General features: G+C 66.6%; 35 protein-coding genes and 10 pseudogenes. 16 read left to right on the top strand and 29 right to left on the bottom strand.

Features of this window, described 5'->3' with window-relative positions; all coding sequences use genetic code 11:
- From BMG07_RS20305 to accD, 6 genes and pseudogenes are all read left to right on the top strand, one after another.
- Nucleotides 1–655, top strand: a 655-nt coding sequence (locus BMG07_RS20305) for a FimV/HubP family polar landmark protein (RefSeq protein WP_307867026.1), incomplete at its 5' end; no start/stop codon positions are given.
- Between the two features lie 36 nt (nucleotides 656–691).
- A complete protein-coding gene (gene truA / locus BMG07_RS20300) occupies nucleotides 692–1,504 on the top strand; it encodes a tRNA pseudouridine(38-40) synthase TruA (RefSeq protein WP_198086067.1) in 813 nt (270 codons plus the stop codon).
- Complete coding sequence (locus tag BMG07_RS20295) at nucleotides 1,501–2,202, top strand: phosphoribosylanthranilate isomerase (protein WP_198086066.1); 702 nt, start codon at nucleotides 1,501–1,503, stop codon at nucleotides 2,200–2,202. The genes truA and BMG07_RS20295 overlap by 4 nt, the downstream gene beginning before the upstream one ends.
- A gap of 46 nt (nucleotides 2,203–2,248) precedes the next feature.
- Nucleotides 2,249–3,525, top strand: a pseudogene (gene trpB / locus BMG07_RS20290) (tryptophan synthase subunit beta).
- Nucleotides 3,525–4,369: pseudogene (gene trpA / locus BMG07_RS20285) on the top strand (tryptophan synthase subunit alpha). The pseudogenes trpB and trpA overlap by 1 nt, the downstream one beginning before the upstream one ends.
- Nucleotides 4,370–4,394: 25 nt before the next feature.
- Nucleotides 4,395–5,267: an acetyl-CoA carboxylase, carboxyltransferase subunit beta gene (accD, locus tag BMG07_RS20280; protein WP_108137867.1), complete on the top strand. Its 873-nt coding sequence runs from the start codon at nucleotides 4,395–4,397 to the stop codon at nucleotides 5,265–5,267.
- Between the two features lie 72 nt (nucleotides 5,268–5,339).
- Here accD and BMG07_RS20275 read toward each other — a convergent pair whose 3' ends face one another.
- Nucleotides 5,340–5,900 carry a YggT family protein gene (locus BMG07_RS20275; protein ID WP_198086069.1) on the bottom strand — a complete coding sequence of 187 codons (561 nt, stop codon included), beginning with the start codon at nucleotides 5,898–5,900 and terminating at the stop codon, nucleotides 5,340–5,342.
- 49 nt (nucleotides 5,901–5,949) lie between these two features.
- Here BMG07_RS20275 and BMG07_RS20270 point away from each other — a divergent pair, with 49 nt between their 5' ends.
- The 6 genes and pseudogenes from BMG07_RS20270 to BMG07_RS20245 all read left to right on the top strand — a co-directional run bounded on the left by BMG07_RS20270 (nucleotide 5,950) and on the right by BMG07_RS20245 (nucleotide 11,727).
- Nucleotides 5,950–6,594 (top strand): LON peptidase substrate-binding domain-containing protein, encoded by a 645-nt coding sequence (locus tag BMG07_RS20270; protein WP_269759202.1) that lies wholly within the window; start codon nucleotides 5,950–5,952, stop codon nucleotides 6,592–6,594.
- Nucleotides 6,595–6,719: 125 nt separating this feature from the next.
- Nucleotides 6,720–8,266 (top strand): annotated as a pseudogene (gene lysS, locus BMG07_RS20265) (lysine--tRNA ligase).
- On the top strand, nucleotides 8,263–9,519 hold the full coding sequence (locus BMG07_RS20260) for an Hsp70 family protein (RefSeq protein WP_198086064.1): 1,257 nt from the start codon (nucleotides 8,263–8,265) through the stop codon (nucleotides 9,517–9,519). The pseudogene lysS and the gene BMG07_RS20260 overlap by 4 nt, the downstream one beginning before the upstream one ends.
- 4 nt (nucleotides 9,520–9,523) lie before the next feature.
- Nucleotides 9,524–10,087 (top strand): YgjP-like metallopeptidase domain-containing protein, encoded by a 564-nt coding sequence (locus BMG07_RS20255; protein ID WP_198086063.1) that lies wholly within the window; start codon nucleotides 9,524–9,526, stop codon nucleotides 10,085–10,087.
- 95 nt (nucleotides 10,088–10,182) lie between these two features.
- The gene (locus BMG07_RS20250; protein WP_198086062.1) at nucleotides 10,183–10,809 is read left to right on the top strand and encodes a methyltransferase domain-containing protein; all 627 of its coding nucleotides are present in this window, start codon (nucleotides 10,183–10,185) and stop codon (nucleotides 10,807–10,809) included.
- 12 nt (nucleotides 10,810–10,821) lie between these two features.
- A complete protein-coding gene (locus tag BMG07_RS20245; protein WP_198086061.1) occupies nucleotides 10,822–11,727 on the top strand; it encodes a hypothetical protein in 906 nt (301 codons plus the stop codon).
- Here BMG07_RS20245 and BMG07_RS20240 read toward each other — a convergent pair whose 3' ends face one another.
- The 24 genes and pseudogenes from BMG07_RS20240 to BMG07_RS20125 all read right to left on the bottom strand — a co-directional run bounded on the left by BMG07_RS20240 (nucleotide 11,728) and on the right by BMG07_RS20125 (nucleotide 32,867).
- Entirely contained in the window at nucleotides 11,728–12,543 is an 816-nt protein-coding gene (locus tag BMG07_RS20240; protein WP_198086060.1) for a glycosyltransferase family 2 protein, read from the bottom strand.
- Between the two features lie 13 nt (nucleotides 12,544–12,556).
- Entirely contained in the window at nucleotides 12,557–13,231 is a 675-nt protein-coding gene (locus tag BMG07_RS20235; protein ID WP_198086059.1) for a hypothetical protein, read from the bottom strand.
- Between the two features lie 135 nt (nucleotides 13,232–13,366).
- A complete protein-coding gene (gene nagZ, locus BMG07_RS20230; RefSeq protein ID WP_198086058.1) occupies nucleotides 13,367–14,449 on the bottom strand; it encodes a beta-N-acetylhexosaminidase in 1,083 nt (360 codons plus the stop codon).
- Nucleotides 14,446–14,838 carry a holo-ACP synthase gene (gene acpS / locus BMG07_RS20225; RefSeq protein ID WP_198086057.1) on the bottom strand — a complete coding sequence of 131 codons (393 nt, stop codon included), beginning with the start codon at nucleotides 14,836–14,838 and terminating at the stop codon, nucleotides 14,446–14,448. Before acpS ends, nagZ begins: the two co-directional genes overlap by 4 nt.
- 13 nt (nucleotides 14,839–14,851) lie before the next feature.
- Nucleotides 14,852–15,610, bottom strand: coding sequence for a pyridoxine 5'-phosphate synthase (locus BMG07_RS20220; RefSeq protein WP_198086056.1), 759 nt, complete (start codon nucleotides 15,608–15,610; stop codon nucleotides 14,852–14,854).
- Nucleotides 15,607–16,380 carry a DNA repair protein RecO gene (gene recO, locus BMG07_RS20215; RefSeq protein WP_198086055.1) on the bottom strand — a complete coding sequence of 258 codons (774 nt, stop codon included), beginning with the start codon at nucleotides 16,378–16,380 and terminating at the stop codon, nucleotides 15,607–15,609. The genes BMG07_RS20220 and recO overlap by 4 nt, the downstream gene beginning before the upstream one ends.
- Nucleotide 16,381: 1 nt before the next feature.
- Nucleotides 16,382–17,347, bottom strand: coding sequence for a GTPase Era (gene era / locus BMG07_RS20210; RefSeq protein WP_198086054.1), 966 nt, complete (start codon nucleotides 17,345–17,347; stop codon nucleotides 16,382–16,384).
- Between the two features lie 7 nt (nucleotides 17,348–17,354).
- A complete protein-coding gene (gene rnc, locus BMG07_RS20205; RefSeq protein WP_198086053.1) occupies nucleotides 17,355–18,041 on the bottom strand; it encodes a ribonuclease III in 687 nt (228 codons plus the stop codon).
- A 17-nt stretch (nucleotides 18,042–18,058) separates the two neighbouring features.
- Nucleotides 18,059–18,427 (bottom strand): DUF4845 domain-containing protein, encoded by a 369-nt coding sequence (locus BMG07_RS20200; RefSeq protein WP_198086052.1) that lies wholly within the window; start codon nucleotides 18,425–18,427, stop codon nucleotides 18,059–18,061.
- A 34-nt stretch (nucleotides 18,428–18,461) separates the two neighbouring features.
- Nucleotides 18,462–19,124: pseudogene (gene lepB, locus BMG07_RS20195) on the bottom strand (signal peptidase I); the annotation flags it as partial.
- Nucleotides 19,125–19,434: 310 nt separating this feature from the next.
- Nucleotides 19,435–21,246: pseudogene (lepA, locus tag BMG07_RS20190) on the bottom strand (translation elongation factor 4).
- 522 nt (nucleotides 21,247–21,768) lie between these two features.
- Complete coding sequence (locus tag BMG07_RS20185; RefSeq protein ID WP_198086050.1) at nucleotides 21,769–23,250, bottom strand: DegQ family serine endoprotease; 1,482 nt, start codon at nucleotides 23,248–23,250, stop codon at nucleotides 21,769–21,771.
- 117 nt (nucleotides 23,251–23,367) lie between these two features.
- Complete coding sequence (locus BMG07_RS20180; RefSeq protein WP_198086049.1) at nucleotides 23,368–24,468, bottom strand: MucB/RseB C-terminal domain-containing protein; 1,101 nt, start codon at nucleotides 24,466–24,468, stop codon at nucleotides 23,368–23,370.
- 27 nt (nucleotides 24,469–24,495) lie between these two features.
- On the bottom strand, nucleotides 24,496–25,170 hold the full coding sequence (locus BMG07_RS20175) for a sigma-E factor negative regulatory protein (protein ID WP_198086048.1): 675 nt from the start codon (nucleotides 25,168–25,170) through the stop codon (nucleotides 24,496–24,498).
- Nucleotides 25,171–25,187: 17 nt separating this feature from the next.
- Nucleotides 25,188–25,862: an RNA polymerase sigma factor RpoE gene (gene rpoE, locus BMG07_RS20170; RefSeq protein ID WP_269759200.1), complete on the bottom strand. Its 675-nt coding sequence runs from the start codon at nucleotides 25,860–25,862 to the stop codon at nucleotides 25,188–25,190.
- Nucleotides 25,863–25,872: 10 nt separating this feature from the next.
- A complete protein-coding gene (locus BMG07_RS20165) occupies nucleotides 25,873–26,337 on the bottom strand; it encodes a hypothetical protein (protein ID WP_307867025.1) in 465 nt (154 codons plus the stop codon).
- A 31-nt stretch (nucleotides 26,338–26,368) separates the two neighbouring features.
- On the bottom strand, nucleotides 26,369–27,613 hold the full coding sequence (fabF, locus tag BMG07_RS20160; protein ID WP_198086046.1) for a beta-ketoacyl-ACP synthase II: 1,245 nt from the start codon (nucleotides 27,611–27,613) through the stop codon (nucleotides 26,369–26,371).
- A 99-nt stretch (nucleotides 27,614–27,712) separates the two neighbouring features.
- Nucleotides 27,713–27,952 (bottom strand): acyl carrier protein, encoded by a 240-nt coding sequence (gene acpP / locus BMG07_RS20155; RefSeq protein ID WP_007830471.1) that lies wholly within the window; start codon nucleotides 27,950–27,952, stop codon nucleotides 27,713–27,715.
- A 98-nt stretch (nucleotides 27,953–28,050) separates the two neighbouring features.
- Nucleotides 28,051–28,794 carry a 3-oxoacyl-ACP reductase FabG gene (gene fabG, locus BMG07_RS20150; RefSeq protein ID WP_130425806.1) on the bottom strand — a complete coding sequence of 248 codons (744 nt, stop codon included), beginning with the start codon at nucleotides 28,792–28,794 and terminating at the stop codon, nucleotides 28,051–28,053.
- A gap of 29 nt (nucleotides 28,795–28,823) precedes the next feature.
- Nucleotides 28,824–29,776, bottom strand: a pseudogene (fabD, locus tag BMG07_RS20145) (ACP S-malonyltransferase).
- A gap of 55 nt (nucleotides 29,777–29,831) precedes the next feature.
- On the bottom strand, nucleotides 29,832–30,812 hold the full coding sequence (locus BMG07_RS20140; RefSeq protein WP_198086045.1) for a beta-ketoacyl-ACP synthase III: 981 nt from the start codon (nucleotides 30,810–30,812) through the stop codon (nucleotides 29,832–29,834).
- A pseudogene (plsX, locus tag BMG07_RS20135) lies at nucleotides 30,812–31,907 on the bottom strand (phosphate acyltransferase PlsX). Before plsX ends, BMG07_RS20140 begins: the two are co-directional and overlap by 1 nt.
- A gap of 61 nt (nucleotides 31,908–31,968) precedes the next feature.
- Complete coding sequence (gene rpmF / locus BMG07_RS20130; protein WP_007830466.1) at nucleotides 31,969–32,151, bottom strand: 50S ribosomal protein L32; 183 nt, start codon at nucleotides 32,149–32,151, stop codon at nucleotides 31,969–31,971.
- 146 nt (nucleotides 32,152–32,297) lie between these two features.
- On the bottom strand, nucleotides 32,298–32,867 hold the full coding sequence (locus tag BMG07_RS20125) for a DUF177 domain-containing protein (RefSeq protein ID WP_198086044.1): 570 nt from the start codon (nucleotides 32,865–32,867) through the stop codon (nucleotides 32,298–32,300).
- Nucleotides 32,868–32,948: 81 nt separating this feature from the next.
- On the opposite strand from BMG07_RS20125, the gene BMG07_RS20120 reads away from it, so the two are divergent.
- From BMG07_RS20120 to BMG07_RS20110, 3 genes and pseudogenes are all read left to right on the top strand, one after another.
- Nucleotides 32,949–33,530, top strand: coding sequence for a Maf family nucleotide pyrophosphatase (locus tag BMG07_RS20120; protein WP_198086043.1), 582 nt, complete (start codon nucleotides 32,949–32,951; stop codon nucleotides 33,528–33,530).
- On the top strand, nucleotides 33,527–34,291 hold the full coding sequence (locus tag BMG07_RS20115; protein ID WP_198086042.1) for an SAM-dependent methyltransferase: 765 nt from the start codon (nucleotides 33,527–33,529) through the stop codon (nucleotides 34,289–34,291). Before BMG07_RS20120 ends, BMG07_RS20115 begins: the two co-directional genes overlap by 4 nt.
- A 1-nt stretch (nucleotide 34,292) precedes the next feature.
- Nucleotides 34,293–35,442 (top strand): annotated as a pseudogene (locus BMG07_RS20110) (MFS transporter).
- A 4-nt stretch (nucleotides 35,443–35,446) separates the two neighbouring features.
- Here BMG07_RS20110 and BMG07_RS20105 read toward each other — a convergent pair.
- The 4 genes and pseudogenes from BMG07_RS20105 to BMG07_RS20090 all read right to left on the bottom strand — a co-directional run bounded on the left by BMG07_RS20105 (nucleotide 35,447) and on the right by BMG07_RS20090 (nucleotide 38,606).
- Nucleotides 35,447–36,463 (bottom strand): S49 family peptidase, encoded by a 1,017-nt coding sequence (locus BMG07_RS20105; protein WP_198086041.1) that lies wholly within the window; start codon nucleotides 36,461–36,463, stop codon nucleotides 35,447–35,449.
- A gap of 1 nt (nucleotide 36,464) precedes the next feature.
- Nucleotides 36,465–36,833 carry a Rieske 2Fe-2S domain-containing protein gene (locus BMG07_RS20100; protein ID WP_198086040.1) on the bottom strand — a complete coding sequence of 123 codons (369 nt, stop codon included), beginning with the start codon at nucleotides 36,831–36,833 and terminating at the stop codon, nucleotides 36,465–36,467.
- 10 nt (nucleotides 36,834–36,843) lie between these two features.
- A pseudogene (locus BMG07_RS20095) lies at nucleotides 36,844–37,514 on the bottom strand (HAD family hydrolase).
- Nucleotides 37,507–38,606: pseudogene (locus tag BMG07_RS20090) on the bottom strand (RluA family pseudouridine synthase). The pseudogenes BMG07_RS20095 and BMG07_RS20090 overlap by 8 nt, the downstream one beginning before the upstream one ends.
- 550 nt (nucleotides 38,607–39,156) lie before the next feature.
- Between BMG07_RS20090 and BMG07_RS20085 the strand changes: the two are divergent.
- A partial coding sequence (locus tag BMG07_RS20085) for an Rne/Rng family ribonuclease (protein ID WP_198086039.1) occupies nucleotides 39,157–41,229 on the top strand: 2,073 nt, incomplete at its 3' end.

Raw genomic sequence — 41,229 nt, 5'->3', positions numbered from 1 at the left:
CCGCCTTCGCGGGCGCCTGGCCGCGGCCGCCAAGCCGGCAGCCGCGCCTCCCGCCGCACCGCCAGTGGCCGTTGCACCGCCCGCCTTCGTGCCCTCGGTGGCACCGCTGGACTTCGACCTGGACCTGACCACGCCGCCGGCACCCGCCCCCGCTCCGGCCGTGAACCACGCACCGGTCGGCGCCAGCCTGCCGAAGTCGGCCTACGCCCCCGCACCGACCACCGCGCGTCCCGCGGCGCCGCTGTCGAACGGCCACGCCGACACGCCCGTCGATCTCGAAAACGACTTCGACACGGCCCCTGGCGCGCTGACAGCCAACACCCGCCCCTCCACCCTGAGCCTGAGCGATGCGGAACACAACACCCGCCCCGCCATGCTGCGCAATGCGCTGCCGGCCGACTCGGGCTTCATCGAGTTCGACATGAGCGCGCTGGCCGGCCTGCCGGCCCGCTCGGTGGAAACCGCCAAGCCCGCGGCCGCCGCCCATGACGACGAAGGCGACGACAGCCCGCACGCCGTCAAGCTGTCGCTCGCACGCGAACTGCAGGCCATCGGCGACGTCGAAGGCGCCCGCTCGCTGGTCGAGGAAGTCGAAGCCGAAAGCGCTGGCGACCTCAAGTCGCAAGCCCGTCAACTGCTCGCCGAGCTGCGCTGAGCGGTTGTCGTTGCTGTTGTTCCCGTTCCTGAATTCGTGAGGCTGGCGCTCGGAATCCGCTACAACGGCCAGGCGTACGAGGGCTGGCAGAGCCAGCGCTCGGGCCGCACGGTTCAGGACAAGCTCGAGGCGGCCCTCTCGAAATTCGCCGCACAGCCCATCGGCACGCTGTGCGCCGGCCGCACCGACTCCGGCGTGCACGCGCTGATGCAGGTGGTGCACTTCGACACCACCGTCGAGCGCGAACCCTTCTCCTGGATGCGCGGCACCAACCGCTTCCTGCCCGACGACATCGCGGTGCAGTGGGCGCAGCCGGTGCCCGACGAATTCCATTGCCGCGCCAGCGCCCTGGCCCGCCGCTACCTCTACGTGCTCTCTCAGTCGCCGGTGCGGCCCAGCCTCGATTCGGGCCGGGTCGGCTGGTCGATGCATCCGCTCGACGGCGACGCCATGCGCGCGGCCGCCGCCCTGCTGGTCGGCCAGCACGACTTCAGCTCGTTCCGCGCCTCGGCCTGCCAGGCGCGCTCGCCGGTCAAGGACCTGCGGCGCATCGAGATCACGCGCGTGGGCGACGGCGAGCGCTGCCGCTGGCACTTCGAGTTCGAAGCCGACGCCTTCCTGCACCACATGATCCGCAACCTGATGGGCTGCCTGGTGCGCATCGGCCGGGGCGACGAGCGGCCGGAGTGGATTTCGCACGTGCTGGACGCCCGCAGCCGCAAGGTCGCGGCGCCCACCTTCTCGGCCGACGGCCTGTACTTCCTGGGCCCGTTGTACGACGCCAAGTGGGGTCTGCCGGCCGAGGCCACGCTGCAGACCGGCGGGGCTCCGTATGATGGCCCGCCATGACCGCGCCTTCTGTTTCCCGCACCCGCATCAAGATCTGCGGCCTGACCCGTGAGGCCGATGTGGACGCGGCCATCGAAGCCGGCGCCGACGCCATCGGCTTCGTGCTCTACGCCCGAAGCCCCCGCGCCGTGACGCTCGAACGGGCCGCCGAACTGGCCTCGCGCCTGCCCCCGTTCATCACGCCCGTGCTGCTGTTCGTCAACGAGGATGCTCCCAAAGTCATAGCATCGCTCGCAGCGGTGAAAGGCGCCGTCGCCCAATTCCACGGCGACGAGTCGCCCGAACGGTGCGAGGAATCGACCGGCCCCGGCCGCTTTCGCTACATGCGCGCGGCCCGCATTCCGATCGGGGATGCCGCAACGGCCTTCGACCTCGTAAAATACGCGTCCGATTACTCCCACGCCCAGGCCATCCTGCTCGACGCGCATGTCGAAGGTTATGGCGGTGGCGGCAAGGCATTCGATTGGTCACTTCTTCCACCCGCCGTCGACGCTCACCTCGTCTTGAGTGGTGGGCTCACACCTGCAAACGTGAGCGATGGCATTCGCATCCTGCGGACACGTTGCAAAACGCTGTCCGTTGATGTGAGCTCGGGCGTCGAAATCGACGGTCCCGGGAACAAGGGCCTCAAGGACGCCGGAAAGATCCGGCAGTTCGTCGCCGCCGTCAGGGCCGCCGACGCGTCCTTCTCAAGTTAGCCGCCGCAGCCGATCGATTCGGGCTGCGGCCCATCGATCGAGAACCATGCAAAGCAATTACCAGCAACCCGATGCCACCGGCCATTTCGGCAACTACGGCGGCACCTTCGCGAGCGAAACGCTCACCCACGCGATCAACGAGCTGCGCGACGCGTATGCCAGGTTCAAGGACGATCCGGCGTTTCTCGCCGAATTCCACTACGAGCTGAAGCACTTCGTCGGCCGCCCCTCGCCGATCTATCACGCCGCGCGCACCAGCCGCGAGATGGGCGGCGCGCAGATCTACCTGAAGCGCGAAGACCTGAACCACACCGGCGCCCACAAGATCAACAACGTGATCGGCCAGGCGATGCTCGCGCGCCGCATGGGCAAGCCCCGTGTCATCGCCGAGACCGGCGCCGGCCAGCACGGCGTGGCCACGGCCACCATCTGCGCACGCTACGGCCTCGAATGCGTGGTCTACATGGGCAGCCAGGACGTGAAGCGCCAAAGCCCCAACGTCTACCGCATGAACCTGCTCGGCGCCACCGTGGTGCCCGTCGAGTCGGGCAGCAAGACGCTGAAGGACGCGCTCAACGAAGCCATGCGCGACTGGGTCACGAACGTGGAAAACACCTTCTACATCATCGGCACCGTGGCCGGCCCGCACCCCTACCCGACCATGGTGCGCGACTTCCAGAGCGTGATCGGCACCGAGTGCATCGAGCAGATGCCGGCCATGCTCGCGGCCGACGGCATCACCGGCGAAGCGAGGGCAAGCAGCCCGACGTGGTGGTCGCCTGCGTGGGCGGCGGCAGCAATGCGATGGGCATCTTCCACCCCTACATTCCGTTCGCGGGCACGCGCCTGGTCGGCGTGGAGGCGGCGGGCGAAGGGCTCGACAGCGGCAAGCACTCGGCCTCGATCCTGCGCGGCAGCCCCGGCGTGCTGCACGGCAACCGCACCTACCTGCTGCAGAACGAAGACGGGCAGATCACCGAGACCCACAGCATCAGCGCCGGCCTCGACTACCCGGGCGTGGGCCCCGAGCACGCGTACCTGGCCGACATCGGCCGGGCCGAATACGTCGGCATCACCGACATGGAGGCGCTCGAAGCCTTCCACTACCTGTGCCGAACGGAGGGCATCATTCCCGCGCTCGAATCCAGCCACGCCGTGGCCTACGCCATGAAGCTCGCCAAGACCATGCGCTCCGACCAGTCCATTCTGGTGAACCTCTCGGGCCGCGGCGACAAGGACATCGGCACCGTGGCCGACCTGTCGGGCGTCGATTTCTACGACCGGCCCTCGATGCGCGGTCTGAGCGTGAAGGGAGGCAAGTGATGAGCCGCATCGACGCCACCTTCGCCGCACTGAAGAAAGACGGCCGCCGCGCCCTTGTTCCGTACGTCACCGCAGGCTTTCCGTTCGCCGACATCACGCCCGAGCTGATGCACGGCATGGTCGAAGCCGGCTCCGACGTGATCGAGCTGGGCGTGCCCTTCTCCGACCCGATGGCCGACGGCCCCGTGATCCAGAAGGCCGGCGAGGCCGCGCTGGCGCTGGGCATCGGCATGAAGCAGGTGCTCGCCATCGTCGCCACCTTCCGCCAGAAGGACACGACCACGCCCGTGGTGCTGATGGGCTACGCCAACCCGGTCGAGCGCTACGACCTCGTGCACGGCAAGCACGCCTTCATCCGCGACGCGGCCGCGGCCGGCGTCGATGGCCTGCTGGTCGTCGACTACCCGCCCGAGGAATGCGAGGCCTTTGCCGCCGACCTCAAGGCAGCCGGCATCGACCTGATTTTTTGCTCGCCCCCACCAGCACCGACGAGCGCATGGCGCAGGTCGCGCGCATGGCCAGCGGCTACGTGTACTACGTGTCGCTCAAGGGCGTGACGGGCGCGGGCCACCTGGACAGCGAGGCCGTCGGCCAGATGATTCCGCGCATCCGCCAGCACGTGAGCATTCCGGTCGGCGTGGGCTTCGGCATCCGCGACGCGCGCACGGCGCAGGCGGTCGGGTCGGCCGCCGACGCGGTCATCATCGGCACCAAGATCATTCAACTCATCGAAGACCAGCCCCGCGAGAAAGTCGTGCCGGCGGTGCGTGAATTCCTCGCGGGCATCCGCGAGGCGCTCGACGCGCTGCCCGCCGCCACGGCCAAGAACGCGGCTGGTCGATAATCACCGCCAACACAAGGAGCCCCTTATGAGCTGGCTTGAAAAACTTCTACCCGCCAAGATCGCACAAACCGACCCGTCCGAGCGCCGCCAGGTGCCCGAGGGCCTGTGGATCAAATGCCCCGCCTGCGAGACCGTTCTGTACAAGACCGACCTCGAGCACAACCAGAACGTCTGCCCCAGCTGCAGCCACCACCACCGCATCGGCGCCCGCGCGCGCCTGGACGCGTTCCTCGACGCCGAGGGCCGCTACGAAGTCGGCCAGGAAGTGCTGCCGGTCGATGCCCTGAAGTTCAAAGACAGCCGCAAGTACCCCGAGCGCCTGAAAGAAGCGCTCGAGAACACCGGCGAGACCGACGCGCTGGTCGTGCTGGGCGGCTCGGTCCACAGCATCAGCGTGGTCGTGGCCTGCTTCGAGTTCGAATTCATGGGCGGCTCCATGGGCAGCGTGGTCGGCGAGCGCTTCGTGCGCGGCGTCGAGACCGCCATCGAGCAGAAGGTGCCCTTCATCTGCTTCACCGCCACCGGCGGCGCGCGCATGCAGGAAGGCCTGCTCTCGCTGATGCAGATGGCCAAGACCAACGCCGCGCTCACGCGCCTGGCGAAGAAAGGCCTGCCCTACATCAGCGTGCTGACCGACCCGACCATGGGCGGCGTGTCGGCCGGCTTCGCCTTCGTGGGCGACGTGGTCATTGCCGAGCCCAAGGCGTTGATCGGCTTTGCCGGCCCGCGCGTGATCGAGTCGACCGTGCGCGTGACGCTGCCCGAAGGCTTCCAGCGCGCCGAGTTCCTGCAGACCAAGGGCGCCATCGACTTCATCAGCGACCGCCGCGAGTTGCGCAAGACCATCGCCAGCACGCTGGCCATGCTGCTGCGCCAGCCGGCCGACGCGGTCAGCTGAGCGAGCACTTACCGCCAGCCAATGCAAAAAGGCCCGGGTGCGATGCACCCGGGCCTTTTTTGCTTGCGAGCTTCAGAACGTCAGCTGGTAGGCGAACACGAGCAGGTTGCTCAGCACGATCGCCACCACCTGCAGCACCACGATGGCGGCCAGCGGCGACAGGTCGATGCCGCCGATCAGCGGAATGAAGCGCCGGAACGGCCGCACCATCGGCTCGGCCAGGCGCGAGATCAGGTCGAGCAGCATCGGCGAGGCGCCCGGAATCCACGACAGCACCGCGTACACCACCAGCAGCGCCGTCAGGCCCGAGACCGCGAGCTGCATCAGCCCCACCAGCGACACCAACGGCAAGGTCGCGATACGCCCGAGGTTGCCGATCAGCAGCCAGAGCAGCAGGAACTTCACGAGCACCAGCAGCCACGCCGCGATCAGGCTCGCGAGGTCCCAGCGCTTGACCGACGGCACGATGCGCCGCAGCGGCAGCACGATCCAGTCGGTGATGGCGAACACGAAGCGCCCCAGCGGGTTGCCGAAGGGCACCCGGTGGTACTGCATGTAAAGACGAAGCAGGCAGGCGCCGCCGAGCAGGCCGACGATCACGTCGAGGAGGAACGAAGGAATCTGATAGAGCATGGGGCGCAGCCGTGAGCGGAATGCGATGATAGCCATGCAAGGTTCTTCGATGACGACACAACCCCTTTTGCATTCACTGCCATTGTTCCCGCTCGGCACAGTCCTGTTTCCGGGCGGGCTGCTTCCATTGCGCATCTTCGAGGTCCGTTACCTCGACATGATCGGCAAGTGCCGCAAGGCCGACGCACCCTTCGGCGTGGTGAGTCTCACCAGCGGCAGCGAAGTGCGCAAGGCCGGCGCCGACACCGAGAGCTTCGCCGGCATCGGCACGCTGGCCGTGATCCGCGAATTCGAATCGCCGCAGAGCGGCCTGCTGCAGATCGAGTGCGTCGGTACGCAGCGCTTTCGCGTGCGCCAGACCGAGCTGCAGAAGCACGGCCTGTGGGTGGCCGAGGTCGAGGCCGTGAACGACGACATCGCGCTCGAGATCCCCGACGACCTGAAGCACACCGCCACCGCACTGCAACGCCTGATCGACACGCTGGAAGAACGGCGCCGCGCGCAAGGCGAATCGGTGCGGCTACCCATCGGCGCCCCCTACCGGCTCGACGACTGCGGCTGGGTGGCCAACCGCTGGTGCGAGCTGGTGCCGATGCAGCTCGAGCTGCGGCAACGGCTGATGGAACTCGACAGCCCGCTGATGCGCCTGGAGCTGGTGAGCGATCTGCTGGCGCGCACGGGCATCACTGAATAGGCAGCTACATTTTTTGTAGCGCTTTGCGCAGGATTGGCGGGCACTTGGGGCCCGCCGTCGTTCAAACCCGATGGGCTAAAATGCCAGCCCCGCGCACGCTCCCGGTTGCGCGCCACCCGCCCCCCATGTCCGATCAAAAGACCCCCACGCCTCCTCCGACGCCTGTCGACGAAAACCAGCTCATCGCCGAACGCCGCGAAAAGCTCAAGCTGCTGCGCACGGCGCAGGTCGAGGGCAAAGGCGTTGCGTTCCCCAACGACTTCAAGCCAGGCCACCGCGCCGCGGCACTCGCCGAGGCCCATGGCGCCACCGAAGCCGAAGCCCTCGAAGCGCAAGCCGTTGCCGTGAGCGTGGCGGGCCGGATGATGCTCAAGCGCGTCATGGGCAAGGCCAGCTTCGCGACGCTGCAGGACGCCACCAGCCGCATCCAGCTCTACGTCACGCGCGATGCCGTGGGCGAAGAGCTCTACGCCGAATTCAAGCGCTGGGACCTGGGCGACATCGTCGGCGCCGAAGGCACGCTGATGAAGACCAAGACCGGCGAGCTGTCGATCAAGGTCACGCAGTTGCGCCTGCTCACCAAGAGCCTGCGCCCGCTGCCCGACAAGTTCCACGGCATGGCCGACCAGGAGCAGAAGTACCGCCAGCGCTACGTCGACCTGATCACCGACGAATCGGCCCGCGTGCGCTTCACCGCGCGCAGCAAGGCCGTGAGCGCGCTGCGCGAGTTCATGGTGGCCAACGACTTCCTCGAAGTCGAGACGCCCATGCTCCACCCCATTCCGGGCGGCGCCAACGCCAAGCCCTTCAAGACGCACCACAACGCGCTCGACCAGGAGATGTTCCTGCGCATCGCGCCCGAGCTGTACCTCAAGCGCCTGATCGTGGGCGGCTTCGAGCGCGTGTTCGAAATCAACCGGAGCTACCGCAACGAGGGCATCTCGGTGCGGCACAACCCCGAGTTCACGATGATGGAGTTCTACGCGGCCTACTGGAACTACCGCGACCTGATGGACTTCACCGAGACGCTGATCCGCACCATCGCCGACAAGGCCGTGGGCACGCAGCAGCTCACCTACGGCGGCAAGGCGGTCGACCTGACGCAGCCCTTCCAGCGCCTGACGATCCGCGAAGCATCCTGAAATACACCGAAGCCGAGGGCGTGGCCCAGGGCGTGGACGACGCCGCCTGGCTCATCGCCGCCCTGCGCAAGATCGGCCTGAGCGAAGAAAAGGACAAGCTCTCGCAGCGCAGCCTTGCCAGCCTGCAGGTGATGTACTTCGAGGAAACCGTCGAAGAGAAGCTCTGGCAGCCGACCTTCATCATGGAGCATCCGACCGAGATCTCGCCGCTGGCCCGCGCCAACGACGAGCGCCCCGAGGTCACCGAACGCTTCGAGCTCTACATCACCGGTCGCGAGTTCGGCAACGGCTTCAGCGAGCTGAACGACGCCGAAGACCAGGCCGCGCGCTTCAACGCCCAGGTCGCGGCCAAGGACGGCGGCGACGACGAAGCCATGTTCTACGACCACGATTTCGTGCGCGCGCTCGAATACGGCATGCCGCCCACCGGCGGCTGCGGCATCGGCATCGACCGCCTGATGATGCTGCTGACCGACTCGCCGAGCATCCGCGACGTGATCCTGTTCCCCGCCTTGCGCAGGGAATCTTGAGCGTGTCGTCACCGTCGTCGCTGCCGACGATCGGCATCGACTTCGGCACCTCCAACTCCGCCGTGGCCTGCCGGGTCGACGGCGTCGCCCGCCTGTTGCCCATCGAGGGCGCGGCCACCACGCTGCCCACCGCGATCTTCTTCAACGCCGAAGACCGCACGACGCACTTCGGCCGCGAGGCCGTGGCGCTTTACCTGGCGGGCTACGAAGGCCGCCTGATGCGCTCGCTGAAAAGCCTGCTCGGCAGTCCGCTGATGCAGGAAAAGACCGCCATCTACGACGGCCTGGTGAGCTTCGAGGACATCATCGCGCGCTTCCTGCACGAGCTGGCCCATCGCGCCGGCAAGGAGCTGGGCCGCAAGCCCGAGCAGGTCGTGATCGGCCGCCCGGTGCACTTCGTGGACGACGACAGCAAGCGCGACGAACGCGCCGAGCAGAGCCTGCGCGTCGCGGCGCGCGCGGCGGGCTTTCGCGACATCGCGTTCCAGCTCGAGCCCATTGCGGCCGCCTTCGACTACGAGCAGCGCATCACCAAGGAATCCGTGGTGCTGATCGTCGACATCGGCGGCGGCACCTCCGACTTCACGGTCGTGCGCGTGGGCCCCGAGCGCGCCAGGCACGACGACCGCAGCGGCGACGTGCTGGCCACCACCGGCGTGCACATCGGCGGCACCGACTACGACCAGCGCCTGAACCTGGACCGCGTGATGCCCCTGCTGGGCTTTCGCCACCACGGCCCGCAAGGCCGCGAAGTGCCCAGCGGCGTGTTCTTCGACCTGTCGTCGTGGCACCTGATCAACTGGCTCTACGCCGCCAAGGCCACGCGCCAGGCGAAGGACCTGCGCACCAGCTACGTCGACCTGCGGCTGCACGACCGGCTCATGACCGTGCTCGAAGAGCGCCATGGCCACCGCATCCTGGCGGCCGTGGAGCAGGCCAAGATCGATGCGTCGGTCGGCGACGTGCCGGCCACCATCGACCTGTCGTGCGCCGAGCCCGGCCTGGGCGCGGTGCTGTCGCCTGAAGACATGGTGCAGCAGCTCTCCAGCCAGTTCGACGACGTGATCGCATGCGCCCACGCCTGCGTCAAGCGCGCGGGGCTGCGCAGCAACGACCTCGACGCGATCTACCTGACGGGCGGCTCGTCGGCGCTGCGGCCTTTCCAGCAGGCGCTGCGCAGGAGCTTCGCGGGCGTGCTGCTGGTCGAGGGCGACCTGTTCGGCGGCGTGGCCGCCGGCCTGGCCTGCTCGTAGCCCTATGACGCCGCTGCGCTACCTCGCGGGCTACGCCCCGACGCTGCAGCAAAGCGTGCGGCAGCTCATCGACGCGAACAGCCTGGGCGCGCTGCTGAGCAAGCGCTACCCGGACGGCGTGCACGGCATCCGCAACGACAAGGCGCTCTACGACTACGTGAACGAGCTCAAGAGCGACTTCATGCGCAACGCCTCGCCGCTGTCGAAGGTGCAGTTCGACAACAAGCTGCATGTGATCCGCAACGCGCTCGGCACGCACACCACGGTGTCGCGCGTGCAGGGCGGCAAGCTCAAGGCCAAGCGGGAGATCCGCGTGGCCAGCCTGTTCAAGGACGTGCCGCTGGCGTGGCTGCGCATGATCGCCGTGCACGAGCTCGCGCACATGAAGGAGCGCGACCACGACAAGGCCTTCTATGCGCTGTGCACGCACATGGAGCCCGAATACCAGCAGCTCGAGTTCGACTTGCGGCTGTACCTGACGCATCTGGATTCGGGCGGGGAACGGCTCTGGTTGGTGCCGGAAGGCGCAAGCGGCACGGGCTGGAACGCTTCCGAGACACAACCGTAAACTTTTCCCGCAAGTGCCGTGCCGGGTGTGGCGCGGTGCGTGGATTTGCGCGGGGGCAAGACTACACTGCGCGCTTTCCGAGCAGAGAAACACCCATGTCGCATCCCCAGCAGCTGTTCTTCGTCGGTGGCATCAAGCAGTTCCTCGGCGAGTTCTTTCAGCAGAAGAAGGTGCTGGAAATCGGCAGCCTCGACATCAATGGCTCGGTTCGAACATTTTTCGAGGGCTGCGAATACGTCGGCCTCGACGTGGGTGAAGGCAAGGGCGTCGACCTCGTCTGTTACGGCGAGGACCATGGCGCCAAGGCGAACGAATTCGACGTGGTGATTTCATGCGAGGCCATGGAGCACAACCCAGGCTGGCGCAAGACCTGGCTCAACATGCTGCGGGTGGTCAAGGAATCGGGCCTCGTGGTGATGACCTGTGCGTCCACCGGCCGCAGGCAGCACGGCACGGTCGAGTACACGCCGACCGATTCTCCGCTGACCATGGAGAAGAACCAGAGCTACTACCGCAACCTGGTCGAGGACGACTTCAAGGCGATCATTCCCTGCGACGCGTGGTTCTCCGTGTGGTCGTTCTACTGCGACCACACGAGCCACGACCTCTACTTTTTCGGCCTGGGCAAGGACGCGTCTCCAGAGGCGATCCAGAAGGCGACCGAGCTCCGGGCCGCGCTCGCCGACTACTATCACAAGCGCAACGTCCTGGGCCTTCAATAGGCGAGGAACGCGGTGACGACGGTACCGCTTCACTTCACCTCGCTCGCGGAGCCGCACATGGTCGGCGACGTGGTGAACACCTTCGTCATCGCCGCCAGGAAGCTGGGCCACGAGGTGAGCACGGAACATGCGGCCTTGCGCCAAGACGCCGTCAATGTCGTCTGCTTCGCGCACCACCTCGCGCCCGAAACCCTGCGAGGCATGGACGCCGACTGCATCGTGCTGAACTTCGAGCAGCTCGTCGCGGGCTCGCAGGCTTGCAACGACGGCTACCTGGCATTGCTGCGTGAACACTACGTATGGGACTACAGCCAGCACAACCTGGCCCGATATGGCGAACTGGGCATTGCCAACGGCCACCACGTTCCGCTGGGGTACGAGGAAGAGGCTGCGCGCAATCTGCGCCCTGAAGATGTATTGCCCGAGGCCGCTCAGGACATCGACGTGCTGTTCTTCGGCTCGCTGAATCCGCGACGCTCACACGTCATCGATGCCATGCGAAAGAAGGGCTTGCACGTGGCCTGCAACGACAACCAGCTGTGGGACAGCGCGTACCGCGACCAGATGATCCGACGCGCGAAGCTGGTGCTCAACATGCACTTCTTCGACAACTCCCGCATCGTCGAACTCCCCAGGCTTTCGCTGTTGTTCAGGCAACGCAAGGCCGTGCTGTGCGAGCTCTACGCGGACAGCGAGATTTTCTACCCGGAGCTTCGGCAGGCGATGGCGGGCGCCGCCTTCGATGACCTGGCCGACATGGCCGTGCTGCTGATGAGCGCCCCGCAATTGCGCCAGCGGCTCGCGCATCAAGGCTTCGAGGCCTTCAGCCGGCGAAGCCAGACGGCAGTGCTGGGGCCCGCGCTCGACGAGTTCTTCACATGGCGAGCGGACACCCTGAGGGCGGCCTCCCGCCCCTGATCAGTCGGCCGCGAAGAAAGCGGACAGCTCGCGCGCCAACGCCTCGACCTCTTCCTGCGACATGGTCTCGATGGCCTGCGACGCCCGCAGGTTCTCGGTGTCGCGGATGCTCTCGATCAACGCATCGCGCGAACCCGCGTCGTGGTGCAGATGGAACATCGGCACCGCAATGGAGTGCCAGCGCAGGCCCAACCGGCTTGCGCGGCGCAGGAGTTCGTCGTCTTCGCCGCCCCACCCTTCCAGGCGCGCGTTGTAGCCTCCCACCCGGATGTACTCGTGCCGCTTGAACAGCACGACGCCGCCGTTGGCATTGGAATACAGCACGCTCGCGTCCGGCGGAAGCTGTTGCGGATCGAGTGAGGTGAAACGGGCGTAGTCGGGCGCGGTCATAAAGCCCTGCTTGAGCTCGCCGGTCACATTGATGACGCTCCAGTAGGGGCACAGCACGTCGCTTTCCTTGCCGTCGAGCAAGGCGTCGATGCAGCCCCGCAACGTGGCGGGCTGCGCGATGGAGTCGGCGTCGTGAAAGCAGATCACCGGGCTGCGAGCCAGCCGAACGCCCATGTTGTAGAGCATCGACTTCGGAAACGGCCCCTCGTGATGGATGAAGACATGCCGGATCTTCGGGTCGCGCAGCCGCTGCCAGTCGAAGCGCGGCGCCGGCGCGGCTTCCATCAGCCACAGCCTGTAGTCCGTATAGGTGTACGCCAGATGCGCCAGCACGGCGTACAGGTTCTCGCGCCGCTCTTCGGTCGCCTCCCTGTACGACACGATGACGTCGACACCACGAAGAGAAATCTTGTCGACTTCCGTCATGAAACAAGTCCCCTCACAAAGGGCGGAACATCACGACGTTGTGCTCGTCGATCGGTTCCTTGTAGCGCGTATCGCGGATCGTCAGGTCGACGGGCTGCTTGCGGCCGTTGGAGTGCTCATTGAAGATCGCCGCGCCATTGACCGCACTCACGACCTCGGCCAAGCCTGGCCCCGCCCAGTTGTCATGCCCCCTGAGCAGATAGAAATGCATCACGCCGCACTGCTGGTGCGCCCAGTAGTCGTGCCACGCGAAGGAGTCGGGGCGCCAGAGCGAGTTGTGGCCTTCGAAGAAGATCGGGCGGCTCATCGGCATGCACTCCGGCGTGGAAATGATGAGATAGCGCGACCGGTAGTTGAGAAACTCCAGCAGGTCGCGGCCCTGCGAATGAAGCATGTGCTCGATGACGTCGCCCAGGATCACGACGTCATAGAGGTCGCTGCTGCGCTCATACAGCTTGTCGGCCGTGATCGGCAAAATCTGGTGGTAGCCCACCTCGCGCAATTGAGGAAATGCCGCGTCATCGCACTCCAGCGCCGTCAACTCGCATTCAGGCACGATGTTCTTGAGCAGGGCGCCGTATTTGCCGCCGCCCGCGCCGATGTCCAGGATGCGCCGGGGATTGATCGTCTTGACGACATGTTGCGTCAGGCTGTCGAAGGTGAGCCACGATTCGCCGATGTGCGCCATGAAATCCCCCTGTGGCTGCTTGATTGACAGCGTTTGAATGTACAGGAAGGCTCCGGCAGCCTATGGGCCGCATTTGCCAGCTTTTTCGCAGATCCGCCGATTGACTGCGCCGGCCGCTGGCGCAGCCGGGTGCCTTCAGATGTCGAGCATTCGCCTCGCATCGCGATAGCCGCGCGAAGCGACGAGCGCGTCCCAACCCGGCGCCGCATCCCGCGGCAGCAGTGCCAGCCGGCGCGCCTCGCTGGCCGCATCGGGCTGCCAACGCCCGGCGCGTTCGGCCGCTTCGAATCCGCCCAGAAACTCGTCGAGCAACTGTCCGTCGCCGATGCTCTGGTTGCACAGCAGAGCCACGTCGCATCCGGCCGCCAGTGCCGCCAGCGCGGCGTCGGTGAAGCTCAGCAGTTCGCCGTCGATGTAGCGCCCGGCTTCCATGCTCAGGTCGTCGCTGAAGACCGCGCCGTCGAAGGCGAAGCGCTGCCGCAGCACGGCCTTGAGCCATTTCGACGAGAAGCCCGCCGGCCGCTTGTCGACCTTCGGATAGATCACGTGCGCCGGCATCACGGCGGTGAGCGTGCCGGCCAGCCAGTCGTAGGGCCGCGCATCGTCGGCCAGGATGTCCTTGAGGCTGCGCTTGTCGACCGGGATCTCGACGTGCGAGTCGGCCGTGACGAAGCCGTGCCCCGGAAAGTGCTTGCCGCAGTTGCGCATGCCCTGCTGCAGCATGCCGTGCATGACGCTCTTGGCCAGCAACGCCACCACGCGCGGGTCGCGGTGAAAGCTGCGGTCGCCGATGACGCCGCTGCCGCCGTGGTCGAGGTCGAGCACCGGCGCAAAGCTGAAGTCGACGCCGCAGGCGCGCAGTTCGGCCGCGAGCACCTGGCCGGCGGCCGTCGCAGCCTGGGTGGCGCGCATGGCGTCGCGCATCCACAACTCGCCCAGCGCGCGCATCGACGGCAGGCGCGTGAAGCCGTCGGTGCGAAAACGCTGCACGCGGCCGCCTTCGTGGTCGACGCAGATCAGCAAGTCGGGCCGGATGGCCTTGATCTCGGCGTTGAGGGCGGTCATTTGCGCGCGGTCCTGCCAGTTGCGCGCGAAATGGATCACGCCGCCGACCAGCGGGTTGGCCAAGCGCCGGCGGTCGGCGTCGTTGAGTGCGGTTGCCGCCACGTCGATGATCAGCGGCGCTTGGGGGCGAGCAGCAAGCTCGGGGGTCGTCATACCTTCTCCACCACCACGAAGCTCGCGGCGTATTCGGTTTCATCGGTCACGGTCACGTGGGCCGTGAGGCCCTGCGCCTCGAACCAGTCCTTCAGCTCGCCATGCAGCACGATGACGGGCTTGCCGCTGCGCAGGTTGGCGATCTCGCACAGGCGCCAGCTCATCGGCATGCGCATGCCCAGCCCGATGGCCTTGCTGAACGCCTCCTTGGCGGAGAAGCGGGTCGCGAGGTAGCTGAGGCCGCGCTTGGGCCAGCGCGCGCTGCGGGCCTGCCAGACGGCGAACTCGGCGTCGCTCAGCACCTTGCGGGCGAAGCGTTCGCCCTGGCGCTCGAAGGTCGCGGCGATGCGACGCAGGTCGCAGATGTCGGTGCCAATGCCGTAGATCATGCGGCGCGGGCGTTCACTGGGCCTCGCTGATGCAGCGCAGGTAGTCGCGGGTGGTCGCGGCGTAGCCGAGTTCGAGGGCGTCGGCCACGAAGGCGTGGCCGATCGACACTTCCTGCACGCCGGGCACCGCGCGCAGGAACGCCGTGAGGTTGTCGCGGCTCAGGTCGTGGCCGGCGTTGATGCCCAGGCCGGCGGCCTGGGCCGCGCGTGCCGTGTCGGCATAGCGCTGGAGCACGGCCTGTTCGTCGGGCGTGCCGCGCGAGGCGGCATAGCCTTCGGTGTAGAGCTCGACGCGGTCGGCGCCCACGGCCTTGACGGCGGCCATCATCTCGGGAATCGGGTCCATGAACAGGCTGACGCGCACGCCCAGCGCCTTGGCCTCGGCGATCAGCGGGCGCAGGCGCTCGGCGTCGTCGGGGAAGGTCCAGCCGTGGTCGCTGGTCGACTGGGTTTCGCTGTCGGGCACGAAGGTGGCCTGGTGCGGCTTCAGTTCGCGCACGAAGTCCATCAGGTTCTGGAACGGGTTGCCTTCGATGTTGAACTCGATGGCGGGCCAGTCCTTGGCAAGCAGCGCGGACAGGTCGCTCACGTCGTGCGCGCGGATGTGGCGGGCGTCGGGCCGGGGGTGCACGGTGATGCCCTGCGCGCCGGCGGCCAGGCAGGCCTGGGCGGCCTTCACCACGCTGGGAATGCCCAGGTGGCGCGTGTTGCGGACCAGGGCGACCTTGTTGAGGTTGACGGACAGCGAAGTGGCGTTGCCTGGAGTGCTCATAGTGCTTGCAGATCTCTCATCATTTGCCGCGTGCGCAGCGTGGACACGCCGCAATGGTAGTTGAGCAAGGCGCGCAACTGGTTGCGAAGGGCGCTGTTGCTGCCGGCATTCATGGTGGCTATTTCACGCAAGGTGGCGGTGAACGGGGCGCGGTCGTCGAGCACGTCCTGCAGCGCCTGCCAATCGGCGCCGGTCAGCGCGGCTTCCGGGCCGGTCGCCTGGCGCAGCCCGGCCTCGGGCACGAGGCTGTAGCGCACCTTGGCCGCGAGCGGCTCCAGCGTGAGGGTCTGCACGTCGAGCGACGGCAGCAGGCCGACACCGCGCAGCAGCAGCAGCTCGAAGGCGCGCAGCGCCGCGGCCTGGGTGGCCGCCTGGGCGCCGGCATGCTCGCTGGCCAGCACCTGCACCACGCCGGCGTAGGCGTCGAACAGCGCTTCGTGCGCGTCGTCGCGCGCCAGCAGGCGCAGCAGCAGTTCGTTGACGTAGTAGCCCGACATCAGCGACTCGCCGGTCGGCATGACATGGCCGCCCATCCACTCGGCGCCCTTGAGCGTGCGGATCTCGGCGTCGCCGCCGTAGCTGACCTGCAGGGGTTGCAGCGGCAGCAGCACCGGCCGGAAATTGGAACTCGGTCGCTTCGCCCCCTTGGCCACCAGCGCGATGCGCCCGTGGTGCCGGGTGAAGACCTCGAGGATCAGGCTCGACTCGCTCCAGTCGTAGCGATGGAGCACATAAGCCGGCTCGTGAGAGACACGGTGGGCAGCGGCCACTTCATTCGTAGCCGAACGAACGCACGCGGGCTTCGTCGTCGGCCCAGCCGGAACGCACCTTGACCCACAGTTCGAGGAACACCTTGGCGTCGGCCAGCTTCTCGAGCTCGACACGGGTTTCCATGCCGATGCGCTTGATGCGCTCGCCCTTGTCGCCGATCACCATGGCCTTGTGGCCGTCGCGCTCGACCACGATGGTGGCGGCGATGCGCAGCAGGCGCTTCTGGCCCTTTTTCTGGGGCGGCTCTTCCTCGAACTTGTCGATGATGACGGTCGAGGTGTAGGGCAGCTCGTCGCCGGTCAGGCGGAACAGCTTTTCGCGCACCAGCTCGCCCGCGAGGAATTTCTCGCTGCGGTCGGTGAGCTCGTCCTCGTCGTAGAACCAGGGCTGCTCGGGCAGGTACTTCTCGCAGATGCCGAACAGGCGCTCGACGTCCTTGGCGTTCTTGGCCGACATCGGCACGAACTCGGCGAAGCTGTGCTTGGCCTGCATGGTCTGCAGCCAGGGCGCGATGTCGCCGCGGCGGTGCACGTTGTCGAGCTTGTTGGCCAGCAGCACGGTCGGAATGCCCTTGCCCAGCAGCTTGAGCACGCGCTCGTCGGCCGGGGTGAAGCTGCCGGCCTCGACCACGAACAGAATCAGGTCCACGTCGCCGACCGCGCCCTGCACGGTCTTGTTGAGCGACTTGTTCAGCGCGTTGGCATGCAGGGTCTGGAAACCCGGCGTGTCGACGAACACGAACTGCGTGGCGCCCAGCGTGCGCATGCCGGTGATGCGGTGGCGCGTGGTCTGCGCCTTGCGCGAGGTGATGCTGATCTTCTGGCCGACCAGCGCATTGAGCAGGGTCGACTTGCCCACGTTGGGCTTGCCGACGATGGCGATGAGGCCGCAGTGCTGGGGGCCGCCGGGCGCCGGGGCGCCTGCGTCGTCTTCGGGTTCCGCTACGGAATTGATAGCTTCGTTCATTGTGATTTCACGCGGCGCCGCGTGCCTTGAGCCGGATCAACATGGCGGCCGCGGCAGCCTGCTCGCCGGCGCGGCGCGAGCCGCCGATGCCGCGTTCGCGAAGGCCCAACTCGGGCACCTCGCACTCGACATCGAAAGTCTGCTTGTGCGCCGCGCCCAGTGTGGCGGCCACGCGGTACACCGGCAGCTTCATTTTGTGACCCTGCAGCCATTCCTGCAATTCGGTCTTCGGATCTTTCGCGGCGGCTTCCATGCGCGGGTTGATTTCGACCGCGTCGTAGAGCCGGTGCACCAGCGACTGGGCGGCCGCAAAACCGGCGTCGAGATAGACCGCGCCGATCAGCGCTTCAAGCGCATCGGCCAGGATCGACGGACGGTTGGGTCCGCCCGAGCGGGCTTCGCCCTCGCCCAGCTTGAGCAGCGGCGACAGCGCCAGCCCCACCGCCAGGCGGTGCAGGGTGTCCTGCTTGACGAGGTTGGCACGCACGCGCGACAGGTCGCCCTCGGGCAGCGCCGAGAGACGAATATAGAGCAGGTGCGACACCGCGAGGTTCAGCACCGAGTCGCCGAGAAACTCGAGGCGCTCGTTGTGGTCGGCCGAAAAGCTGCGGTGCGTGAGCGCGAGCTGGAGCAGCCGCGGATCGGAGAAGGTGTGCTGGAGACGCGCCTGCAGCGCGACGAGGCTGCCGTCCACCTTTTTGTGCGCCGCGTTCAGCGGGTCTCGCCCTTGTACTTGAGCGTCAGGTAGGCCGGGCCGAACAGCGGGATCTCGCGCTCGTAGGCGTACGAGACGACCACCTTGTCGCCGACCTTCTTGATGTCCAGGTCCTTGCCGCTGACCGACTTGAAGTCGTCGATGGCCTGGGCACGATCGAAGATGGCGCGCACTTCGGGCACGGTGGCGCCTTCCTTGGCCTTGTTGGCGGCCTTGTCGATCGCCTGCCATTCGATCAGCGTCGGAATGACCTGCGCGACGACCACGCCCACGCAGGCGAGCACGACCGCGACGAACACCAAGCCGATGAACGAAATGCCGCGCTGTTGCGACGCCCTGCTACGGACAGACCGATGTGTTCTCATGCCCTCTTACCCCTCGAACGATGCCGACGATTGTTTATTGAAACGGACCGATGCGACCCAGATCGCCAAAGTTCATCCAGACGAAGAACGCCCTGCCAACGATGTTCTGGTCGGGAACGAAGCCCCAGAAACGCGAGTCCGCCGAATTATCGCGGTTGTCGCCCATCATGAAATACTGGCCGGCGGGCACTTTGCAGACCACGCCTTCGACCGAGTAGCGGCAGTTTTCGCGGCCCGGGAAGTCGCTGGCGCCGGGCACGAAGTTCGGTGCGGCGTCGTCGTTGAGGATCTTGTGCTTCTTGCCGCCGAGGTCTTCGGTGAACTGCTTGAGCAGTCGCATCGACTCGCCGTCCAGGTAGTCGGCGTCCGCTTCCTTGGACACCGGCTGGCCGTTGATCATGAGCTTCTTGTTCAGGTACGACACCTCGTCGCCCGGAATGCCGACCACGCGCTTGATGTAGTCCATGCTCGGCTTGGGCGGGTAGCGGAACACCACCACGTCGCCGCGCGCCAGTGGCGTGCCGTCGGTGATCTTGGTGTTGATGACCGGCAGGCGCAGGCCGTAGGTGAACTTGTTGACCAGGATCAGGTCGCCGGTCAGCAGCGTGGGCATCATCGAGCCCGAGGGAATCTTGAAAGGCTCGTACAGGAACGAGCGCAGCAGGAACACCACCAGGATCACCGGGAACAGGCCGGCGGTCCAGTCGAGCCACCAGGGCTGCATCAGCAGGCGCTCACTGGCCTTGGCGTCGGCGGAGTCGACCTGCTTGATGCCCTGCCCGGCCAGCCGCTCGTTGCGTTCGGCCAGCGAGGCCTCCAGCTTGGCGGCGGCCTGCTCGCGCTTGGGCAGGAAATAGAAGCGCTCGGCCAGCCAGTAGAGGCCGGTAACGACCGTCGCCAGGAACAGCAGCAAGGCGAAGTTGCCTTCGATCGCACCGAAATACCAGGCACCGACATAGGCGGCAAAGACCGCGAGGACCAAGGAGGTGAGGAATGCCATTTTTTGATCAGTCTTCGACTTGCAGGATGGCGAGGAAGGCCTCTTGCGGGACTTCGACGGAGCGATCTGCTTCATTCTTTTCTTGCCCGCTTTCTGCTTCTCGAGCAGCTTCTTCTTGCGGGAGATGTCGCCGCCGTAGCACTTGGCCAGCACGTTCTTGCGCAGTGCCTTGATTGTCTCACGCGCAATGATGGTGACCCCGATGGCCGCCTGGATCGCCACGTCGAACATCTGGCGCGAAATGATCTCGCGCATCTTCGAGACCACGGCCCGGCCGCGGTACTGCGACTGGCTGCGGTGCACGATGATCGACAGCGCATCGACCTTCTCGCCGTTCAGCAGGATGTCGACCTTCACCACGTCGGACGCGCGGTACTCCTTGAACTCATAGTCCATCGAGGCGTAGCCGCGGCTCACCGACTTCAGCTTGTCGAAGAAGTCGAGCACGATTTCGCCGAGCGGCATTTCGTACGTCAGCATGACCTGGCGGCCGTGGTAGGCCATGTTCATCTGCACGCCGCGCTTCTGGTTGGCCAGCGTCATGACGACGCCGACGTATTCCTGCGGCATGTACAGGTGCACGGTGACGATCGGCTCGCGGATCTCGGCCATGCGCCCGACGTCGGGCATCTTGGACGGGTTCTCGACCATGATCACTTCGCCGTCGCTCTTGACCACCTGGTAGACCACGCTCGGCGCGGTCGTGATCAGGTCCTGGTCGAACTCGCGCTCCAGGCGCTCCTGCACGATCTCCATGTGCAGCAGGCCGAGGAAGCCGCAGCGGAAACCGAAGCCCAGCGCCTGGCTCACTTCGGGTTCGTAGCGCAGCGACGAATCGTTGAGCTTGAGCTTCTCGAGCGCGTCGCGCAGCGAGTCGTACTCGCTGGCTTCGGTCGGGTAGAGGCCCGCGAACACCTGCGGCTGGATTTCCTTGAAGCCCGGCAGCGCTTCGGTCGCGGTAGCTGCGGCGCCACCGGTGCCCGGCTTGATGAGCGTGACCGTGTCGCCGACCTTGGCGGCCTGCAGTTCCTTGATGCCCGCGATGATGTAGCCCACCTCGCCCGCTTCGAGCGAAGCGCGCGGCTCGTTGGCCGGCGTGAACACGCCGACGCTGTCGGCGTTGTACATCGCGCCCGACGCCATCATCTTGATGCGCTCGCCCTTCACGAGGCGGCCGTCGACCACGCGCACCAGCATGACGACGCCGACGTACGGGTCGAACCAGCTGTCGACGATCATCGCGCGCAGCGGGCCGTCGGCGTTGCCGCGCGGTGCCGGCATCTTCGCGACGATCGCTTCGAGGATGTCGTCGATGCCCACGCCGGTCTTCGCGGAACATGGAATCGCGTCGGTCGCGTCGATGCCGATCACGTCTTCGATCTCGGTGCGCGCGTTGTCGAGATCCGCGTTGGGCAGATCGATCTTGTTGAGCACGGGGATCACTTCGACGCCGAGGTCGAGCGCGGTGTAGCAGTTGGCCACCGTCTGCGCTTCGACACCTTGCGATGCATCGACGACGAGCAACGCACCTTCGCATGCGGACAGCGAGCGACTCACTTCATACGAGAAGTCGACGTGGCCCGGCGTGTCGATCAGATTAAGGTTGTAGACCTTCCCGTCGCGTGCCTTGTAGTGCAGCGCGGCGGTCTGTGCCTTGATGGTTATCCCACGCTCTTTCTCGATGTCCATCGAGTCGAGCACCTGCGCCTCCATCTCGCGTTCCGCGAGGCCGCCGCAGCGCTGGATCAAACGGTCTGCGAGCGTCGACTTGCCATGGTCGATGTGCGCAATGATCGAAAAAATTTCTGATGTGATTCATCAACGGGAACGCTTAAGTACTTGAATTGGCTTGTGCGCAGACTGGCACGGCCAAGAAAAAAGGGCGCGTCTTCTGGAGACGCGCCCTGAACCAACAAGCAATGGCAACTGCAGTAGTTGGGACTTCATTGTAGGCAAAAAGGGAAGCACGTACATCCGGGAACAGGGTCCAAAGGGGTCGTTGCAGGTCCACAACATCAAAGATACAAACAGGTTATCCACAGGATCGGTGGAGCACTTACTGAACAACTTGTGGGCGATCTGTGGAGCACCGGTGGACTGCTGTCTGACATCTCGCATCGTGAAGGTCAGGGCACTCCTTATGCGCTGACCAGCGATCGCGAGTGCCCTATTCTACCGAAATCCGTCCTTAGGCCTTTTTATAAGTTAGTGAACGCAAACAAATTTAAGCGCTTCAGGGCCCGGAGATTTTTTTCAGGCCCGGCCCCAGAACGTCGTAAACACCTCAAAAAACGGCCCCAAACCCGACTGCCGGGTGGGGCCACTTGACGCCAGCGTCAGATCAGCGTGCGGGACGGATCAGGGCGTACTGCGCCCAATCGCCACGCCGGAACAGCACGCTGAGCGCCTTGCTCTTGTCGGCTTTCCCAATGGCGGACTCGAATTCGCGGGTGTTCGCCACGTCCGAATTGCCCACCGCCAGGATGATGTCGCCCTCGCGCAGGCCCGCGCGTGCCGCGGCATCGCTGGCGGTGTCGACCTTCACGCCGCCCTTGAGCTTGAGCTCTTTCTTCTGCGCGTCGGTGAGGTCGCTCACGGCCAGGCCGAGTGACTTGGCGGCAGCGGAAACCGACGGTTTGGGCGCCGGTTCGTCGCGGTCGGCTGCACGCTTGGCGGGCTTGTCGGGCTCGATCTCGGCGATGGTCACGTTGAGGTCGCGCGAAGCACCGCGGCGGAACACGGTGAGCGTGCTCTTGGTGCCGGGCTTGGTGTTGCCCACGAGGCGCGGCAGGTCGCTCGGCTTCTCGATGGGCTTGCCGTCGAACTTGGTGATGACGTCGCCCGGCTCCACGCCGGCCTTCTCGCCCGGCGATCCGGCTTCGACGCCGCGCACCAGCGCGCCCTGCGCCTTGCCCAGGCCGATGGCCTCGGCCACGTCCTTCGTGACCTGGTCGATCTGCACGCCGATGCGGCCGCGCGAGACACGGCCCGAGGTGCGCAGCTGGTCGCTCACGCGAATGGCCTCGTCGATCGGGATCGAGAACGAGATGCCCATGAAGCCGCCCGAGCGCGAATAGATCTGGCTGTTGATGCCGACCACCTCGCCGCGCATGTTGATCAGCGGGCCGCCCGAGTTGCCGGGGTTGATGGCCACGTCGGTCTGGATGAACGGCAGGTATTCGCCGGTGTCGCGCTGCTTGGCGCTCACGATGCCGGCGGTGACGGTGTTCTCCAGGCCGAACGGCGAACCGATGGCCATCACCCATTCGCCCACGCGCAGCTTGGAGATGTCGCCGACCTTCACGGCGGGCAGGCCCGTGGCCTCGATCTTCACGACCGCCACGTCGGTGCGCTTGTCGGCGCCGACGATCTTGGCCTTGAACTCGCGCTTGTCGGGCAGCGTGACCAGCACCTCGGAGGCGTCCTCGACCACGTGCGCGTTGGTCATGACGTAGCCGTCGGCCGTGAGGATGAAGCCCGAGCCGACACCGCGCGGACGCTCTTCTTCCTGCGGTTGCTGCGGCCGGTTCGGACGCGGGGTCGAGCGCGGTGCGCCCGGTGCCGGCTGGCCGAAGAAGCGGCGGAAGAACTCCTGCATCTCTTCGTCCATCTCGCCGTTGCCGCCGCGCGGCGTGACTTTCTCGACGGTGCGGATGTTGACGACGGAGGGGCCGACCTGATCGACCAGGTCGGTGAAATCGGGGAGCGTGCGCGTCTGCGCGTGGACGGACTCCACCGGCAGGAAAGCGGCGCCCGCCGTCACTGCAAGCGCGACAGCCAGCAGACCGGAACGAAGCTTGTGTCCCTCGACTTTGAAGATCATCGGTTTTCTTTCAAAAGAACAGAGCGGCTAAAACAGGTGCTATGAGTCTGCGCCACGGGCTTGGTTCAGCGCAACTGGCAACCGGGGCTGAACTGGCGCTTGTTCGTGGCAAATCGATCAGCGGGTGCGCGCAAGACTCTGGGCGAAGGCATTGAGCGTCTGCTGCGGCACTTCGCCGACGGCCGTCAGCCACCAGTCGCTGGCAGGCTCGGGCAGGCGCCGGCGGATCGCATTGGTGGCGCCGATGGTCAGCACGCCGTCGCGCGGCGCGCGTGCCGCGTCATAGCGCTCGATGAAGAGCGACACCGAGGCCAGGCCGTCGGAGAAGGTCCACTGGACCGTGGTCGCGTCCTGCGGCTTCTGCTTGGCACCGCTGCCGCCGCTGTTGCTGTTGCTGTCGCCGGCCATGGGGCGGCGGAAGAAGCTTCGGGGCTTGAATCCGGCGACAGGCGTGCTGAGCGTCCAGCCCTCGTCCTGCGCGCTGGAGCGTTCGAGCTCGAGCTTCTCGATGCGGTAGCCCGAGGTGTTGGCCATCATCTGCGCCAGGGCTTGCGGCTTCACCGGCGCGTCGAGCTGCAATTCGGAGAACGCCGACTGCTCCACCACGCGCGCGTCGCTGTCGATGGTCTGCAGCTTCACCACCAGGCCCGAGCGGCGCTCGCTCCAGATGCGGTAGCCGTAGCGCAGGCCGTCATGCGGCACCAGTTGCACCACGTCGGCGTCGAAGCCGGCCACGCGGTCCTTGCCGATCGCGCGCACGTCGTAGAACTCGCCGATCGACGAATCGGGCTTGTCCGGAAGATTGGGAAAAAGATCGAGGTTTTCGCGCTTCTCGACCTTGACGACCTTCGCCTCGGGCAGGAAGGTCATGACATTGCGGTTGCGCCGGAAGGTCGAGCGCGGCGGCCCCGACAGGGCCTCGATGCGCTCGATCTGATGGTCGCCGTCGCGCACGTGCCAGATGCGCGCGCTCGACAGATCGCCGCCCGGCGCCGACACCACGAAGGTGCCCACGTAGTTGCGCTGCCGGGCGCCGGCGTGCATGCGCTGCAACCACTCGGTGACGCTCATTGCCGGCGGCTCGTCCGTCTGGGCCGTGGCCGCGCTCTTCGCATTCGCTGCGCCTGAACGGGTCTGCGCGGTGGCGACCTGCGCAAGGCAAAAAGCGGCAAACACAAGCGCGCAGGCGCGTGCGGAGATCGGCATCTGAACGGTCATTAGAGGCGGGCGGCTAAGGGCGCGCGATCAGCGCGTGGGTCCCTCGAAGGTGGCGTTGCGCAGGAAGCCCGAAGGCATTTGCGAAGCACCGCCGGCTTGCTGGTGCGCTTCGAGCAATTGGTCCAGCCGCGGGTCGCGCAGCATGACCTGCGGGGCGCCGTTGCCGACGATCACGCGAGTCGGCGTCAGCGTGGCGTTGGCGGCTTGAGGGCCGCCTAGCGCCGCTGCCGCCAGCACCGAGTTGACCGCCGGTTGCTGTTGTTGCTGGACCGACGCGATCTGCGCGCCGGGCTGTTGAATCGCGGCGCCGTTGCCGACCAGCGTCCAGCCGATGGCGGCCACCGCCATCAGCGAGGCCGCGCCGGCCACCAGCTTCCAGCGGAACACCGGCTCGTTGGCGGCCTCGGCCCGGCGCTGCACGGGCAGCGCGACGGGCGCGGCGACCGGCGCCGCCACGGGCGCGACCACCACGGGCTCCGCGGCCAGCCGCTGCTGGAAGCGCGCGAGGAAAGCCGAGGTGTCGCTGCACGGCGCATGCGAACCCGAACGCAGCACATCGCCCACCACGTGGTAGGCATGCCAGGCCGCGCGCGATTCGCCGTCGGTGCCGATCGCATCGATGGCTTGTGCGAACGCGTCGCCCTGCAAATGACCATCCGCAAGTGCGGACACCTGTTCCCGAACCGTCATCGTCTGATTCATTTCATTCACCTGCTTACTTACCAACGTTTGCCGGACTGGTTGTCCAGCATCGGCTTGACCCTGGCCGAAATGGCCTCACGCGCCCGAAAAATACGCGAACGCACCGTGCCGATAGGGCAATTCATGACCTCGGCGATCTCTTCGTAACTCATGCCCTCGATCTCGCGCAGCGTGACCGCCTGGCGCAACTCGGCGGGGAGCGCGTCCATGGCCGCTTCGACGGCACTGGCGATTTCGTTGGCCGCCAGGACCGATTCGGGGGTTTCGTCGGTGGTTGGTTCGTTTCCGGGACGGTAAGTTTCATCGTCGTCCTCAGAAGAAGGCCTGAGGGCCGCTTCGGAAACGGTCGGATCGCGCTTCATGTCCACCAGCGCCTTCTTGGCGGTGTTGACGGCGATCCGGTAGAGCCAGGTGTAGAACTGCGCCTCGCCGCGGAACTGATGCAGCGCGCGGTAGGCGCGAATGAAGGTTTCCTGCGCGATGTCCTCGATCAGGTCGACGTCGCGCACCATGCGCCCGATCAGGCGCTCGATGCGGCGCTGGTACTTGATGACCAGCAGCTCGAACGCCTTCTGGTCGCCCGCGACCGTGCGCTGCACCAGCTGGAAGTCGACCTCGCCCGGACGCGGCGCTTCCGCGGACGCGTCGGTCAGGCCGGATTCCGGCGGCACAGGCGGCGGAGAAGTGGTCATCGACGAAGGCTCAGGGCGCGTCGGCCGGGGCCGTCGGGCGCCATGTGTCGCCCGCGGGTGCCGCGGACGGGGGGCGCGAATATACCGCACGGCGCACATCGCGCCAGCGCTGCGGCATGGCCCGCTGCTCGATCCAGATCCAGCGCCGCGCGCGGCCCGGCTCGGTGAGGCGCAGCAGCATCAGCGACTGGAAATCGAGCGCCACCAGCGCCCGCGCGCCGTGCACGGCGCGCGTCGGATCGGCGCCGGTCAGCGTCCAGTGAAGGCCATCGAAATGCAGAACGCCCGCGCCGTCGCGCCGCAGGCCGAAGCCCGCCGCGACACCCGCGAACACGACACTGAGGACCAGCAACAGCTGGCGCCATCCGGCGCTATCGAAGAGATAGCAGGACGCGCCCGCACAGCAAGCGCCCAAGGCCCACAGAAAAAGAAGAATCCGGGTGGCGCCGCGCGAGCGCCCCACCGGATAGTTCACCGATGGCGCGCTGTGCATGAAAGAGCAATGCTCAAGCGCGCTTGAACACCAGCGTGCCGTTGGTGCCCCCGAAGCCGAAGTTGTTCTTGACCGCGACGTCGATCTTCAGATCGCGCGCCTCGTTGGCGCAGTAGTCGAGATCGCACTCCGGATCCTGGTTGAAGATGTTGATGGTCGGGGGGCTCTTCTGCTCGTGCAGCGCCATGACCGTGAACACCGATTCGATGCCGCCCGCGCCGCCCAGCAAGTGGCCGGTCATGGACTTGGTCGAATTGACGACGAGCTTCTTCGCGTGGTCGCCGAACGCCAACTTGACCGCATTGGTCTCGTTGAGGTCGCCGATCTGCGTCGAGGTGCCGTGCGCGTTGAGGTACTGGACCTGGTCGGCATTGACGCCGGCATTGGCCAGTGCCATGGCCATCGAGCGGCGGGGGCCGTCGACGTCGGGCGCGGTCATGTGGTACGCGTCGCCCGTCAGGCCGAAGCCCGCGACTTCCGCGTAGATCTTGGCGCCGCGCGCCTTGGCGTGTTCGTACTCTTCGAGCACCAGCACGCCGGCGCCCTCGCCCAGCACGAAGCCGTCGCGGTCCTTGTCCCAGGGACGCGAAGCCGTGGCGGGGTCGTCGTTGCGGGTGCTCAGCGCGCGAGGCGCGGTGAAGCCGCCGATGCCGAGCGGGGAAATGGTCGACTCGGCGCCGCCCGCGATCATCACGTCGGCGTCGCCGTACTCGATCATGCGTGCCGACGTGCCGATGGCATGAAGGCCGGTGGTGCAAGCCGTGACGACCGCGATGTTCGGGCCCTTGAAGCCGTACTTGATCGAGACGTGGCCCGAGATCATGTTGATGATCGACGCCGGCACGAAGAACGGCGAAATGCGGCGCGGGCCGCGGCTCGCGTATTCGCCGTGCGTCTGTTCGATCATCGGCAGACCGCCGATGCCCGAGCCGATGTTGCAGCCGATGCGCACGGCCTTTTCATAGGTCAGCGCTTCGCCGGTCGGCAGTCCGCTGTCCTGCACCGCCTGGATGGCGGCGGCCAGACCCAGATGAATGAAGCGGTCCATGTGACGCGCTTCCTTCTCCGAGATGTATTGGGTGATGTCGAAACCCTTGACCTCACCGGCGAACTTGCAGGCGAAGGCGCTTGCATCGAACGCGGTGATGTTCGCAATACCCGACTTCCCGGCCAACAGGTTGGCCCAGGATTCAGTTGCGGTGTTTCCGACAGGAGCGATGCAACCGAGTCCGGTCACGACGACGCGGCGTTTGGTCATGCCGGCAAACCTTTCTGGAAGCGCTGAACAGTTGCCTGTCGGCGCGTGCGGTTCAAATAAAAGCCGCCGGCCGCAGTTGCAATCTGGTCAGCTGGCCTATCAGGCCTTTTGATTCTTGGTGGCGTAGTCGACGGCGTTTTGCACCGTGGTGATCTTCTCGGCATCTTCGTCGGGAATTTCGATGCCGAATTCGTCTTCGAGTGCCATCACGAGTTCGACCGTGTCGAGCGAGTCAGCGCCGAGGTCGGCCACGAAAGCCTTTTCATTCGTCACTTGGGACTCTTCCACGCCGAGTTGCTCGGCGATGATTTTCTTGACACGTGCTTCGATATCGCTCATTTGGTTCCCTCTGAGGGTTGTAGGTAATCGGTGGATTTTAGCCGGGCGCATTGTGGCATTTGCCGTGCACCCGGTGCGGGAAAGATTGCGCCTTGCGGCTACATGTGCATGCCGCCGTTGACGTGCAGCTCCTGCCCCGTGACGTAGGACGCCTGGGGCGATGCGAGATAGGCCACCGCGTGCGCGATGTCGGCCGGCTTGCCCAGGTGGCCCAGCGGGATCTGCTGGAGCAGCGCCTGTTGCTGGGCCTCGGGGAGGCTGGCCGTCATGTCGGTTTCGATGAAACCGGGCGCGACGCAGTTGACCGTGATGTTGCGGCTGCCGAGTTCACGGGCCAGCGCGCGGGTCATGCCCGCGACACCCGCCTTGGCGGCCGCGTAGTTGGCCTGGCCTGCATTGCCGGACGCGCCCACCACGCTGGTGATGCTGATGATGCGGCCGTAACGCTGCTTCATCATCGGGCGGATCACGGCGCGCGAGAGCGAGAAGACGGCCTTGAGGTTGGTGTCGAGCACCGCGTCCCAGTCGCTGTCCTTCATGCGCATGGCGAGCGTGTCGCGCGTGATGCCGGCGTTGTTGACCAGCACGTGGATCGCGCCGTAGGCCTTCACGATTTCGTCGATCAGGGCCTCGACGGCGGCGCCGTCGTTCACGTCGAGCGCACGGCCGCGGCCGTCGTAGGCGCTCAGGGCCGAGGTGATCTTGGCCGCGCCGTCGTCGGTGGTGCCGGTGCCCACGACCTTCAGGCCGCGCTGTGCCAGCTCCAGCGCGATGGCCGCGCCGATGCCGCGCGTCGCGCCGGTGACCAGGGCGACTTGCCCTTCGAATTTGGGAATGCTCATAAGAAAAAGTATCGGGCCTTGCCTGCCGTTCAGCCGGCGAGCGATTGTCGGGTGTCCGCGAGCGTGGCCGGGTCGTACACCGACGCGGCTTCCAGATCGGGGGCGATGCGCTTCACCATGCCGGCCAGCACCTTGCCGGGGCCGCACTCGATGATGGCGGCTACACCGCGCAGTTTCAAGGCCTGGACGCTCTCGACCCAGCGAACCGGACCGGCCGCCTGGCGCACCAGGCGTCGCGGATGCGGTCGGCATCGGTCTCGACGGCCACGTCGATGTTGTTGAGCACCGGAATCTGCGGCGCCGCCAGCGTGAGGGATGCCAGCTTTTCGCGCAGCGCCTCGGCGGCGGGCTTCATCAGGCTCGAATGGAACGGCGCCGACACCGGCAGCAGCAGCGCGCGCTTTGCGCCGTTGGCTTTCAGCAGCTCGCAGGCCTTGTCGACGGCGGCCTTGCTGCCGGCGATCACGGTCTGCATCGGGTCGTTGAAATTCACGGCCTCGACGATTTCGGCGCTGCCCGCGCCGAAACTGGCGGTGGCTTCCGCACAACCCGCAACGACCTTGCCCGACTCCATGCCGAGCACGGCAGCCATCGCGCCCACGCCCACGGGCACGGCCTGCTGCATCGCTTGCGCGCGAAAGCGCACCAGCGGCGCGGCCTGCGCCAGCGTCAGCACGCCGGAAGCGACCAGTGCCGAGTACTCACCCAGCGAATGCCCGGCCACCACGGAAGGCGTTGCACCGCCTTCGGACAACCAGGCGCGCCAGGCGGCCACACCGGCCACCAGCATCACGGGCTGGGTGTTGGTGGTGAGCGCCAGCGCTTCCTTGGGGCCGTTCTTGATCAGCGCGCCGACGTCTTCGCCCAGCGCTTCGGATGCTTCGCGCAGGGTTTCGACCACGGCCGGGTGATCGCCCCAGCCGTCGAGCATGCCGACAGCCTGCGAGCCCTGACCAGGGAAAACAAAAGCAAAGGATTTCATTGTTTATGCGTTGTCTCGCATTGCGGCCGCCCTCTTCAGGGCAGCGCAACACACACTACAGATTCAATAGCACCGCGCCCCAGGTGAAGCCGCCGCCCACGCCTTCGAGCATGAGCGTTTCGCCTTTCTTCACCTTGCCGGAGCGCACGGCCTCGTCGAGCGCCAGGGGAATCGACGCGGCGGACGTGTTGCCGTGCTCGTTCACCGTGACGATGAGCTTTTCGCGCGGAAGCTTCAGCTTCTTCGCCGTGCCTTCCATGATGCGGATGTTGGCCTGGTGCGGAATGAGCCAGTCGATGTCGGCTTCGGTCTTGCCGGCCTTGGCCAGCGTGGCGCGCGCCGCCTCTTCGAGCACGCGAACCGCGAGCTTGAAGACGGCCTGCCCGTCCATGTGCAGCAGCGGCGTGCCCAGCACGTTGCCGCCCGACACATGGCCCGGCACGCAAAGAATGCCGACATGCTTGCCGTCGGCATGCAGGTCGCTGGCCAGGATGCCGGGCTCTTGACTGGCCTCGAGCACCACCGCGCCCGCGCCGTCACCGAACAGCACGCAGGTCGTGCGATCGTTGAAGTCGAGGATGCGCGAGAACACTTCGGCGCCGACCACCAGCGCACAGCGCGCGCTGCCGGTGCGGATCATCGCGTCGGCCACGGTCAGTGCATAGACAAAGCCGCTGCAGACCGCCTGGACGTCGAACGCCGGGCAGCCGGCAATGCCGAGCTTGTGCTGGAGGATGGCGGCCGACGACGGAAACACCATGTCGGGCGTCGAGGTCGCGACGATGATCAGGTCGACGTCGCTGGCCTTGCGGCCGGCGGATTCGAGGGCATGCCTCGCCGCTTCGTAACCAAGATCGCTGCTGGTGACTTCCGGCGCGGCGAAATGCCGCGCGTGGATGCCGGTGCGCTCGACGATCCACTGGTCGGAGGTTTCGATGCCGCGTGTCGCCAGTTCCTTGGCGAGATCGTCGTTGGTCACGCGGCGTGGGGGCAGATAGCTGCCGGTGCCGGTAATGCGTGAGTAAGGGGTCGTCATCAAACGTGAAGGGCCGTCGCGTCGACCGGCGCCGCCGGTTCCTGCCGCGCGAGCAAAGGCGCGGCGTGGGCGATGCGGGCCCGCACGCGATCGAGCAGGTTGTTGCGAGCGGCATCATAAGCGCGATCCAGCGCATGGCCGAAAGCCACTTCGTCGGCCGAGCCATGGCTCTTGAAAACCAGCCCGCGCAGGCCCAGCAGGGCCGCACCGTTGTACCGACGGTGATCCAGGCGACTTTTGAACGCTTTTAGAACCGGGTAGGCAACAATTGCAGCCACCTTGGTGAAGATGCTTCGCGAGAATTCGACGCGAATGAACTCGCCGATCATCGAAGCCACGCCTTCGCTGGCCTTCAACGCCACATTTCCGACAAAGCCGTCACAAACAACGATGTCGGTCGTGCCCTTGAAAATATCGTTGCCTTCGACGTTGCCGTAGAAGTTCAGATCTTTCGAGTTGGCAGCCGTACGCAGCAGTTGGCTGGCCTTTTTGATCGTTTCGCTGCCCTTGATGGCTTCTTCGCCAATATTGAGCAGTCCGACCGAAGGCGCCTCGTTGCCCGTCAGTGCCGACACCAGGGCAGAGCCCAGCACGGCAAATTGCAACAAATCTTCAGCATCGCAATCAACGTTCGCGCCCAGGTCGAGCACGGTCGTCGCCCCACCCTTCACATTCGGAAGCTGGGGCGCAATGGCCGGACGGTCGATCCCGTCGAGCGTCTTGAGCAGGTAGCGGGCAATGGCCATCAGCGCCGGTATTGCCGGCCGAAACGGCCGCCTGAGCAGCACCGTCCTTGACCTGCTGGATCGCGACGCGCATGGAAGAGTCTTTCTTCTTGCGCAGGGCGATTTCAATCGGATCGTCCATGCCCACGACTTCGCTGGCAGCGACGATGCGGGCACGTGGATGCGCGGCAAACCCCGCCAGTGCGGCAGGCGCGCCGACCAGCAACAACGAGGCCTCGCTGTGCCGCTCGAGAAACGCGCGGCAGGCCGCGAGCGTGACGCGCGGCCCATGGTCACCCCCCATGCAATCCACGGCGAGCGTGATTGCGGCGGGCGCAGCAGTGGATTCGGGAGAAGAAGGCGTAGCCATCAAAACAAAGGCCCGACGCTACAGCAGAAGTAGCTTCGGGCCTTGGCCTTGGGATGCGAGATCAGGCTTCGGACTTGTTCTTGAGCACCTGACGGCCACGGTAGAAACCGTTGGGGCTGATGTGGTGACGCAGGTGCGTTTCGCCGGTGGTCGGTTCCACGGCGATGCCGGGCACGACCAGCGCATTGTGGGAACGGTGCATGCCGCGCTTGGAAGGCGACTTCTTGTTTTGCTGGACGGCCATGATGGCTCCTGGACTGTTAGGTGAGTGATGGGATGCGGGCTCAAGCGGTGGCAATGAAGAAGGATGGCTGGCATCCCTTGATCTGCATTGCTGCTCACGGCGGCGCGCGCGAAGCCCATGATTATAGCCCAGCCTGAGGAAAAGGGCTACTTACCCTCTTCCGACCCGTCTTCGGGCTTGCGCGAACGCAACGCTCCGAGCACGGCAAACGGGTTGGGCTTGGATTCTTCGGCGGCCTGGAAGTCTTCGTCGCTGGACGACAGCTGCACGGGCACGGGGCACACGTCGTGCACGGGCATGACGGGGATTTCCATCAGCAGCTCGTCTTCGATCAGGGCGTGGAGGTCGAAGTCGCGGCTGACGACGAGCAGGTCTTCGTCCGACTCCTCGTCTTGCGCCTCGGCGGTGGCTTCGTCGGCCACGAAGCGGAACCAGCGGTCCACCGACAGCACGGTGTCGACTGGCGTCAGGCAGCGCTGGCAGACCAGCGGCACGACGGCTTCGGCCTCCAGGTGCAGCCAGGGCACGGCCTTGCCGTCGGCGCCGGGGCGCTCTTCGCCGCTGGCTTCCCAGTTGACCACCGCGTCGGGCGCGGGCGCCGCCAGTTCGGCGCTCAGGCGCGCGTAATCGGGAACCGGGTCAGCGGCATCGAGGGTCGCGCCGGCGGCGGTAAAGCCGGGCACGTTCAGCCGTTCGGGGGCAAATTCTCTCTTCATTCACGCCAGTCTAGCGCGCCGAGCGCCTCACCGTCATGGTGCGTGCCTGAGGATTCCGGACGACTCACGCACAATCGTCCCATGCAACGCCCCGTGATCCTCGCCTCCACCTCGCGCTATCGCCGCGAACTGCTCACCCGCCTGCGACTGCCCTTCGACGTGCAGTCGCCCGAAGTCGACGAAACACCCCTGCCCGGCGAAACACCGCAGGCCCTGGCCATTCGCCTGGCGCTGGAAAAGGCCAACGCCGTGGCCGCCCGCTTTCCCGAAGCGGTGGTCATCGGCTCCGACCAGGTGGCCGACCTCGCCGGTGAAGCGCTGGGCAAGCCCGGCGACCATGACCGCGCCACCGCCCAACTGCGCCGCATGCGCGGCCAGACACTGATCTTCCAGACCGCCGTGGCCGTCGTCTGCCACGCCAGCGGCTTCGTGCAGCGCGACATCGCGCCCGTGCGCGTGGTGTTCCGCGACCTCAGCGACGCCGCCATCGAACAATATCTATTGGCGGAGCAGCCCTACGACTGCGCCGGCAGCGCCAAGAGCGAAGGCCTCGGCATCGCGCTGCTGAGCGCCATCGACAGCGACGACCCGACCGCGCTGGTCGGCCTGCCGCTGATCCGCACCTGCCAGATGCTGCGCGCCGCGGGGGTCGAACTGCTGTGACTGAAAAAGGCAAGCTCTACCTCGTCCCCGCGCCGCTCGATTTCGGCTGCGACGTCCAGGCTCCGCTGCAGGACGCCCTGCCGCTGGGCACGCTGCAGGCGGCCGCCGGCATCACGCACTGGATCTGCGAAAACGCCAAGTCCGCGCGTGCTTACTTGAAGCGCATCGACGCCGTGGCGCCGCTGGCCGCGCCGCTGCAGGCGCAGGCCATCCAGGAACTGCCGCGCGAAGTGCACAAGAAAGGCGATCACGCCGGGCAGTTCGACGCCCGCCCGCTGCTGGCCGCCGCGCTCGAAGGCCACGACATCGGCCTGCTGAGCGAGGCCGGCATGCCGGCCGTGGCCGACCCCGGCTCCTCGGTGGCGCGCGCCGCGCACGACCTGGGCATTGCCGTGGTTCCGCTGACCGGTCCGGTCTCGCTGCTGCTGGCGCTGGCCGCGAGCGGGCTCAACGGCCAGAACTTCGCTTTCGTCGGCTACCTGCCGCAGGACGCCGTCGAGCGCCAGACCCGCATCCGCGAACTCGAGGCGCTGGCGCTCAAGACAGGCCAGACGCAGCTCTTCATCGAAACGCCCTATCGCAACGCGGCGCTGCTGCAGGCGCTGATCCAGACCCTGCAGCACAACACCCGCCTGGCCGTGGCGCGCGGCCTCACGCTGGCCACCGCCCATGTGCGCAGCGAAACGGTGAAATCCTGGCGCGCCAAGGCGCAAGCCACGACAGACGAACGCCTGCCCGCCGTGTTCGCGATCGGCCGCTGACATGCTGGCCGTTACCGCAGCCACGCGCTGGGCATCGCGCGCGCAGTTCTTTTCCGCCGGCTTCATCTTCGCGACCTGGGGCGTGCATGTGCCCACGGTCAAAGCGCACTACGGCATCGACGAGGCCCAGCTCGGGCTGGCCATGCTCGCCGCCGGCGCGCGCGATGATCGGCCTGACCAGCGCGGGCCGCTGGATCGGGCGCCATGGCCCGCGCCGCGTGGCCGGCATCTGCGGCTGCGTCTACGCGCTGCTGCTGGCGGGCCTGATCGCCATGCCGGGCTACGCGGCCCTGCTGGTCCTGCTGGCCGCCTTCGGCCTCGTGACCAGCGTGTTCGACGTCTCGATCAACACCGAGGCGGCGCAACTCGAGCTGCACGGCGACAAGCCGCTGATGAGCGGCATGCACGGCATGTTCAGCCTCGGCGGCATGGCAGGCGCCGCGAGCGGCAGCGCCGCGCTGGCCGCCGGACTCGGCGCGCAGGCGCACCTGCTGCTGGTCGCCGCGGCGATGGTGCTGTCCGTTGCCCTGGCCTCGACGCGCATGCTGCCGCGCCCCGCGACCAGTGGCGCGACGGAAGCCGACCACGGCTTTCTGCTGCCGCGCGGCACGCTCGCGGTGCTGGGCGTGCTGGCCGCGCTGGGCCTGATCGCCGAAGGCGCGATCTACGACTGGAGCGTGCTCTATATGCAGCAGGAAATCGGCAGCCCGCAACAGCAGGCCGCGCTGGCCTATGCGAGCTTCTCCGCGGCGATGGCGGCGGCACGCTTCGGTGGCGATGCCATGCGCGCCCGCTTCGCGCCGGCCACCCTGCTGCTCGGCAGCGGCCTGCTCGCGGCGGCCGCCATGACGCTGGTGCTGGTCACCGATCTGCCGTGGTTGGCGCTGGTGGGCTTCGCGGGCGTGGGCATCGGCTTCGCGAACGTCGTGCCGATCTTGTTCTCGGCCTCGGCCAGGGTGCCGGGCGTCGAGCCCGCGCGCGGCATTGCGTCGGTCTCGGCCGTGGCCTATCTGGGGTTCATGGCAGGCCCGGCGGTGATCGGGCTGCTGGCGCGGGCGACCTCGCTGACCGCCGCGCTCTATGTGGTCGTGGCCTTCGCCGTGGCCCTGGCAGCGTCCGCGCGCTACACCGCCAGCGGCGAAAGCAAATAGGAACTCAGCGCAAGGCCGGCGCGGTGTGCATCAGGCGCACCGTGGTTTCGGCCATTGCGGCGCCGAACTTCTTGGCCAGCTTCTCGGCCACGTTGTCGCGCCGCGTGTAGTCGATCACCTCGTCGGCCTTGATGACTTCGCGCGCCACGTAGTCGACGTTGCCCAGCTGGTCGGCCAGGCCGTAGTCGACGGCTTGCTCGCCGCTCCAGAACAGGCCGCTGAACAGGCCCGGGGTGTCCAGCTTCAGGCGATCGCCGCGGCCGGTCTTGACCACGTTGATGAACTGCGTGTGGATCTGGTTGAGCATGGTCTGCGCATGGGCGCGCTGCGCGTCGCTCATGGGGCTGAACGGGTCGAGGAAGCCCTTGTTCTCGCCGGCCGTCAGCAGGCGGCGCTCCACGCCGACCTTTTCCATCACGCCGGTGAAGCCGAAGCCGTCCATCAGCACGCCGATACTGCCCACGATGCTGGCCTTGTCGACGTAGATCTTGTCGGTGGCGGCGGCAATGTAATAGGCGGCCGACGCGCAGGTCTCCTCGACCACGGCGTAGATCGGCTTCTTGTACTTGGCCTTCAGGCGCTTGATCTCGTCGTTGATGATGCCGGCCTGCACCGGGCTGCCGCCGGGCGAGTTGATCAGCAGGATCACGCCCTTGGCGCCTTCGTCCTCGAAGGCGGTCTTCATGGCGGCGACCACGAACTCCGCGCTCGCATCGCCCCCGGCGGCGATTTCGCCCTTGATCTCGACGACGGCCGTGTGGGCCGTGGTCTTGGCCGTGCTGGGCGCGCTGCGCGACAGCGCCAGCCAGGCCAGGAAGATGAAGAAGGCCAGCCAGGACAGCCGCACGAAGGTCTTCCAGCGGCGCGTGGCCTTCTGTTCATTGAGCGACGCGAAGGCGAGTTTTTCGAGCGTCGCGCGCTCCCATCCGGGACGTTGCGTGGGGTCTTTGGCCATGTTGCTGGGGGTGGCCGCCTCAAATGGCTCGAACCCTGCGGGTTCAGTTCGGTTCGGGTCGGTCATGTCAGAAAGTCAGGGGGTGAAGGTTCCAGTCAGTATGCCAGTGCACCACGCCGTCATGCTCGCTGAGTGCGATCTTCACAAGGCCGCCGCGGCACGGGCCGCCGGCGCATTCGCCGGTGTCGGGCTTGTAGACCGCGCCATGCGTGGCGCACAGCAGCCACTGGCCGGTGTCGTCGAAGAAGCGGTCGGGCTGGAAGTCCATTTCCATCGCCACATGGCTGCACCGGTTGAGAAACGCATGGGGCAGCCCCTCGAAGCGCACCGCGAAGGCGCGGCACGTTTCCCCGCCATGGACCACGTCGAAAGGCACGGCCAGGCCGCCTTCGACCAGGTCGGATGCATTGCACAGCGGGATGCGTTCTTCGCTCATGACGAGATTCTCAGGCGTTGTCCAGGAGCCACGCTTGCAGGTCGGCCACCGAGTGCGCGACGTGCAGCGGCTTGAATTCGTCGAAGCTGGCGGGCTCGTGCGCGCCGTAGCTCACGCCCACGCTGGCACAGCCGGCGTTCTGCGCCAGCTGCAGGTCGTGCGTGGTGTCGCCGATCATCAGCGTGCGCTCGGGCGTCACGTCAAGCTCTTCCATCAGCTCCAGCAGCATGCGCGGGTGCGGCTTGCCGAAAGTCTCGTCGGCGGTGCGCGAAGCGTCGAAGCGGTCGCGCAGGGCCACCGACTTCAGCGCCTCGTTCAGGCCGCGGCGCGACTTGCCGGTGGCCACGGCCAGCTTGTGGCCGCGCGCGCGCAGCGCGTCGATCATCTGCAGCGCGCCGTCGAACAGCACGAGGTCGTCCTGGTGCTGCAGGTAGTGGTAGCGGTAGCGCGCGCCAGCTCGGGGTATTTTTCCTTCGGCACGTCGGGCGCGGCGCGGGCCAGCGCCTCGGCCAGTCCCAGGCCGATGACCCAGGCGGCGTCGTTTTCACTGGGCTTGGCGCCGCCGACGTCGATCACCGCCGCCTGGATGCAGCGCACGATCAGGCGCGTGGAGTCGTAGAGGGTGCCGTCCCAGTCGAAGGCGATCAGGTCGAAGCGAAGGGGTCTGGAAACGTCAGTCATGGGCCGTGGGAGTGGGGTGTTGGGCCATCGCCTCGCGGGCGGCGGGCGGCATCAGCATGTGCAGCTCGGGCGGCAGGCCGGCCTGCAACGCCACGCGTTCACCGCTGGCCGGATGGTTGAATTGCAGCCGCCAGGCGTGCAGGAACATGCGCTTGAGGCCGAGTTTCTGCAGCGCGCGCTGGCGTTCGGAAACGCCGTACTTGTCGTCGCCGGCAATCGGATGGCCGGCCGACGCCAGGTGCACGCGGATCTGGTGGGTGCGTCCGGTCTTGATGGTCACGGCCAGCAATGACAGCGGTGTGGCGTCGCCCGCCAGCGTGAGCCGCGCCAGCACGCGCACCAGCGTCACGGCGCGCATGGCGTCCGGGTGGTCCTTGGCGACCACGCGCACGCGGCGCTCGCCGGCACTGGCGCCCGAACCGTCGGGCAAGAGGTATTTGGCCAAGGGCGCGTCGAGCACCTTCTTGTTGGCGGGCCAGGCGCCGTCGACCAGCGCCAGATAGGTCTTGCCGGTCTCGCGTTCGCGGAACTGGTCTTGCAGCGCCACCAGCGCGCTGCGCTTCTTGGCCACCAGCAGGATGCCGGAGGTCTCGCGGTCCAGCCGGTGCACCAGTTCCAGGAACTTGCGCCCGGGCGCGCCGTGCGCAGCTGCTCGATCACGCCGAAGCTCACGCCGCTGCCGCCGTGCACGGCCACGCCGGCCGGCTTGTCGATGGCCAGCACCGCGTCATCTTCCAGCAGCACCGGAAACTCGCGCGCCGGCGCGGGCGGCGTGGCCCCCTCTTGCGCGCGCGCGGAAATCCGGATCGGCGGCAGCCGCAGCACGTCGCCCGCCTCGATGCGGGTCTCGGCCTGCACGCGCCCTTTATTGATGCGCACCTCGCCCGAGCGGATGATCCGGTAGACGTGCGTCTTGGGCACGCCTTTCAGATGGCGGAACAGGAAATTGTCGAGCCGCTGCCCGGCCGATTCGGCGTCGACCGTGATGAATTGGATGGCCGCATGCGGCACCCCGGTTTCACCTGAGGCTTTTTGGTCTGCGGGATTTGGAGCAGCCGCGGGGCTCTGCTTCGCACCTATAATGTTTTTCACCAGCGCGGTCATGTAAGTGCTTGATTAGACAGAAGTTTAGTCCACTGCCATCAAATACCCAGGACGGCGCTGTGAGGTCGATGCCGCTTTGGCGCTCAGCTGCAAACCCCGCGCAATTGCGCAAAGTGGCAGAGCAAGCGCCCGAGTCAAGCCGACACCCACGAAACACCGATACGGAATACCCAGCCTGCAGCTATCAAGCTGCCGGCGGATCGAAGCGAGTCCCTTGTTGTGTTGATGCTGCTGATTCAAATGTGCCTGCGCTGGCTGCTGCCAGTGGCCTCAGGCATTGGATCGCCCGCAGCGCGCGCCACCCTTGCGCAACCGGCTATCAAAAAGATAGCCACTCAACACCGAATCTGGCTCGCGCCCATCCACGCGCCCCCACCCCGGCTGTCTTCTTGAGCTGACGCTCGAGAGGCCTGCTCGCGCCTGGCGCGGCAGTGACAGCATCCGGGGCCCAAGCGGCAATTCCCTGGTTTCGCGGGCGTCGTCCGTGCATCGTTGGCTCCTAGGAGCCGCAGAACGATACATATAAGGACAACGCATCATGAAGCGGATGCTGATCAATGCCACGCAGGCCGAAGAACGCCGCCTGGCCATCGTCGACGGGCAGAAACTGCTCGACTACGAAATCGAAATCGAAGGGCGCGAACAGCGCAAGGGCAACATCTACAAGGCCGTCGTGACGCGCGTCGAGCCGTCGCTCGAAGCCTGTTTCGTCGACTACGGCGAAGACCGCCACGGCTTCCTGCCGTTCAAGGAAATCTCCAAGCAGTATTTCGCCGAAGGCGTGTCGGCCAGCCAGGCCCGCATCCAGGACGCGATCCGCGAAGGCCAGGAACTCACCGTCCAGGTCGAAAAGGAAGAACGCGGCAACAAGGGCGCCGCCCTCACCACCTTCATCTCGCTGGCCGGCCGCTATGTCGTGCTGATGCCCAACAACCCCCGTGGCGGTGGCGTTTCGCGCCGCATCGAGGGCGACGACCGCGCCGAACTCAAGGAGGCGATGGACCAGCTCGAGTACCCCAAGGGCATGAGCATCATCGCGCGCACCGCGGGCATCGGCCGCTCGGCGCCCGAACTCCAGTGGGACCTGAACTACCTGCTCAAGCTCTGGAGCGCCATCGACGGCGCGGCCAAGGGCGGCAAGGGCGCCTTCCTGATCTACCAGGAATCGTCGCTCGTGATCCGCGCCATTCGTGACTATTTCAATCACGACATCGGCGACATCCTGATCGACACCGACGACATCTACGACCAGGCGCAGCAGTTCATGGCGCACGTCATGCCCGAGCATGCCGCCCGCGTGAAGCGCTACCGCGACGACGCGGCGCTGTTCAGCCGCTTCCAGATCGAGCACCAGATCGAATCGGCCTACGCCCGCACCGTGCAACTGCCCTCGGGCGGCGCCATCGTGATCGACCACACCGAAGCACTGGTCTCGGTCGACGTGAACTCGGCCCGCGCCATCAAGGGCGGCGACATCGAGGAAACCGCCACCCGCACCAACCTCGAAGCCGCCGACGAAGTGGCCCGCCAGATGCGCCTGCGCGACCTGGGCGGCCTGATCGTCATCGACTTCATCGACATGGACGAGTCGAAGAACCGCCGTGAAGTCGAAAGCCGCCTGCGCGACGCGCTGCGCCAGGACCGCGCCCGCGTGCAGTTCGGCTCGATCAGCAAGTTCGGCCTGATGGAAATGAGCCGCCAGCGCCTGAAGCCCGCGCTCTCCGAAGGCTCCTCGATCCCCTGCCCCCGCTGCGGCGGCTCGGGCCACATCCGCGACACCGAATCGAGCGCGCTGCAGATCCTGCGCATCATTCAGGAAGAGTCCATGAAGGACAACACGGCCGCCGTGCATGTGCAGGTGCCCGTGGAAGTCGCTTCGTTCCTGCTGAACGAAAAGCGCCCCGAAATCGCCAAGATCGAGCTCAAGCAGCGCGTCACCGTGCTGATGGTGCCCAACAAGACGCTCGAAACGCCGAACTACAAGCTCGAGCGCCTGAAGCACGACGACCCGCGTCTGGACCACATCGAAGCCAGCTACAAGATGGCCGACGAGATCGAAGACCCGACCTCGGTCACGCGCCGTTCGCAAGAGCCCACCAACAAGCAGACGCCGGTCATCAAGGGTGTGCTGCCCGATGCACCCGCGCCCGTGGTGCCGCCCAAGCCCGAAGCCGTGCGCGCGCCTGTCGCCGCAACGCCCGCGCCGGTCGCTCCGCCCGTGGTGAGCGCGCCGGTTCCGGCCCAAACGGGCTTCATGGCCTGGATCAAGAACTTCTTCGGCGGCACGCCCGCTCCCGCGCCGGCACCTGCCCCGGCCGTGATCCCGGTCGAAGCACCGAAGCCCCGTCGCGATGGCCGTCCCGGCCGCGACGGTGAAGCACGCGGCGGCTCGCGCGACGGCGAACAGCGCCGTGGCGGCCGCAGTGGCGAAGGTCGCGGTGAAGGCCGTGGCGGTGAAGGCCGCGGCGAAGGCGGTGGCCGTTCGGGCGGTCGCGACGGCGAACGCCGTGGCGGTCGTGGCGGCGAACGCCGTGAAGGACGCGAGGGCCGCGAAGGTCGTGAAGGCCGCAACAGCGAACTGCGCGCCGACGGCGCCCCGCAACAGCCGCGT

Origin of the sequence: Variovorax sp. E3, assembly GCF_016082275.1 — a bacterium.
In the GTDB taxonomy this organism is placed as follows: Bacteria; Pseudomonadota; Gammaproteobacteria; order Burkholderiales; family Burkholderiaceae_C; genus Variovorax.
Note: the sequence above shows the minus strand (reverse complement) of the source record. Positions and strands in the feature narration are given on the sequence as shown.

Bases quoted from the DNA above. Each gene is read 5' to 3' on its own strand.
- era (WP_198086054.1), bottom strand. From the start codon at position 17,347: ATGAACGAAGCTATCAATTCCGTAGCGGAACCCGAAGACGACGCAGGC.
- BMG07_RS20250 (WP_198086062.1), top strand. From the start codon at position 10,183: ATGTCGCATCCCCAGCAGCTGTTCTTCGTCGGTGGCATCAAGCAGTTC.
- BMG07_RS20125 (WP_198086044.1), bottom strand. From the start codon at position 32,867: ATGAAGAGAGAATTTGCCCCCGAACGGCTGAACGTGCCCGGCTTTACC.
- acpP (WP_007830471.1), bottom strand. From the start codon at position 27,952: ATGAGCGATATCGAAGCACGTGTCAAGAAAATCATCGCCGAGCAACTC.
- acpS (WP_198086057.1), bottom strand. From the start codon at position 14,838: ATGATCTACGGCATTGGCACCGACATCTGCGACCTGCGTCGCATCGCC.
- BMG07_RS20120 (WP_198086043.1), top strand. From the start codon at position 32,949: ATGCAACGCCCCGTGATCCTCGCCTCCACCTCGCGCTATCGCCGCGAA.
- BMG07_RS20240 (WP_198086060.1), bottom strand. From the start codon at position 12,543: ATGACGGAAGTCGACAAGATTTCTCTTCGTGGTGTCGACGTCATCGTG.
- accD (WP_108137867.1), top strand. From the start codon at position 4,395: ATGAGCTGGCTTGAAAAACTTCTACCCGCCAAGATCGCACAAACCGAC.
- BMG07_RS20175 (WP_198086048.1), bottom strand. From the start codon at position 25,170: ATGAATCAGACGATGACGGTTCGGGAACAGGTGTCCGCACTTGCGGAT.
- rpmF (WP_007830466.1), bottom strand. From the start codon at position 32,151: ATGGCCGTCCAGCAAAACAAGAAGTCGCCTTCCAAGCGCGGCATGCAC.
- BMG07_RS20140 (WP_198086045.1), bottom strand. From the start codon at position 30,812: ATGACGACCCCTTACTCACGCATTACCGGCACCGGCAGCTATCTGCCC.
- BMG07_RS20180 (WP_198086049.1), bottom strand. From the start codon at position 24,468: ATGACCGTTCAGATGCCGATCTCCGCACGCGCCTGCGCGCTTGTGTTT.
- BMG07_RS20270 (WP_269759202.1), top strand. From the start codon at position 5,950: ATGACGACACAACCCCTTTTGCATTCACTGCCATTGTTCCCGCTCGGC.
- BMG07_RS20275 (WP_198086069.1), bottom strand. From the start codon at position 5,900: ATGCTCTATCAGATTCCTTCGTTCCTCCTCGACGTGATCGTCGGCCTG.
- BMG07_RS20200 (WP_198086052.1), bottom strand. From the start codon at position 18,427: ATGAGAACACATCGGTCTGTCCGTAGCAGGGCGTCGCAACAGCGCGGC.
- BMG07_RS20105 (WP_198086041.1), bottom strand. From the start codon at position 36,463: ATGACCGACCCGAACCGAACTGAACCCGCAGGGTTCGAGCCATTTGAG.
- rpoE (WP_269759200.1), bottom strand. From the start codon at position 25,862: ATGACCACTTCTCCGCCGCCTGTGCCGCCGGAATCCGGCCTGACCGAC.
- BMG07_RS20100 (WP_198086040.1), bottom strand. From the start codon at position 36,833: ATGAGCGAAGAACGCATCCCGCTGTGCAATGCATCCGACCTGGTCGAA.
- BMG07_RS20185 (WP_198086050.1), bottom strand. From the start codon at position 23,250: ATGATCTTCAAAGTCGAGGGACACAAGCTTCGTTCCGGTCTGCTGGCT.
- BMG07_RS20220 (WP_198086056.1), bottom strand. From the start codon at position 15,610: ATGAGCACTCCAGGCAACGCCACTTCGCTGTCCGTCAACCTCAACAAG.
- BMG07_RS20235 (WP_198086059.1), bottom strand. From the start codon at position 13,231: ATGGCGCACATCGGCGAATCGTGGCTCACCTTCGACAGCCTGACGCAA.
- fabG (WP_130425806.1), bottom strand. From the start codon at position 28,794: ATGAGCATTCCCAAATTCGAAGGGCAAGTCGCCCTGGTCACCGGCGCG.
- fabF (WP_198086046.1), bottom strand. From the start codon at position 27,613: ATGACCAAACGCCGCGTCGTCGTGACCGGACTCGGTTGCATCGCTCCT.
- BMG07_RS20255 (WP_198086063.1), top strand. From the start codon at position 9,524: ATGACGCCGCTGCGCTACCTCGCGGGCTACGCCCCGACGCTGCAGCAA.
- BMG07_RS20295 (WP_198086066.1), top strand. From the start codon at position 1,501: ATGACCGCGCCTTCTGTTTCCCGCACCCGCATCAAGATCTGCGGCCTG.
- nagZ (WP_198086058.1), bottom strand. From the start codon at position 14,449: ATGACGACCCCCGAGCTTGCTGCTCGCCCCCAAGCGCCGCTGATCATC.